The 57671-nt window shown below is 68.4% G+C and carries 49 protein-coding genes, 1 pseudogene and 1 riboswitch; of the genes and pseudogenes, 21 read left to right on the top strand and 29 right to left on the bottom strand.

Going from position 1 to position 57671, the window contains the following annotated elements:
* Positions 1–52 precede the first annotated feature (52 nt).
* Positions 53–338: riboswitch (M-box (ykoK) riboswitch) on the bottom strand.
* 129 nt (positions 339–467) lie between these two features.
* Positions 468–1127, top strand: coding sequence for an O-methyltransferase (locus A5787_RS23010; protein WP_066971324.1), 660 nt, complete (start codon positions 468–470; stop codon positions 1125–1127).
* Positions 1128–1130: 3 nt separating this feature from the next.
* On the opposite strand, the gene A5787_RS23005 is transcribed toward A5787_RS23010, so the two are convergent.
* From A5787_RS23005 to A5787_RS22970, 8 genes are all read right to left on the bottom strand, one after another.
* A complete protein-coding gene (locus A5787_RS23005) occupies positions 1131–3128 on the bottom strand; it encodes an acyltransferase family protein (RefSeq protein ID WP_066971322.1) in 1998 nt (665 codons plus the stop codon).
* A gap of 221 nt (positions 3129–3349) precedes the next feature.
* On the bottom strand, positions 3350–4771 hold the full coding sequence (locus tag A5787_RS23000; RefSeq protein WP_066971319.1) for an aldehyde dehydrogenase family protein: 1422 nt from the start codon (positions 4769–4771) through the stop codon (positions 3350–3352).
* A 26-nt stretch (positions 4772–4797) separates the two neighbouring features.
* A complete protein-coding gene (locus A5787_RS22995; RefSeq protein ID WP_066971318.1) occupies positions 4798–6504 on the bottom strand; it encodes a thiamine pyrophosphate-binding protein in 1707 nt (568 codons plus the stop codon).
* Between the two features lie 2 nt (positions 6505–6506).
* The gene (locus A5787_RS22990; RefSeq protein ID WP_082977402.1) at positions 6507–7691 is read right to left on the bottom strand and encodes a CaiB/BaiF CoA-transferase family protein; all 1185 of its coding nucleotides are present in this window, start codon (positions 7689–7691) and stop codon (positions 6507–6509) included.
* Positions 7684–8619: an SDR family NAD(P)-dependent oxidoreductase gene (locus A5787_RS22985; protein ID WP_066971316.1), complete on the bottom strand. Its 936-nt coding sequence runs from the start codon at positions 8617–8619 to the stop codon at positions 7684–7686. Before A5787_RS22985 ends, A5787_RS22990 begins: the two co-directional genes overlap by 8 nt.
* Complete coding sequence (locus A5787_RS22980) at positions 8620–10467, bottom strand: NAD(P)/FAD-dependent oxidoreductase (protein WP_066971314.1); 1848 nt, start codon at positions 10465–10467, stop codon at positions 8620–8622.
* Positions 10464–11843, bottom strand: coding sequence for an SRPBCC family protein (locus A5787_RS22975; protein WP_066971312.1), 1380 nt, complete (start codon positions 11841–11843; stop codon positions 10464–10466). The genes A5787_RS22980 and A5787_RS22975 overlap by 4 nt, the downstream gene beginning before the upstream one ends.
* On the bottom strand, positions 11843–12697 hold the full coding sequence (locus A5787_RS22970) for an SDR family NAD(P)-dependent oxidoreductase (protein WP_066971310.1): 855 nt from the start codon (positions 12695–12697) through the stop codon (positions 11843–11845). Before A5787_RS22970 ends, A5787_RS22975 begins: the two co-directional genes overlap by 1 nt.
* 211 nt (positions 12698–12908) lie before the next feature.
* Between A5787_RS22970 and A5787_RS22965 the strand changes: the two genes are divergently transcribed.
* Genes A5787_RS22965 through A5787_RS22945 form a run of 5 tightly spaced genes read left to right on the top strand, consistent with a single transcriptional unit; the run spans position 12909 to position 18872 of the window.
* A complete protein-coding gene (locus A5787_RS22965) occupies positions 12909–14528 on the top strand; it encodes an SMP-30/gluconolactonase/LRE family protein (RefSeq protein WP_066971308.1) in 1620 nt (539 codons plus the stop codon).
* Positions 14528–15268, top strand: a complete 741-nt coding sequence (locus tag A5787_RS22960; RefSeq protein WP_066971306.1) for a GntR family transcriptional regulator — start codon at positions 14528–14530, stop codon at positions 15266–15268. Before A5787_RS22965 ends, A5787_RS22960 begins: the two co-directional genes overlap by 1 nt.
* Positions 15261–16907, top strand: a complete 1647-nt coding sequence (locus A5787_RS22955) for an AMP-binding protein (RefSeq protein WP_066971305.1) — start codon at positions 15261–15263, stop codon at positions 16905–16907. The genes A5787_RS22960 and A5787_RS22955 overlap by 8 nt, the downstream gene beginning before the upstream one ends.
* Positions 16908–16909: 2 nt before the next feature.
* Complete coding sequence (locus A5787_RS22950; RefSeq protein WP_082977401.1) at positions 16910–17692, top strand: SDR family NAD(P)-dependent oxidoreductase; 783 nt, start codon at positions 16910–16912, stop codon at positions 17690–17692.
* Positions 17693–17729: 37 nt separating this feature from the next.
* On the top strand, positions 17730–18872 hold the full coding sequence (locus A5787_RS22945; RefSeq protein WP_066971302.1) for an NDMA-dependent alcohol dehydrogenase: 1143 nt from the start codon (positions 17730–17732) through the stop codon (positions 18870–18872).
* 62 nt (positions 18873–18934) lie between these two features.
* Here the strand turns inward: A5787_RS22945 and A5787_RS22940 are convergent, their stop codons facing one another.
* Both A5787_RS22940 and A5787_RS22935 read right to left on the bottom strand, forming a co-directional pair.
* A complete protein-coding gene (locus A5787_RS22940) occupies positions 18935–19396 on the bottom strand; it encodes an SRPBCC family protein (RefSeq protein ID WP_066971301.1) in 462 nt (153 codons plus the stop codon).
* Positions 19393–20241, bottom strand: coding sequence for a rhomboid family intramembrane serine protease (locus A5787_RS22935; RefSeq protein WP_066971299.1), 849 nt, complete (start codon positions 20239–20241; stop codon positions 19393–19395). The genes A5787_RS22940 and A5787_RS22935 overlap by 4 nt, the downstream gene beginning before the upstream one ends.
* A gap of 77 nt (positions 20242–20318) precedes the next feature.
* Between A5787_RS22935 and A5787_RS22930 the strand changes: the two genes are divergently transcribed.
* The 3 genes from A5787_RS22930 to A5787_RS22920 all read left to right on the top strand — a co-directional run bounded on the left by A5787_RS22930 (position 20319) and on the right by A5787_RS22920 (position 26248).
* Positions 20319–20693 carry a nuclear transport factor 2 family protein gene (locus A5787_RS22930; protein WP_066971297.1) on the top strand — a complete coding sequence of 125 codons (375 nt, stop codon included), beginning with the start codon at positions 20319–20321 and terminating at the stop codon, positions 20691–20693.
* Positions 20694–20807: 114 nt separating this feature from the next.
* On the top strand, positions 20808–21032 hold the full coding sequence (locus tag A5787_RS22925) for a hypothetical protein (RefSeq protein ID WP_066971295.1): 225 nt from the start codon (positions 20808–20810) through the stop codon (positions 21030–21032).
* A 368-nt stretch (positions 21033–21400) separates the two neighbouring features.
* A complete protein-coding gene (locus A5787_RS22920) occupies positions 21401–26248 on the top strand; it encodes a cation-translocating P-type ATPase (protein ID WP_066971293.1) in 4848 nt (1615 codons plus the stop codon).
* Here the strand turns inward: A5787_RS22920 and A5787_RS22915 are convergent.
* Positions 26237–27823 carry an AMP-binding protein gene (locus A5787_RS22915; RefSeq protein ID WP_231994125.1) on the bottom strand — a complete coding sequence of 529 codons (1587 nt, stop codon included), beginning with the start codon at positions 27821–27823 and terminating at the stop codon, positions 26237–26239. The genes A5787_RS22920 and A5787_RS22915 overlap by 12 nt on opposite strands.
* Positions 27820–28722, bottom strand: coding sequence for an SDR family NAD(P)-dependent oxidoreductase (locus tag A5787_RS22910; RefSeq protein ID WP_231994123.1), 903 nt, complete (start codon positions 28720–28722; stop codon positions 27820–27822). The genes A5787_RS22915 and A5787_RS22910 overlap by 4 nt, the downstream gene beginning before the upstream one ends.
* Before the next feature lie 238 nt (positions 28723–28960).
* Here A5787_RS22910 and A5787_RS22905 point away from each other — a divergent pair, with 238 nt between their 5' ends.
* Positions 28961–29692 carry a cutinase family protein gene (locus A5787_RS22905; RefSeq protein WP_066971289.1) on the top strand — a complete coding sequence of 244 codons (732 nt, stop codon included), beginning with the start codon at positions 28961–28963 and terminating at the stop codon, positions 29690–29692.
* A 13-nt stretch (positions 29693–29705) separates the two neighbouring features.
* On the opposite strand, the gene A5787_RS22900 is transcribed toward A5787_RS22905, so the two are convergent.
* The 4 genes from A5787_RS22900 to A5787_RS22885 all read right to left on the bottom strand — a co-directional run bounded on the left by A5787_RS22900 (position 29706) and on the right by A5787_RS22885 (position 34044).
* Entirely contained in the window at positions 29706–31067 is a 1362-nt protein-coding gene (locus A5787_RS22900) for an aldehyde dehydrogenase family protein (RefSeq protein WP_066971352.1), read from the bottom strand.
* A 36-nt stretch (positions 31068–31103) separates the two neighbouring features.
* Positions 31104–32192 carry an AMP-binding protein gene (locus A5787_RS22895; protein WP_066971287.1) on the bottom strand — a complete coding sequence of 363 codons (1089 nt, stop codon included), beginning with the start codon at positions 32190–32192 and terminating at the stop codon, positions 31104–31106.
* A 111-nt stretch (positions 32193–32303) separates the two neighbouring features.
* On the bottom strand, positions 32304–33089 hold the full coding sequence (locus A5787_RS22890) for an SDR family oxidoreductase (protein WP_066971285.1): 786 nt from the start codon (positions 33087–33089) through the stop codon (positions 32304–32306).
* 31 nt (positions 33090–33120) lie between these two features.
* Complete coding sequence (locus A5787_RS22885) at positions 33121–34044, bottom strand: LysR family transcriptional regulator (RefSeq protein ID WP_066971283.1); 924 nt, start codon at positions 34042–34044, stop codon at positions 33121–33123.
* A 90-nt stretch (positions 34045–34134) separates the two neighbouring features.
* On the opposite strand from A5787_RS22885, the gene A5787_RS22880 reads away from it, so the two are divergent.
* On the top strand, positions 34135–35112 hold the full coding sequence (locus A5787_RS22880; protein ID WP_066971281.1) for an amidohydrolase family protein: 978 nt from the start codon (positions 34135–34137) through the stop codon (positions 35110–35112).
* Here A5787_RS22880 and A5787_RS22875 read toward each other — a convergent pair.
* Positions 35109–35987, bottom strand: a complete 879-nt coding sequence (locus A5787_RS22875) for an oxygenase MpaB family protein (RefSeq protein WP_082977400.1) — start codon at positions 35985–35987, stop codon at positions 35109–35111. The two genes, A5787_RS22880 and A5787_RS22875, sit on opposite strands and share 4 nt — an antisense overlap.
* A gap of 166 nt (positions 35988–36153) precedes the next feature.
* Between A5787_RS22875 and A5787_RS22870 the strand changes: the two genes are divergently transcribed.
* The 3 genes from A5787_RS22870 to A5787_RS22860 all read left to right on the top strand — a co-directional run bounded on the left by A5787_RS22870 (position 36154) and on the right by A5787_RS22860 (position 39048).
* Positions 36154–36747 carry a TetR/AcrR family transcriptional regulator gene (locus A5787_RS22870; protein WP_066971277.1) on the top strand — a complete coding sequence of 198 codons (594 nt, stop codon included), beginning with the start codon at positions 36154–36156 and terminating at the stop codon, positions 36745–36747.
* A 53-nt stretch (positions 36748–36800) separates the two neighbouring features.
* Positions 36801–38186: an adenylate/guanylate cyclase domain-containing protein gene (locus A5787_RS22865; RefSeq protein ID WP_066971276.1), complete on the top strand. Its 1386-nt coding sequence runs from the start codon at positions 36801–36803 to the stop codon at positions 38184–38186.
* A 115-nt stretch (positions 38187–38301) separates the two neighbouring features.
* The gene (locus A5787_RS22860) at positions 38302–39048 is read left to right on the top strand and encodes a methyltransferase domain-containing protein (RefSeq protein WP_066971274.1); all 747 of its coding nucleotides are present in this window, start codon (positions 38302–38304) and stop codon (positions 39046–39048) included.
* Positions 39049–39051: 3 nt separating this feature from the next.
* On the opposite strand, the gene A5787_RS22855 is transcribed toward A5787_RS22860, so the two are convergent.
* The 3 genes from A5787_RS22855 to A5787_RS22845 all read right to left on the bottom strand — a co-directional run bounded on the left by A5787_RS22855 (position 39052) and on the right by A5787_RS22845 (position 41244).
* Positions 39052–39858, bottom strand: coding sequence for an SDR family oxidoreductase (locus tag A5787_RS22855; protein ID WP_066971272.1), 807 nt, complete (start codon positions 39856–39858; stop codon positions 39052–39054).
* A gap of 1 nt (position 39859) precedes the next feature.
* The gene (locus tag A5787_RS22850; RefSeq protein ID WP_066971269.1) at positions 39860–40312 is read right to left on the bottom strand and encodes an SRPBCC family protein; all 453 of its coding nucleotides are present in this window, start codon (positions 40310–40312) and stop codon (positions 39860–39862) included.
* A 239-nt stretch (positions 40313–40551) separates the two neighbouring features.
* Positions 40552–41244 carry an SDR family oxidoreductase gene (locus A5787_RS22845; protein WP_066971268.1) on the bottom strand — a complete coding sequence of 231 codons (693 nt, stop codon included), beginning with the start codon at positions 41242–41244 and terminating at the stop codon, positions 40552–40554.
* A gap of 85 nt (positions 41245–41329) precedes the next feature.
* Here A5787_RS22845 and A5787_RS22840 point away from each other — a divergent pair, with 85 nt between their 5' ends.
* On the top strand, positions 41330–41935 hold the full coding sequence (locus A5787_RS22840; protein ID WP_066971266.1) for a CGNR zinc finger domain-containing protein: 606 nt from the start codon (positions 41330–41332) through the stop codon (positions 41933–41935).
* Between the two features lie 332 nt (positions 41936–42267).
* On the opposite strand, the gene A5787_RS22835 is transcribed toward A5787_RS22840, so the two are convergent.
* The 7 genes from A5787_RS22835 to A5787_RS22805 are packed head-to-tail and all read right to left on the bottom strand — an operon-like array spanning position 42268 to position 49722.
* Positions 42268–43113, bottom strand: a complete 846-nt coding sequence (locus A5787_RS22835; RefSeq protein ID WP_066971264.1) for an SDR family oxidoreductase — start codon at positions 43111–43113, stop codon at positions 42268–42270.
* 31 nt (positions 43114–43144) lie between these two features.
* Positions 43145–43909 (bottom strand): DUF2127 domain-containing protein, encoded by a 765-nt coding sequence (locus A5787_RS22830; RefSeq protein ID WP_066971262.1) that lies wholly within the window; start codon positions 43907–43909, stop codon positions 43145–43147.
* 56 nt (positions 43910–43965) lie between these two features.
* A complete protein-coding gene (locus A5787_RS22825; RefSeq protein ID WP_066971260.1) occupies positions 43966–45354 on the bottom strand; it encodes an MmgE/PrpD family protein in 1389 nt (462 codons plus the stop codon).
* A gap of 31 nt (positions 45355–45385) precedes the next feature.
* Positions 45386–46636: a hypothetical protein gene (locus A5787_RS22820; protein WP_156764083.1), complete on the bottom strand. Its 1251-nt coding sequence runs from the start codon at positions 46634–46636 to the stop codon at positions 45386–45388.
* Positions 46633–47100 (bottom strand): hypothetical protein, encoded by a 468-nt coding sequence (locus A5787_RS22815; RefSeq protein WP_066971257.1) that lies wholly within the window; start codon positions 47098–47100, stop codon positions 46633–46635. The genes A5787_RS22820 and A5787_RS22815 overlap by 4 nt, the downstream gene beginning before the upstream one ends.
* A gap of 17 nt (positions 47101–47117) precedes the next feature.
* The gene (locus A5787_RS22810) at positions 47118–48821 is read right to left on the bottom strand and encodes a serine/threonine-protein kinase PknH/PknJ (protein ID WP_082977399.1); all 1704 of its coding nucleotides are present in this window, start codon (positions 48819–48821) and stop codon (positions 47118–47120) included.
* 40 nt (positions 48822–48861) lie between these two features.
* On the bottom strand, positions 48862–49722 hold the full coding sequence (locus A5787_RS22805) for a helix-turn-helix domain-containing protein (protein ID WP_066971255.1): 861 nt from the start codon (positions 49720–49722) through the stop codon (positions 48862–48864).
* A gap of 122 nt (positions 49723–49844) precedes the next feature.
* Here A5787_RS22805 and A5787_RS22800 point away from each other — a divergent pair, with 122 nt between their 5' ends.
* From A5787_RS22800 to A5787_RS22780, 5 genes are all read left to right on the top strand, one after another.
* Positions 49845–50894, top strand: a complete 1050-nt coding sequence (locus tag A5787_RS22800; protein WP_066971253.1) for a zinc-binding dehydrogenase — start codon at positions 49845–49847, stop codon at positions 50892–50894.
* Positions 50891–51316 (top strand): nuclear transport factor 2 family protein, encoded by a 426-nt coding sequence (locus tag A5787_RS22795; RefSeq protein ID WP_066971252.1) that lies wholly within the window; start codon positions 50891–50893, stop codon positions 51314–51316. Before A5787_RS22800 ends, A5787_RS22795 begins: the two co-directional genes overlap by 4 nt.
* A complete protein-coding gene (locus tag A5787_RS22790) occupies positions 51313–52131 on the top strand; it encodes an SDR family NAD(P)-dependent oxidoreductase (protein WP_066971250.1) in 819 nt (272 codons plus the stop codon). The genes A5787_RS22795 and A5787_RS22790 overlap by 4 nt, the downstream gene beginning before the upstream one ends.
* A 299-nt stretch (positions 52132–52430) precedes the next feature.
* Positions 52431–53744 carry a sodium:proton exchanger gene (locus A5787_RS22785; RefSeq protein ID WP_082977398.1) on the top strand — a complete coding sequence of 438 codons (1314 nt, stop codon included), beginning with the start codon at positions 52431–52433 and terminating at the stop codon, positions 53742–53744.
* A 121-nt stretch (positions 53745–53865) separates the two neighbouring features.
* Positions 53866–54705, top strand: a complete 840-nt coding sequence (locus A5787_RS22780; RefSeq protein ID WP_082977397.1) for an SDR family oxidoreductase — start codon at positions 53866–53868, stop codon at positions 54703–54705.
* Positions 54706–54923: 218 nt separating this feature from the next.
* On the opposite strand, the gene A5787_RS22775 is transcribed toward A5787_RS22780, so the two are convergent.
* Positions 54924–56204 (bottom strand): cytochrome P450, encoded by a 1281-nt coding sequence (locus tag A5787_RS22775; RefSeq protein WP_082977396.1) that lies wholly within the window; start codon positions 56202–56204, stop codon positions 54924–54926.
* Between the two features lie 59 nt (positions 56205–56263).
* Between A5787_RS22775 and A5787_RS22770 the strand changes: the two genes are divergently transcribed.
* A complete protein-coding gene (locus tag A5787_RS22770) occupies positions 56264–57016 on the top strand; it encodes a MerR family transcriptional regulator (protein WP_082977395.1) in 753 nt (250 codons plus the stop codon).
* On the opposite strand, the pseudogene A5787_RS27055 reads toward A5787_RS22770, so the two are convergent.
* A pseudogene (locus tag A5787_RS27055) lies at positions 57011–57598 on the bottom strand (NAD(P)/FAD-dependent oxidoreductase); the annotation flags it as partial. The gene A5787_RS22770 and the pseudogene A5787_RS27055 overlap by 6 nt on opposite strands.
* Positions 57599–57671 lie beyond the last annotated feature (73 nt).

Raw genomic sequence — 57671 nt, 5'->3', positions numbered from 1 at the left:
ATTGCGTTCACCTGCACGGGAGAGGCACGAATGGCCGACGCCAAAACCGCCGGTCACACCCCTCTCGTCGGAGCTTCGGCACTGCACGGCGTATCCGGAACATCACCGATGGTCGCGACCCGCTTCACCCGGGTTCGCCGCGCTTGCGATCACGAACATCACCGATGGTCGCGACCCGCTTCGCCCGGCTTCGCCGCGCTTGCGATCGCTCCTAGTTCCAGAAGCCACTTGGGCTCAACCCTTGGGTCCGGGAAGAGCTGTCCTGACCCGGGGCGTCTCTCGACGTTCGGGGTCAGTGGCCTATATCCATGCAGACGCCTCACCTACCGAGGTGCTTGCTCGTCCCATCTTGCACGCAGCCCCGGTGCTCGTCAAACGCGTTTACGCAACCTTGACGTCGGTTTGCGTTAACCAACGCCCGCCAGGGCTCTCCGTCGACCCGCCCGTCGAGGCCTACCCTCGACGGCATGGCCAATACTTTGCAGGCGCCCGGCGTCGCGACGGTGCTCGACCGGATGTACGCCGAAACGAAAGATCAGATGTCGAGGCTGCGGGAGCGGGTCGGTGATTTCGACCGACCGATGAGCGCGCAGGAGCGCGCCGACGCCATGAGCGAGTTCTACATCCCGGTGACGCCGGAAGCCGGCCGCCTGCTCTACGCGCTGGTGCGCGCCACCCGGCCGGCGACGATCGTCGAATTCGGCATGTCCTTCGGAATCTCCGCCGTGCACCTGGCGTCTGCGGTGCGCGACAACGGCACCGGCCGGGTGGTGACCACCGAGCTCAGCGCCCCCAAGATCGCCGCGGCCAAGCAGACATTCGCCGAGACCGGCCTGGATGATGTGATCACCATCCTCGAAGGCGACGCGCTCACCACGCTGGACAACCTCGACGGAACCGTTGAGTTCGTCGTGCTCGATGGGTGGAAGGACCTCTACCTGCCGGTGCTCGAGCTGCTCGAACCTCGCCTCGCGACGGGCGCGCTGATCGTCGCCGACAACGCCAGCGCCGCGGACATGCGGCCCTACCTCGACCGGGTTCGCCACCCGGACAACGGGTATGTGAGCTTCAACTTCTCCGTTCGCGAGAGCGACAGCATGGAAATCAGCTGCCGCACCGGCGATTAACGCCTAGCGCAGGGATTCCTCGAGCCACGGCGTCAGCCATTTCACCCCTTCCGGGGTGAGGTGGACTCCGTCGCTGCGCACCTTGATGCCGTCGACCTTGGCGGTGTAGACGCCGTCGGGGCACAGCTTTTTGTTCAGGTCGAGGATCTGAACGCCTGGGTGGCGGGCAACGGTTTTGCGCAGCATGGTGTTCCACAGGTTGGCACGGTCGGGTTGATCCTCGGGATACAGGCGACCGTCCGGCTTTTCGCCGCCCCGGCTGTAGGGCACGGTGGCCACCACCACGCGAACACCCGTGGAGCCCACGATGTTCAGTGCGCGGTCGAGTTCGCCGTTGAGGTAGGCGTCGAAGGTGGGATCGCCGATGTGCGTCCATTGACCCTCGTTGACGCGGTCGACGGTCTCCCAGCGGCCGACTATCAACAGTGCGACGTCCGGCTGGTCCTGGCCGACCTGCGCCGACCATCGGATGGGCCAGCCGTCGCATTCCGGCCTCTGCTCAAGGGTTTGGCCGATATACCGGTACGGCGTGCCGCGCACCAGGCTGCAGCCGATGACGGTGTGGTCGAGGAAGGCGAACCCGGGTGTGGGCGGGAGGTAGTGCATCCAGGTCCACCCGATCGAATCGCCGAACACCGAAACCGTGAACGGCCGGTGCGGATCGCGGGGCGCGGGGTGGCTGCCGGCGGGTGGCGAGGGAGAGACCGCCGCGACGGCCGACACACCCGGCGGCAGGCCCTCGCGCAGGCCGGAACCGGTGCCCACCGGGATCACCAGCAGTGTCATCGCGGCGGCGCTGGCCACGGTCGCCGCGGCCAGCGGCAACAGCGGCACCCGCGCCGGCCGCCAGCGCCGGATCGGCTGTTCGATCAGCCACCAGGACGCGGCGGCGACCACCACGGTGGCGGCGCACCGGGCGGCGAACAGCGGCAGCCCCGCCCATCCGGTGCGTTCGCCGTTGAGCGCCAAAAAGACTGGCCAGTGCCACAGGTAGACGCCGTAGGAGATGGTGCCCAACCACACCATCGGGCGCAGGGCAAGGACGCGGGCGATCGCTCCGCGCTGCTCCATGGCGACTGGGGCGACCACGAGGACGGAGGCGATTGCAACCCCGATCAGCAGGCCATGGTGAAACTCGCCGGCGTCACCGGTCGCGTAGTGGGTCGCCGCCCCCAGGCCGGCCAGGCCGAGCAGTGGCAGAAAACGTGCCACCCGCCGTCCCCACCGGGTGCGGACCAGACACCAGCCGCGGTTCATCGACGGCCAATCCCGCACCAGCAGTGCCGCTGCCGCGGAGCCGGTCAACAACGCCTCCGCGCGGGTGTCGGTGCCGAAATAGATCCGGTCCCGCGTGGCGTCAGAGGCCAGCACGATGGCGACCGCCGCGGAAACCAGCGCCCCCAGCGTCGCGATCACAAAGGTGGCGAACCGCACCCCGCCCACGGTGGCCCGCCTGAAGTAGCGTTTGGCGCGCGCGGCCGACAGCAGGGTCACCGCGATCAGCAGCACCGGCCAGACGAAGTAATACTGCTCTTCCACCCCCAGCGACCAGGTGTGCTGAAGCGGCGACGGCGGGGCACCCTGGGTGAAATAGTCCGTCTTCTGGGCCACGAACCGCCAATTCGCAACCCACAGGAAGGCCGCGATCGCGTCGTCGCGTAACCCGGTGAGCGACTGGCTGGGAAGCAGCTCGCGGGCCGCGCCCACGCTGAGCACCATCAGCAGCAACGCCGGCAGTAGCCGTCGCGCGCGCCTGATCCAAAAGCCGGTCAGCTCAATGCGACCGGTGCGCCGGAGCTCATCCAGCAGCAGCGAGGTGATGAGGAAGCCGCTGAGGACGAAGAAGATGTCGACACCGATGAAGCCGCCGCCCACGCCGGGGATGCCGCCGTGCCCGACGAGCACCAGCGCGACCGCGATCGCGCGCAGCCCGTCCAGCGCCGGAATCCCGCTGCGCCGATCCGGTTGATCCCAAATTGCGAGGCGGCCGACGCGGCGCACCGGGGCTACCCACCGTGGCCGCGGAGCAGAACGCGCCGGTGCGGGGTGCCTCCCGCCCGGCTCAGTGTCCGGTGTTAACGCGCCCTGACCGACCTGTCGCCCGGCGCCAAATTTGATGCCGATACGTCGCTGCCCCTCCTCGTGATCGGAGCAAGCCTAATTGCGACGCAGCCGGATTCAGCAGAAGACACGCGAGGACGGGCGCTGCAAGGCGCGGCCTTTTAGGGCGCGTAGCCCAAGGTGCTCTTGACCTCTAAATACTCGTGGAACCCGAACTCGCTCCACTCTCGGCCGTTGCCACTGTGCTTGTAGCCGCCGAACGCCGAGTTCATGTCGAAGGCGTGATTGATCGTCACCCAACCCGCGCGGATCTTGCGGGCCACCTCCCGGGCCTTGTCGAGGTCGGTGCCCGAGACGTAGCCGGCCAGGCCGTAATCGGTGTCGTTGGCGATCTGCACGGCCTGATCGATGTCGTCATAGCCGAGGATGCACAGCACCGGACCGAAGATCTCCTCGCGCGCGATCGTCATGTCGTTGGTGACGTCGGCGAAAACCGTCGGCTTGACGTAGTAGCCCGTGTTCAGCCCGGCCGGCCGGCCCGGGCCGCCGGCGACGACGGTCGCGCCCTCGTCGATGCCCTGCTGGATCAGCCCCTGGACCTTTTCGAACTGCGCCCTCGACGCCACCGGCCCGATCGCGGCCTTGTCGCCCGGGCTGCCCACCTTGACCTGCTCGGCGACGCCACGCGCGATGTCGATGGCCTCGGCCATCCGCGAATTCGGGACCAGCATGCGCGACGGCGCGTTACAACTCTGCCCGGAGTTCGGCATCATGTTGAGCACGCCGGCGCGAACACTGTCGGCAAAGCCCGCGTCGTCGAGGACGATGTTGGGGCTCTTGCCGCCGAGCTCCTGGGTCACCCGCTTCACCGTCGTGGCGGCATTCCTGGCCACCTCGACACCGGCGCGCGTGGACCCGGTGAACGACACCATGTCGATGTCGGGATGGCTCGCCAGCGCGACGCCGACGCCGGGGCCGTCGCCGTTGACGAGGTTGTACACCCCGGCCGGAACGCCCGCGGCATCGAGAATCTCGGTGAAGATGTGGGCCGAGAAGGGCGCCACCTCGGACGGTTTCAGGATCATCGTGCAGCCAGTGGCCAGCGCCGGGTACACCTTGACCGCGATCTGATTGAGCGGCCAGTTCCACGGCGTGATCAGCCCGCACACGCCGATCGGCTCCTTGGCGATCAAGGTCGCCCCGTGTTGTTCGGAGAACGGGAAGTTCTTCAGCACGTCGATCGCGGTCACCAGGTGGCCCAGCCCGAGTTGGACCTGCGGACCCGCGGCCAGCGAGGGCGGCGCGCCCATTTCCTCGGTGACCGCGTCGGCGAGGTCGCCTGCACGTTTCCCGTATTCGGCGAGGATGGCCTCCAGCAGATCGAGGCGCTGTTCGCGGCTGCTCTGTGACCAGCCGGTGAAAGCGCGGCGGGCGGCGTTGACGGCCACGTCGACGTCGACGGCCGAGCCGAGCGAGATCTTCCCGGAGACCTCCTCGGTCGTCGGGTTTTCGACATCGAAGGTGTTCGGCCGCACCGGGTCTACCCAGCGCCCGTCGATGTAGAACTTGAGGTATTCGCGCATGACTCCTCCTTTTAGCAGCCTTTAACTTACTGGGTGCCTTCGGCGTACCAGGTGCGGAATTCGTCGTACTTCGGCATCTCCTCAGAATTGGCCTTCGGGTCGATGCAGACGTGGACGACGGCGGTCTTGCCGCTCGCGTAGGCCCGCTCGATCGCCGGGCCGATCTCCTCCTCCTTCTCGACGTACTCGCCGTGGCAGCCGAAGCCCTCGGCAATCTTGTCGAAGCGCACGTCCTTGCTCCAATGCACGCCGGGCTGCGGCGATGGCTGGGGGAAGGTGCGCTTGTAGACGCCGACCTCGAGGCCCCACTGATGGTCGACACCGACCACGCACACCAGCGGGAGTTGCTGCCGCGCGGCCGTTTCCAACTCAGCGATGTGGAAGAGGAACGCCGAGTCGCTGGTCAGCAGCATCACCGGCCGCTCGCCGCCTTCGGCGATCGACGCTCCGACTGCGTACGGCAGGCCGGTGCCGAGGTGGCCGAAGTTCTGGTTCCAGATGACGTCGCGCGGTTTGGCCTGCGAGTAGGTCCACTGGAAAATGACGGTCGCGCCCCCGTCGCGGACCAGGATGCCGTCCTTCGGGAAGGCTTTGGTGGCCTCGACGACGAACCGCGCCGGGTGTACCGGTGTCCGGCCCGTCGGCGCGTTTTCCGCGAGTTGCGCCAGCTCCGCCGCGTCCTGCTTGATCCAGCGGTCAAGATCGGCCGACGCCTTCCGCGGATATTCACGGAGTGCTTCCACCAGCTGGGGCACCACACCGCGAAGGTCGCCGACCAGAGGTACGTCGATGGGACGGTTGACGCCGATGGCCACCGGATCCTGTTCGACCAGAACCCATTTGCGCGTTGGGTCGTTCTCGGCCCAGTGCCGGGTCCTGCCGTAGTGGCTCGGTTCGCCGAGCTCCGTGCCGAGCGCGACGCACACGTCGGACTTCACCACCGCCTCGACGGCCGCCGGCGAAAAACCGTAGGCGAAGGTGCGGTCCTCGAGACCCTCGATGAACGACGTGCCACCGGAGGTCTGGATCACCGGGCACTGCATCAGGGCGGCCAGTTCCCTGACCGCAGCACCGGTGCGTGAGGTGTGGACGCCGTGCCCGACCAACAGGATCGGACTCTGGGCCGCACGGATCAGCTCGGCCGCTTCGCGCACCTCGCGCTCACCTGCCGTCTGATTGACGAGCCGGTATCGGTTGGGCGGCAGCGGATCCGGCACCTCGAGTTCCTCGAGGATGACGTGCGACGGGTACTCGATGTACGCCGGGCCGGGGGTGCCGGACATGGCGCGGCGGATCGCCTCGTGGATGATCTCGTCCGTCTGGTTGGCGTACTCGATGGATGCGCTGTACTTGACGGACGGCGCGACAAGGGGCTCCTGCTGGACGAACTGGATGCGTCCCCGCCGGACCCGGCGCTCGGTGATGCGGGCCCGCTGGCCGCCGAGGAAGATCACCGGCGAGTTCTCCACCAGCGCACACTGGATCGCTCCGGCCATGTTGGCCATCCCGGGCCCCAGCGTGCCGATGCACAGGCCGGGCTTACCCGTCATCCGCGACGCCGCCTCGGCCATGAAGCCGGCGCTCAGTTCGTGATGGGGAGCAACCACCGACCACCCGCGAGCGTCGGCTTCGGCGAACATGTGCACGAAGTTCGGATCCGGGATGCCGAACAACGTGTTCACGCCCTCGGCCTCGAACAGGTCGAGGATGCGCTTGTAGACGGGCACGGCCATGGTCAAAATTCCTTTCCATCGCGAGCTGGGGGCACCACGCTCGCGCCGAGCTCTTCGAGCACTTGTGCGGTGTCGGCACCGAGTTCCGGCGCGGGCCCGGCAACGCGACCGGGTGTCCGGGAGAACCAGGTGGGCACGCCAGGAAAACGCACCGGCCCGTGCGGGGTGTCCACGGTCTGGAACATGCCGACGGCGTTCAGATGGGGGTCGTCGAACAGCGCGCCGGGCGTGTTCAACGGCGCGGCCGGTATCTCGAGTTCTCCGAACAGCGCCAGCCACTCGCGCGTCGAGCGCTGCTTCATCGTCTCGGCGACCAATCCGTAGATGGTGTCGATCTGGTGGGCACGCTGTTCCAGCGTCGAATACAGCTCGCTGGCCCACGGTGGCCGCACGGCGTTCATGAAGGCGTCCCAGTGCTTGTCGTTGTAGATCAGCACGGCGATGTGGCCGTCACTGGTGCGATACGGGCGGCGATTCGGCGCCACGGTTCGCGGATAGACCGCCGGCCCCAGGGGCGGGTCGAACATGGCGCCGTTGGCGTGTTCGACGAGGATGAACGAGGCCATGGTTTCGAACATGGCGACCTCGACTTCTTGTCCCTCGCCGGTGCGCTCGCGGTGATACAGCGCCATGGTCGTCGCGTAGAGCGCCGTCAACCCGGCGACCTTGTCCGCCATGATCGTTCCGACGTAGTCGGCCTCGCCGGTCAGTTGCTGTTGCACCGCGGGCAGGCCACACTCGGCCTGGATGGTGTCGTCGTAGGCGGGCCGGTCCCGTTCGGGTCCGCGGCGCCCGTACCCGTAGCAATTGGTGTAGATGATCGCCGGGTTGATCGCGGCGACGTCGTCGTAGGCGAAGCCGAGCTTGGCGATCGCCTTGGCGCGCATCGAGTGGATGAACACGTCGGCGGTCTCGACAAGCGCGCGCAGCGCCTGCCTTCCGGCGTCGGTGTGCAGGTCCAGCACGACGCTGCGCTTGCCGCGGTTGACGTTGACGAACACCCCGCTCATGCCCGGTGCGGGACCGACGGAGATGTAACGGGTGTTATCGCCCTGCGGCGGTTCGACCTTGATCACGTCGGCGCCCATATCGGCCATGATCTGCGTGCAGTACGGCCCCATCACCATCGCGGTGAGGTCGACAACCCGCACACCGGCCAGTGGTCCCGTGCCCGCTCGGCTAGCCATGAAGCACGCCTCGGTCGCCGGAGCGCTGCGCGAGCTCGAAACTGTAGCGGATGTGCTGGTGGTGACCGTCCGGAACGGCCGGAAATACCAACGGCGCCGCGATGTTTCGGATCGCGTCGAGGTGTTCGCCGACGTCCTCGACCGTCCAGGCCGGCCGATGCACGCCGGGGCTTTCGGCCATCACCGCCCGCGCCACCCGGCCCGCCAGCGCGATGAACACCTCCCCTGTCACCGAACAGCTTTCGTGTGCGAGCCAACCCACCACGGGCGCAACGAGTTCCGGACCCATCGGCGGGTAGGCCGAGGTGTCGATACCGTCGGCCATCCTTGTCACGGCGGCCGGCGCGATCACGTTGCACCGCACGCCGTCGGCCGCGCCTTCGAGCGCCGCGACATTGGACAGGCCGATCACGCCGGCCTTCGCGGCGGCGTAGTTGGCCACGTCGTGGTTTCCGTACAGGCCCCCGATGGAGGAAGTCAGCACGATGCGCCCGTAGCCCGCCTCGCACATCACCGGGAACGCGGGCCGCACCACGTGGAATGCGCCGCGCAGGTGGACGTCGAGCACGGCGTCGAAATCCTCGTAGCTCAACTCCTTCAGCGAGCCGCGGCGGACGTTGCCGGCGTTGTGGATGAGGACGTCGACGCGGCCGTACCTGTCGAGCGCCGCGTCGATGATCGCCTTGCCGCCGCCCGCGGTGGTCACCGAATCGGTGCTCGCGACGGCTTGACCACCGGCGGCGACGATCTCACGCACCACCTCGTCGGCCGGGCCGGCATCGGTGCCGGCCCCGGAGAGGCCGGCACCGGAGTCGTTGACGACGACCGTCGCGCCGCGCGACGCCAGCAGGATGGCGTAGGAGCGGCCGAGCCCTCGGCCAGCTCCGGTGATGACGGCGACGCGCCCGTCGAATCTCAGGTCCGACATCTAGGTTCCGAGGACCAGGCCATCCAGATCACCCTTGTCGCGCCATTCCCTGAGCAGGTCGTCGAACACGAAGAAGCCGGGCGAGTAGGGCTCGCCGAGGAACGAGCGGATGCCCTCTCCCCCTCCGCCGCCTTCGTTGTTGTAATAGCCCGGCGTGCAGGTCACCTCGAACGCGGAGTTGTCGATCGCGAGTTCCCGGATCGTGGTGACCCAATTGTCCTGACCCTCCTGACTCGGTTCGACGGTGGCGACGCCACGCTTGATGGCTTCGGAAATGATGTAGGCGATGTGTTCGGCCTGCTGCTCGAACATCGCCGTGGTGTTGGCCGAAACGCCACCCTGGAGGAAGCCGGTGTGGAACTGGTTGGGGAAGCCGCGCGTGGTCATGCCGTGCAGCGTCTTGTAGGTGTCGCGCCAGTGATCGAAGAGTGACAGGCCGTCACGGCCTTCGATCGCTTCCATCGCATAGCGGCGGCTGATCTCGGTGGAAATCTCGAAGCCGCTGGCGAAGATCACGCAATCGACCTCGTACTCAACGCCGTTGGCGACTATGCCGTTCTCCGTGAGCCTTTCCACGCCCTTGGACTCCGACACGTCGATCAACGTGACGTTGGGGTTATTGAAGGTCGGCAGGTATTCGTCACTCGAGCACGGCCGCTTGCAGAGGAACCGGTAGTACGGCTTGAGCGCTTCCGCGGTATCAGGGTCCGCGACGATGTCGGCGATCCGGCGTCGCAGCCGTTCCATGATCTTGTAGTCTTCCTCCTCGCGGATCGCCATGATCTGCTCGATGCCCAGCGAAGCGGGGTCTTCGCTGGCGGCAATCCGCGCAGTCATGTTGCGTCCCAGCTCGGTCCAAAAGTCGCAAACCTGATCCGCCGCATCGAACACCACGCCCTCGAACGGCGACCACCGGTGGAAATTGCGCTTGCGCTCCGCCTGCCATCCGGGCCGCAGCGACTTCACCCATTCTGGGTTCGTGGGTTCGTTTCCTCGCTCGTCCACCGACGACGGCGTCCGCTGAAACACGAAGAGGTGCTGGGCGTCTCGGCCCAGGTGCGGAACCAGTTGCACGCCGGTCGCGCCCGTACCGACAAGCGCCACCCGCTTGTCATGCAGCTTGTGCAGTCCGCCGCCGGCGTCCCCGCCCGTGTAGTCGTAGTCCCAGCGGGCCGAGTGGAAGACGTGGCCCTTGAAGTCCTTGAGGCCGGGGATCCCGGGCAACTTCGGCCGGTTGTAGGAGCCCTGCGTCATCACAACGAAGCGGGCGCGGATGTCGTCACCGCGATTCGTCTGCAGCCGCCAGCGTTTGCTCGAGTCCTCCCAGCGCACCGTGCGCACCTGGGTAGAGAAGATCGCCCCGTCGTACAGTCCGAAATGTTTGGCGATCCGGCGGCAGTGCTCGTAGATCTCCGCACCGTCGGCGAACTTCTTGCTCGGCATGAAGTCGAGCTCTTCGAGCATCGGGATGTAGCAGTACGCGTCGTTGTCGCACTGGATTCCGGGGAAGCGGTTCCAATACCAGACCCCACCGAAGTCCCCGCCCATCTCGATGACATGAACATCGTCGACGCCGGACTTCTTCAGGTAGCTGCCCGCCAGCAGGCCGGCGATGCCACCGCCGAGAACCGCTACCTCGATGTCCTCGGTGATCGGCGAGCGCGGAGTTACCGGCGTGTGCGGATCTACCTCCGAAAACTCGGCGAAATCGCCGGTGAGTTCCAAATACTGCTTGGATCCTTCGGCACGCAGCCGCTTGTCGCGCTCGTGCAGGTACTTCTCGCGAAGCGCGTCGATGTCGATGTCTTGTGGGACGTCGGTTGGTCCACAGCTGTCGAAGTTCGTCATCGAATCTCTTTCGGCTCACCGGTGCCCATGTACTTCGACAGTTGGTAGTGCAGGTTGACGGTGCTTCGCTCCCGATAGGGATTGGGCTTGGTGCCCGGGAAGCCAAGCGATTTCATGCCCTGCTGGACCGCCGCCATGTTGGAGAAGTCCTGGGGCAAGACCGAGCGCCATCGCGGGTCGCCGACCGGTGTGTACTCCCACTCCGTTTGGGGCTCTTCGCCTTTCGGGTACAACTCGAAGACCGATACCTCGAAGATGCACTTGTCGGGGTTGTAGCTCGGGTCCGGCCGCGCGCCGTAACACAGCGCAACCGTCAGACCCTGACCGATCTGGAAGTTGGGGAAGATCTGCCACGCGGTGCCGGCCTGCCCGAGGATGTCGGGCGGAATCGTCGGCCAGATCACGCCGCGGGCCTCGTCGTCGCGGCGCGCGGAAGCCAGCCAGTGCTCGAGGACCTTGTCGGCCGGCGTGCCCTCGGGCAGTTCGTCGACCAGCCGCTTGGCGGCATTCACCAGCGTCTCGGTGGTCGAGGTGTTGGTCTCCTCCATGGTGTAGATCTGCATCTGCGCGGTCGACACGCGCGGATCGGCGCCGGTGCCGAGGCGGATCTTGGACTTGGTCGCCGCGAGATCGTCCGGCGCGTCGTAGCCGATGTTGCTGTGCCTGCCCTGCGCCTTGGCCCAGCCCTTGAATTCGCCGAACTGGTTGAACTCCGGATGGGTTGTGTAGACGTGGTAGGTCTCGTTGAACGCCTCCAGCGCAACCTTCCAGTTGCAGTCGAAGGACAGCCATTTGCGCCATTTGCAGCGCATGTTTTCCAGCCCGAACGGGTCGAGGATCTTCGCGGCGGGAAACAGGTAGTCGGCCAGCGGCTCGCAGTCGGGGTCCATGTTGATCCACAACCAACCGCCCCAGGTGTCGACCTTGACCGGTCGCAGGTGGGTGTTGTCGGGGGTCAGCGCCTCCTGCCAGTCCTGCTGTTCGCGGATGTGCGTGCACGCGCCGTCCAGGCCGTAGGTCCAGCCGTGGAAACCGCAGACGAAGGACTTGCGGGCGCGCCCGCGGGCGTTCTTCGCGCCCTCGGGTGTGTCGATCAGCCGCCGGCCGCGGTGCATGCAGACGTTGTGGTGGGCGCGAAATTCGTTCTCGGCGCAGCGCACGACGATGATCGAGTCGTCGAGAATGTCGTAGGTGAGGTAACTGCCCACCTCGGCCAGCTCTTCGACGCGGCCGACCTGCTGCCAGACTTTCCGCCACAGCTTGTCGCGCTCGGCGCGGGCGTAGTCCTCGCTGATGTACGCCTCGACGCCGATGGTCATCGGCCTCGAGAGTTCTTCGGACGCGGCTGCTTTCACATCCTTGGCCAGATCGGTCATCACGGCCTCCTCATGTCCGCGCGGAAGGACTCGTCTTTGAGGAACAGGGAGGTGTTGTCGGCCGCGAGATGGCTCCATCTGAGGTCGAGCCCGCCGTCGACCAGCAGCGTCTGGCCCGTGACGTAGCTGGACAACTCCGAGAGCAGGAACAGGATGGCGCCGGCCTGTTCCTCGGGGCGCCCACGCCGGCCCATCGCGATCGCCTGCCTGTCCCGATCCGGGTCCTCGTCGACGTAGGTGCGCGAGGCCGCGGTCTCGGTGACGCCCGGCGCCACGGCATTCACCCGAATCCGCGCCAGCGCCAGCTCGAGCGCCATGGTGCGGGTCATCGCGGCGATGGCGGCCTTGGCGGTGCCGTAGGCGATGTGAAACGGCGCGGTGTTCATGCCGCTGATCGAGGAGATCGACACGATCGATCCCGGAAGCTGCTGGTCGACCAGTTCCGCGGCGACGGCCTGGCTCATGAAAAACGCCGTCTCGAGATTGTCGGTGAAGATCTTGCGCCAGTCGGTTCGCGTCACCCGGGTCGACGGCATCCATGTCGACGGCTCGGCGCCGCCGGCGACGTTGACCAGACCGTACAGGCTGCCGTCGGCCCGCCGTGCCCGGTCGATGACCGCGGCGATGCCGTCCTCCGTCGACGCGTCCGCCGCGACGGGCACGACCGCCAGGCCCTCTTGCGCCAAGGGGGCGATGTGCTCGTCGAGATTTTCTTTCGACCGGCTCACCGCGATCACGGTGGCGCCCGCCCGGGCCGTCATGGCCGTGACGGTGGTGCCGATGCCGCCACCGCCGGCGCCGGAGACCACCACGATGCGACCGCGGAGCCCCAGAAAATCCTCGCGATCGTCCATGCCCTGCTTTCCCTGCCTCAGACAACGCCAGCCGCCGCGATCCGCTAGTTTGTCTGGACAAAATACTACGTTCTGCCCTTTGGAGAACACTATTCCCATCGGTGGAGCTGGCTGTCAAGGCCAAGACGGGACGAGTTAACAGCTATTGTCTGGACTAGAAGGAGTTGATAACGTCCAGCTCAATCGGCTGACGGAAGGACCTCGGCAGGGCATGTCCATTTCACGGGCCAGCTCAACGCAGCCCTCGCGCTATGCGGTGGCGCAGCCACTCGATGTGGCCGAAGGCTGGGAGATCGAGCGGGTCACCGCGCCCAGCCGGCTGTTCGGCGCCAACGGCTTGCGCACCGGCCCGGACGGTCGCATTTACATCGCCCAGGTGACCGGCAGCCAGATCAGCGCGCTGGATCACCGCACCGGAGAACTGCGGACCGCCAGCCCCAAGGGCGGCGACATCGTGGCGCCCGACGACGTCGCGTTCGACGCCCTCGGCAACCTGTATGCGACCGAGGTGATGGACGGCCGGGTCAGCGTCCGTGACACCGGCGGCCGAACGCGAGTGCTGCGCGACGACGTGCCGTCTGCCAACGGCATCACCTTCCATCGGGGCCGGTTGTTCGTCGGCGAATGCCGCGAGGGTGGGCGGCTACTGGAGTTCGACTTGGCGGGCGGACCGCCGCGGGTGCTCCTGGAGAACGTACCGTCACCGAACGCGATGGAGGTCGGGCCGGACGGCCTGCTGTACTTCCCGGTGATGGGCGCCAACGAAATCTGGCGCGTCGACCCCGACGGCGGCGAGCCGCACTGCGTCGCGCGCGATCTCGGCGTGCCCGACTCGGTCAAGTTCGACGCGCAGGGCCGCATCGTCTCGACGCAGGTGGCAAGCGGACAGGTGCTGCGCATCGACCCTCGCAGCGGCGAGCAGCAGCTGCTCGCCCAGCTCAATCCCGGGCTGGACAACTGCACCTTCGTCGGCGACGACCTGTTCGTATCCAACTTCACCGGCGAGATTACCGAGATATCGCCCGACGGGACAATGAGATCCGTGCTGCCGGGCGGCCTCAACTGGCCGATGGACCTGGCGGTGGGCCACAACGGCACGCTGTACGTCGCCGACGGCACCTACTTCTACGCCGTCCTGCCCGACGGCTCCCTGCACACCGTGGGAATGTTGTTCAGCCCCGGCTATCCCGGGTTCGTGCGCGGGGTCGTGTCGAGCGGACCCGGCGAGTTCGTCGTCACAACGTCGGGCGGTCAGGTCGCCCGTTACCGGCCGGAGGCGAGCGAAACCAACGTGCTGGCCGACGGTTTCGACCAGCTCTATGGTGTCGCCCTGAGTCCGAGCGGTGTGGTGTTCGCGGAGCTGGGCACGGGACGGGTGCTGTCGCTGCGCTCGGGTGGCGTCGAAGAGCTGGTGACCAGTCTGCGTGAGCCGGTCGGTGTCGCGGTCGACTCAGACGGGGCCTGTCTGGTGGCGGAGGCCGCCGCCGGACGAGTGGTCAGGGTGGACGGATCGCGGGTCGACACCGTGATCGCGGATCTGCAACGCCCCCAGGGCATTTGCGTGCGCGACGGCGTGCTCTACGTCGTCGATGCCGGCGCGAAGGAGTTGATCGCGTTCGATATGAACACCGGGGTCCGGCAGACCGTCGCGTCGGGGTTACCGGTCGGCCCGCCGCCGGGTGTGGTGCCCAGGCCGCTGAAAGGCATGCCGCCGTTTTCCGGTCCGCAGGGCCCGTTCGCCGGTGTCGCCGCCGGCGATGGGACCCTCTATGTCTCGGCCGACGGTGACGGCAGCGTCCTGGCAATGCGCCGATCCCGGGACGGCCGCTGATGTCGCAAGCCCTCTCCAGCGAGCACCGCTATCTACAGATTGCGCGCACGCTGCGCAAAGAGATCGTCGACGGCGTCTACCCGGTGGGCTCGCAACTACCGACCGAACACCAACTGTGTGAGCGATTCGCGGTCAGCCGGTACACGGTCCGCGAAGCGCTGCGCCGGCTGCGCGAGGACAACCTCGTCGCGTCGCGGCCGCGCGCGGGCACCCGTGTGGTTCCCCGACCGGCGTCCAGTTCCTATGCGCAGGAGACGATGTCGATCGACGACCTGCTCGCGTTCGCCGCCGGCGCGCAATTGACCATCGAATCCAACGAGATGGTGACGATCGATGACGAACTCGCCGCGCGGACCGGGCTGGAGGTCGGCACGCAGTGGCTGTCCGTGCGCGGCTACCGGCGGGCCGACGGCGCGTCGGTGCCCCTGTGCCGAACGGAGTACTACATCAACCGCACTTTCGCGGCGGTCGGCAGGCTGCTGCAACGCCACACCGGGCCGATTTTTCCGTTGATCGAGGACCTGTTCGGGGTGAGCATCGCCGAGTTGCGCCAGGAAATTGCCGCGGTGCAGCTCCCGCCCGAGCTGGCCGACGGCCTCGGGGTCGCGGCGGGCACGGCTGCGCTGCAGATGCGGCGCACCTATAAGACCTCTGACGGCGAGGTCGCTCAGGTAACGATCAACACCCACCTCTCGTCCAGCTTTCGGTATGCGATGACCATGCGCCGCGTGAATGATTAGGCCCGGTGCAGTGATAGACGCGGCACGCGCGGCGGAGGCATACCGACGTGGACTGTGGGTGCACACCACGCTGGCCGATTCGCTGCGCGCGGCAGCGGAAGTCTCACCGCAGCGAACGGTGCTGGTGGACGGGAAGACTCGGCTGGACTGTGCCACGCTCTATGAGGAGGCAACCGGGTTGGCGGGCGCCATGCTGGCGCGGATGCCCGCCGGAAGTGTCGTGTCATTCATGCTGCCGAACTGGCACGAGGCCGCCGTTATCTATCTGGCCGCGACGCTGGCCGGGATGGTGGTGAACCCGATCCTGCCGTCGCTGCGCGACCACGATCTGCGTTTGATCCTCGAAGACGCCGAAGCCGCAATGGTCTTCGTGCCGCACCGGTTCGGCGGGCACGACTACGCGGCGATGCTCGAACGCGTCACGGCGACAATGAGATCCGCGCCCGAAGTGGTGGTGCTGCGCGGCGAAGCCGGTCCGCACACGCCCTACCCGACTCTGTTGGGCCATCAACGGGGCCCCGCGACGCTGCCGCCCCTGGATCCCGACGCCGTGCGGATGGTCCTCTACACGTCCGGCACCACCGGCCGCCCGAAAGGCGTGCTGCACAGCCACAACTCGCTGCATGCGCTGATCTGCCAGATCCGTGACAACTGGGCGATCTCGCCGGGCGACGCGTTTTTGGTCCCCTCGCCGATCGCCCACATCGGCGGCTCGATCTATGCGTTCGAATGCCCGCTGCTGCTGGGCACCACCGCGGTGCTCATGGACCGCTGGGATCCCGCGACGGCCGTGGCGCTGATGAACGCCGAGCGGTGCACCCACATGGCCGGGGCGACACCGTTTCTGCAGCAGCTGTTGTCCGCCGCCGAACACGCCTGCACCCGGTTGCCCGACTTGAAGGTCTTCATCTGCGGCGGCGCCTCCGTGTCGCCCTCGCTGATCCGCGGCGCCGCCGAGTATTTCACTCAGGCGGTGGTCACCCGGGTGTACGGCTGCACGGAGGTGCCGGTGGCGACGGTAGGCGCACCCCGGCGCGACGAAGCAGGTTGGGCCGCAACGACCGACGGGAGACCGGGGATCGCCGAGATCAAGCTCACCGCGCACGCCGCCGCACCCCCCGGCGACGGGGAAATCTGTGTGCGCGGCCCGCAGATGCTGCTGGGCTACCGGCATCCCGAGGACGACGCCGACTCGTTCGATGCGACGGGGTTCTTCCGCACCGGTGACCTGGGGCGCTGGACCGACGACCATTACCTGGTGGTGACCGGTCGGGCCAAGGACGTCATCATCCGCAACGGCGAGAACATCTCCGCCAAGGAAGTCGAGGACCTGCTCGGCGCGCACCCGGGGATCGCCGAGATCGCGGTCGTCGGGCTACCCGACGAACGCACCGGGGAAAGAGCTTGCGCGGTGATCGTGCCGGCGGGCGCGGCGAGGCCGGACGTCGCGAGCCTGGGTTCGCTCCTGGCGAGCAGGGGTGTCGCGAAATTCAAGACGCCGGAACAGGTGGTCATCTGGGAAGCGCTGCCGAAAAACGACGCAGGGAAGATACTCAAGCATCAGATCCGTGCGGCGCTGACCCGCGGCGATCGCAAGCGCGGCGAAGCCGGACGTGGCGGGCCGCCGCGTGGAGACTAAGGATGGGTGAGATGCAGGTTGCAATCGTCACGGGCGCCAGCAGCGGCATCGGCCTGGGGTGCGCAACAAAACTCGCCGAGCAGGGCATGGCGATCGTCGGCGCGGGCCGCGACGCGGGCCGCCTGGCCGAGCTGGAAGCGTCCGTCGGCGATCCGGATCGGGTCGCGACGCTCGCGGTCGACCTGACTCACGACGACGCGCCGCAACGGATCGTGGATCTCGCGGTCACTCGGTGGGGCCACATCGACTTCCTGATCAACAACGCCGGGGTTGGCAGCCCCAAGCCGCTGCACGAAACCGACGACGAAACACTGGACTACTTCCTGGGTTTGATGCTGCGGGCGCCGTTCCGGCTCGCCCGTGACGTGCTGCCGCATATGCGGCCCGGGTCGGGAATCGTCAACATCACGTCGACTTTCGCGGTCATCGGCGGGCTTCGCGGCGGCGCCTATTCCGCGGCCAAAGGCGGGCTGACCGCATTGACCACGCACATCGCCTGCCAGTACGGGGCATCGGGCATCCGCTGCAACGCCGTCGCTCCCGGTGTGACGATGACGCCGATGGTCGAGAAACGCTTGGAGGACGCGCAATTCCGCAAGATCAACACCGAGATGACCCCGCACCAGCGGTTGGGCACCATCGACGACATCGCCAGCACCGTCGCGTTCTTGTGCTCGCCGGGCGGAAGTTTCATCAACGGGCAAACGATCGTCGTCGACGGCGGCTGGAGCTCGACGAAGTATCTGTCGGAGTTCGCCTTGACGTCGGAATGGATCGCGCCGTGAACCCCTCGAGGAGGTCGCAATGAAGTGTCGTGCCGCTGTGATCCGCGGGGTGGGCAGGGACTGGGAGATCCACGAGATCGAACTCGATCCGCCCCGCAGCGGCGAGGTCCTGGTGCGGATGGCCGTGGCCGGAGTTTGTCACTCCGACGATCACCTGTTCACCGGCGATGTGGTGCCCACGCCGGAGGCGCTGGCCGCGAGCGGTCAACCGGCGCCGGACTGGTTTCCGTTGCTCGGTGGTCACGAGGGTGCGGGTGTCGTCGAAGAAGTCGGGCCGGGCGTGACGGCGGTGCGGCCGGGGGACCGCGTGGCGCTTTCGTTCATCCCCGCGTGCGGCAACTGCCGGTTTTGCGTGAACGGTCAGAGCTACATCTGCGATATCGGTGCGAGCCTGTTCACCAAGGAGATGCCGACCGATGGCACGTGCCGCCGGCATCTCGGCGACGAAAACCTTTTGGCCTATGGCCAACTCGGCACGTTCGCCGAATATGCGGTGCTGTCGGAGCGGTCCGTCATCAAGATCGACGACGCGATCCCGTTCCACGCCGCCTCCCTCGTGTCGTGCGGTGTCAGCACCGGCTGGGGCTCGGCGACGATATCGGCGGGCACCGAACCCGGCGACACCGTTGTCGTGATCGGCACCGGTGGTGTCGGGATGAACGCCCTGCAGGGTGCGCGCGCCGTCGGCGCACAATATGTCGTCGCCGTGGATCCGGTTGACTCCAAGCGTGATTCGGCAAAGTTCTTCGGCGCAACGCATACCGCCACCTCCGCCGAGGCGGCGATTCCGCTGGTCAGAGAGATCACCGCGGGCGTCATGGCCGATCGCGTGGTCGTCAGTCCCGGCGTCGTGCGCGCGGACCTGATTCCGTTGGCGATGTCGCTGCTTCGCAAGGGCGGGATATGCGTGCTCACCGGGATCACCCCGTTCACCGAGCCACCGGTTCCGTTGGTGCTGCAGGAGATGACGCTGTCGGCCAAACAACTCCGGGGAGCGCTGTACGGCGGGATGAATCCCCGCACGAGCGTGCCGATGCTGCTCTCGTTGTATCAGGCCGGCGCGTTGAAGCTCGATGAGCTGGTCACCCGCCACTACCAGCTCGATGAGATCAACGAGGCGTTCGCGGACCTGCGCGACGGCCGCAACATTCGCGGAATCATCGAGTTCGCCGGCGCGTAGTGGCGATCGCGAGCGCGGCGTAGCCGGGTGAGGCGGGTCGCCACCATCAGGATCAGTGGCAATCAGCGGGATTCGAAGTGGCGCCGGATGCCCGCCAGCATTTCCACGTGCGCCTTGACCGCCTCCCGAGTGGTGAGCCGGGCCAGCGGCCGCGGTGCGGCTATCCGTATCCGCTCGGTGATCCGGGTGCCGCCGTCGTTCGGTGCGAAGCTCACCGTTCCGCGCAATCGCACGCCCGGTGACTGGTCGGCCTCCGTCGTCACGTCACCCTCGGCGCGGACGTGCAGCAGCGCCCGGTAGGTGATGCGCATGGTGAACGGCCCCAACGGGATCCGGTCCACCACCCGGTAGCCCTGCAGGTAACCGTCCGGCGTTTCGGTGCGCGACGTGGCCTGCACGGACACGATCAACGGGTGCACGAGCTTGATGTTGTCCAGGTCCACGTAGAAATCGCGAACCGCGTCCGGCGGCGCGGGCACGTCTTCGCTCAGCGTCTTTTCGGTGTGGACGACCCACCAGCTCATCGGTACCACTCCGCAACGAGAACGCCTGTGCGCCACCAGACCAAAGCGATCAGCACGCCCAGCACCAGCACGCTCGCCGCGGCCTGGACCAGGTTGCGCCCTTCCTTCGGCGGGTAGACGTAGGCCGCGGCCACCACGACACCGGTAACGAGCCCGCCCAGGTGCCCCTGCCAGCTGATCGCGGGGGCGACGAACGTGAAGACCAGGTTGATCACGATGACCATGACGACCCAGCGGACGTCGAGGGCCAGCCGCTTTCCGACCACGAACGTGGCGCCGAAGAGGCCGAAGATCGCGCCCGACGCGCCCGCCGTCGCGGAGTTCGTCGTCAGCAGGTAGACCAGGACCGAGCCGCCCAGCCCGCTCAGCGCGTACAGCGCCCCGAATCGCAGTCGGCCCAGCCAGCTTTCGAGGGGCGGTCCCACGACATACAGCGCCCACATGTTCAGCAGCAGATGGGTCGCGCCGTAGTGCAGGAACGCCGACGTCACCAGCCGGTACAGCTGGCCGTCCGCGACGGCCGGTGGCCACAGGGAGAGCTGCTTCTCCAAATTCCCCGTCGCCATCTGCGCGATGAACACCATCACGTTGACGGCAATGAGCGCATAGGTGACCACCGGCCTGCCCGCTCGCTCCCGCCCGCCGAAGCGGGTCCGCGGTTGCCGAATCGTTTTGGCGCCGTCCTGCACGCACTCCACGCACTGGTGACCGACCGCGGCGCTGCGCATGCAGTCCGCGCAGATGTAGCGTTCGCAGCGGTTGCAGCGGAGGTACGTGCGGCGCCCGGGATGCCGGTAGCAACTCGGGGCCTCGGCCGGTGACTCCGGCGCGCTGGGTGCGCTCATCGGATCATTCTCACCCGTGTCGCCGTGTTTCGCGGGGCCCGGCCGTGCCCTACTGTGTTTTTCGTGGAGTCACCGACGTGACTGGAGTCGGCGCCGGCGTCGTCGAGCGCTACCTGGACTGCCTGGCCGGACACGATTGGGACGGCCTGGCCGCAACGATTGCCGACGAAGGCTTGGTGCGCGAGGGCCCGTTCTGCGATGTGGTCGAGGGCAAGCAGCACTACGTCGCCTACCTGCGCAAGGTATGCACCACTCTCCAGGGCCACCGGCTGCAGGTGCAGCGGGTTTCGCACGTCGACTCCCGGGTCTCATACGCCGAGTTGACCGAGGCGTTCGAGATCGACGGGGTCGCCGCGACGTGGCCCGAATGCATCCTTTTCGAGCAGGGCGACGACGGCCTGATCTCTCGCGTCAGCGTGTTCTTCAAGCAACCCGGCACCGGCCCCGGCTAAGACGCCGAGCGTCGACCTGTTGTCGGGATTTCGGCTCGATTCCCCAAACAACTCGACGTCCGACCCGCGAGAGGTTCCTTCCCTCGGTCGCGGAATTGCCCTAACGTGTCAAAGATGGAGGCGGACGGAACCCCGGAGTCGGTGCCGGTCGAGAAATTGCACTCGGGCGACCCGATCACCGATTGTGGTCAGCGGTACATAGTCCTCGAATCGAAAACCATCGGCGACAGCTGTGTGGTTCTCGAGCTCGAGTCCAGGGTGGACCACCAGCTGCAGGTCATCGAGAAGTCTTTCCCGGCGGGCTACCAGGTCGGCAGGGCGAACCACCGGATCTTGTAGCCGAATTCCCGCAGCCACTCATGCGCGAGTAGCCGGTTGACGGCTGCTGCGCATTTGTGTTTCGGCGTCCGCATACTGCCCGGCACTCGAAATGTCTTTTCCGCCAACGCGGTCCGGCGGCCAGGCGATCCCGATCATGACGCCGCGGACCGCCACGATGCCGAGCAGCGGTTCTTCGGCAGGTTTGGGCGGGCTCCAACCCGGTAACCTTTCTGCGAGGAGCGATTTGCACCCCCTGGTCACCGAGCGAATTCCGACGCGCCACGCTCGCCGGCGTCATCGTGTGCCGTCCATGCAGCTCAGCTGTGGACAGGCCCGTGACACGACAGGATCATTAGGCGCGGCAGACGTAGGTGAAGGGTGACGGAATGAAGATTCCGGGCGTGGCCAGCGTTGTCGCTGGCGTGACCGGCGGGGCCGCGCAGGTGGTGCGGGCCGGCGTCTCCACCGCGGCCGGCGCCGCGGGGGCGGTGCAGATGCTCGCCAGCCCGGTGGTCGAACTGGCCGGTCCGGTGGTTCAGTCGATGGCCCGCACGACGGGCCGGGCGATCGGCGTGGGCTCTGAATCCGACGGCTCCCGCGACGACGTCAGCCCGCCGGTGCGCTGGCAGAGCGGGCGGCGGGTGCATTTCGACCTCGATCCGTTGCTGCCTTTCCCGCGCTGGCACGAGCATGCGTCGGTGGTGGAAGAGCCGGTTCGCCGCATTCCCGGAGTGGCGGCCGCCCACGTCGAGGGCGCGCTGGGCCGCCTCGTGGTTGAACTCGAGAGCGAGGCCGGCAGCGACGCGGTGCTCGACGAGGTGCGCGAGACGGTGTGCCATGTCGCCGCCGACCTGAATTTGACGGGACCGCGGTCGGCGGCGCCCCGGACCGCGCCGTTCGCGGACCCGGGTAATCCGTTGGCGATCCTGGTTCCGATGACCGCGGCGGCGATGGACGTCGCGGCGATCGGTGCGGCGGTCACCGGTTGGCTGGGTCGGTTGCCCGTCGCGCCGCGCAGCGCACGCGCCGCGGCTGCCCTGCTCAATCATCAGCCCCGGGTGGTGGCAGTGCTGGAGTCGCGGCTGGGTCGCGTCGGCACCGACATCGCCCTCAGCGCCTCGACGGCGCTGGCCAACGGGCTGACCCATGCCGTGGGGACGCCCCTGATCGATCTGGCTCAACGCAGCCTGCAGATCTCCGAAGCGTCGGCGCACCGGCAGCGATGGCGAGAGCGCGAGCCCGAGCTGGCTTCCCCGAAGCGGCCGCAGGCGCCGGTGGTTCCGGTCATCTCCTCGGCGGGGCCCAAAACGCAGGCGCCCCGGCACAATTGGGCTGCGGCCGCCGCGGGTGAGGTTTCCCATGTCGTGGTCGGCGGGGCCATCGACGCGGCCATCGACACCGCGAAGGGATCGATGGCCGGGCCGGTGGAGGAGTACGTCGATCAGGCGGCGAACGCCTCGCTGATCGCCGCGGCCGGCGCGCTGCTGGCCGGCGGTGGAACCGAAGACGCGGCCGGCGCGCTGCTGGCCGGCGTGCCGCGAGCGGCCCACGCGGGCCGGCAGGCATTCGCCGCCGTGCTGGGCCGCGGGCTGGCCAATGCCGGACAACTTGTCCTCGACCCCGGCGCGCTGCGCCGGATGGATCGGGTGAAGGTGGTCGTCATCGACGGAGCGGCGCTGCGGGGCGACAACCGCGCGGTGTTGCGTGCGCAGGGAGACGTGCCGGGCTGGGACGAGGACCGGGTCTACGAGGTCGCCGACGCGCTGCTGCACGGCGAGGAGGCACCCGAGCCGGACCCGGACGAGTTGCCGGCCACTGGAGCGCGCCTGCACTGGGTCCGGGCGCAGGACCCGGCGGCGACGCCCGCCCAGGGGCTCGAGCACGCCGACCTGGTGGTCGACGGCGAACGCGTCGGCAGCGTCGACGTGGGATGGGAGGTCGACCCCTTCGCGATCCCGCTGTTGCAGACCGCCGCCCGGACGGGAGCGCGGGTGGTGTTGCGCCACGTCGCCGGCACCGAAGACCTGACCGCCAGCGTCGCGGTGAGCCACCCGCCCGGCACCCCGTTACTGCAGCTGGTCCGCGACTTACGGACGGATCGCGGACCGGTATTGCTGATCACCGCGCTGCACCGGGACTTCGCTTCGACCGACACGTTGGCGGCGCTGGCCATCGCCGATGTCGGCGTGGCCCTCGATGATCCGCAGGCGGCGACGCCGTGGACCGCGGACATCATCACCGGCACCGATCTGGCGGCGGCGGTTCGGATCTTGTCGGCGCTGCCGGTGGCCCGGGAGGCCACGGAATCCGCGGTGCGCCTGGCCAAGGGCGGCAGCACCCTGGCCGGCCTGCTGCTGGTCACCGGTGACCCCGGCTCGGCCAACCCGCTCGCCGTGCAGCGCTGGCTCAACCCGGTCAACGCGGCGGCCGCGGCCGCGTTGATACAGGGAACCTTCTCGGCCAGCAGGGTGTTGCGGCTGGCCGATCCCACGCCGCAGCCGCTGACCGCGTGGCACGCCCTGGACCCCGAGATCGTCTACTCCCGCCTGACCAGCCGCACCCGCCCGCTTGCCGTCGAGCCCGGAATCGCGCCCTGGCGACAGGTTCTCGACGACCTGTCCTACAACCCGGTCGTCGCGCCGCTGCGGGGTCCGGCCGCCCGGGTGGGGCGGCTGCTGGCGGCGACGCGGGCCGAGCTCGCCGACCCGCTGACGCCGATCCTGGCCGTGGGAGCGGCGGCGTCGGCCATCGTCGGCAGCAATGTCGACGCGCTGCTGGTGGCCGGCGTGATGACCGCCAACGCCGTCGCAGGCGGGGTGCAGAGGTTGCGCGCCGAGGCGGCGGTCGCCGAGCTGTTCGCCGAGCAGGAAAAGCACGCGCGCCGCGTCGTGCTCCCCACGGTGGCGACGGCGCACCGCCGGCTCGAGGCTGCTCGCACGACGGAACGAACGGTGACCGTGAGCGCGAAATCGCTGCGCCCGGGCGAGATCATCGACCTCGCCGCGCCCGAGGTGGTGCCCGCGGACGCACGACTGCTGGTGGCCGAGGACCTGGAGGTCGACGAGTCCTTCCTCACCGGCGAGTCGCTGCCGGTCGACAAGCAGGTCGAGCCCGTCGCCGCCGCCGACTCCGACCGGGCCAGCATGCTGTTCGAGGGCAGCACCATCGTCGCCGGGCGCGCGCGGGCGATCGTCGTCGCCACCGGCGCCGGAACCGCCGCGCAGCGCGCGCTGACGGCGATCGCCGATGTCGAGTCGGCCGCGGGCGTGCAGGCCCGGTTGCGGGAGCTGACCAGCAAGGTGCTTCCGCTGACCCTGGCCGGCGGTGCCGCGGTCACCGGCTTGGCGCTGGCGCACCGTGGGTCGCTGCGGCAAGCGGTCGCCGATGGCGTCGCCATCGCCGTGGCCGCCGTTCCCGAGGGCCTGCCGTTGGTGGCCACCCTTGCCCAGCTCGCCGCCGCCCAGCGGTTGTCACGGCGTGGAGCGCTGGTCCGCACGCCGCGCGCCATCGAAGCGCTCGGCCGGGTCCAGACGGTGTGTTTCGACAAGACCGGCACGCTCACCGAGAACCATCTGCGCGTCGTTTCCGCGGTGCCGCGCGGGACCGGCGTACAAGACCCGCTCCCCGAAGCCGGCGACCCGCAGGCCGCCGAGGTGCTGCGCGTCGCCGCGCGGGCGTGCACCCAGCCGCACAACGGGCAGGGCCACGCGCACGCCACCGACGAGGCCATCCTGACGGCCGCCAATTCCCTTGATGGCCATGGCGATTCGGAATGGACGGTGCTCGCGGAGGTGCCGTTCGAATCCAGTCGCGGCTACTCCGCCTCGATCGGCAGCGCGAACTCGGCGGACCCGATGCTGATGGTCAAGGGAGCGCCGGAGCAGATCTTGCCGCGCTGCCGGTCCGCCGATGCGGACGCCGATCAAGACCACGCGGAGTCGTTGGTGATGCGACTCGCCGAACAAGGACTACGGGTCCTTGCCGTGGCGCAGCGCCGCTGGGACGGCGGGACCACCGAGGAGACAACCGATGCCGATAACGTCGACGCCGCCGCGCACGAGTTGGACTTGGTCGGCTACGTCGGTTTGGCGGACACCGCGCGGGCGTCGGCGCGGCCGCTGATCGAGACGCTAGTGGAGGCCGGTCGCAGGGTGGTGCTGATCACCGGCGATCACCCGGTGACTGCCCGCGCGATCGCCCGCCAACTCGGCCTGCCGTCGGACGCGCGGGAGATCACCGGCGCCGAGCTCACCGCCCTCGACGAGGACGCGCGGGCCAAGCTCGCCGCCGACGTCCAGGTCTTCGCGCGCGTCAGCCCGGAGCAGAAGGTGCAGATCGTCGCGGCGCTGCAGCACAGCGGGCAGGCGGTCGCGATGGTCGGCGACGGGGCCAACGATGCCGCCGCGATCCGGATGGCCGACGTGGGCATCGGGGTGAGCGGTCGCGGTTCGTCGGCCGCGCGCGGCGCCGCCGATATCGTCTTGACCGACAACGACCTTGGCGTGCTGATCGACGCGTTGGTCGAGGGCCGCGGGATGTGGGGCGGCGTGAAAGATGCGGTCAGCATTCTGGTCGGCGGCAACGTGGGTGAGGTGCTCTTCACCATCATCGGCACCGCGCTGGGGACCGGTCGCGCGCCGGTGGGCACGCGTCAGCTGCTGTTGGTGAACCTGCTGACCGACATGTTCCCCGCGCTCGCGGTCGCCGTTACCCCGCAGTATCCGCAGCCCGAAGAGGACGAGGACGGCGCGGACCGTGACGCGGAGGAAATGCAGCGCGCCTTCCAGCTCGCGGCGCTGTCCGAACCCTCGCCGTCGCTCGACGCGCCGCTGATGCGCCAGATCGTCACCCGCGGCGCGATCACCGCCGCCGGCGCGACGACAGCCTGGGCCATCGGCCGCTGGACCCCGGGCACCGAACGCCGCACGGCGACAATGGGTCTGACCGCGCTGGTCACCACGCAGCTCGCGCAGACGCTGCTCACGCGCCGCCACAGCCCGCTGGTCATCGCCACGGCGCTGGGCAGCGCGGGCGTCCTGGTCGCCATCGTCCAGACCCCCGGCGTCAGCCAGTTCTTCGGCTGCACCCCGCTGGGGCCCGTCGCCTGGTCCGGTGTGATCGGCGCAACGGCCGGCACCACCGCCGTGTCGGTGCTGGCGCCCAACTGGCTGGCCAACCGGGTCGCCGCGCTGGAACCCAAGCAAATTGAGTCCTGGGCGGGCTCAGGTCGATAGCTCGTTGCGCACCACCTTGCCCGCGGGATTGCGCGGAATGCTGCCGACGACGTTGATGTCCCGCGGCTGTTCGAAGCGGGACACCCTGCCCTTGAGGTAATCCCGCAATGCCGACGGGTCGATGCTGCGTCCCGGCCGCGCGACCACGAAGGCGGCCAGTCGATGACCGAACCGCTCGTCGGGAACGCCGATGACCGCGTTGTCGGCGACGTCGGGGTGCTCGGCGAGCGCGTTCTCCACCGCGCGCGGGTAGACGTTCTCGCCGCCCGAGATGATCATGTCGTCCTCGCGGCCGACGATGAAGAGCCGTCCGGCATTGTCGAGATAGCCCATGTCCCCGGTGCTCGTCATGTTCTCGACGACGGCCTTGGCCTCCCCCGAGCCCTCCGTGTAGCCCTCGCTCGCCAGCTCGCCGCCGACGAAGATGCGTCCGGTGACGCGCGGCCCGACCGGTCGATCGTTCTTGTCGAAGATGCGGACCGGGCAGCCGGCAACCGGTTTCCCGACGGTCTCCGGGGCCTCCCGCAGGTCGGCCGGCGTCGCCAGCGCACCGATGCCGACTTCGGTGGAGCCGTAGCCGTTGTAGAGGATGTCGCCGTAGGCATCCATGAACCGCTGGCCCAGGGTGGGATCCAACCGGTCTCCGCTGGACAGCGCGACGCGCAGGTAGGGCAACGGGTTTCGCGCCCGCACCCGCTCCGGGAGGTCCAGGATGCGCGCGAGCACCACCGGCACCGCGGTGAACGCGTCGGCGCGGTGCAGCGATGCCTGCGCCAGCGCGGCCTCGGCGTCGAAGTGGCGATGCGTCAGCACGGTTCCGCCCAGCGCCACCGTCAGCATCAGCATGCCGAGGCCCAGTCCGTGAAACATGGGCATCGCCACGGAGATTCGCGAACCGGTGCGCAGTCCGGTGCGATCGAGGATCGTCACCCAGACGCCCACCGCCGAACGCAGCTCCGGCGTGCGGGGCACGCCCTTGGGCTTGCCGGTCGTGCCCGACGTCAGCAGAACGATCCGGCCGGGTGCGGCCACCCGGGGTCTCGGGCCTTGCGGTCCCTCGTCGCGCGCATCGACCGTGGCCGGATCGACGAGGGTGACCGATCCCTGGGCGGCGCGCGCCCGCTCGGCGAACTCGTCGTCGGCGACGATCGTGGTGATCCGGGGTGTGCTCAGCGCGGCGGCCAGCGCGTCGGTGCGGAAGTCCGTGTTCACGAGCACGACGTCGGCCCCCACCAGGGCCACGGCGAAGAACGCCTTGACAAAGCCCCGCCCGTTGCGGCACATGACGCCGACCGCGCTGCCGGGCCCCTCGCCGACGTCGGACAGCTCGCGGGCGAGCGCTTCGGCTTCCGACCGCAGCTCCCGGTAGGTGAGGGCGCCGTCGTCGTCGACGATGGCCGCCCGGTCCGGCCACCGAGCCGCCGTGACGCCCAGCAGCGTGTAGGGATTCGTCCCGCCGCGTCGCGCCTCGCAAATCACCCGCAGCACCGCAGCCGGGGAGGGCGGGCCGAGCAGTCCGGACCGCAGCAGCGCCCGCGCCGCGGTCGCGATCACGCCGTCCCGGGACGCGATCACGAGTGGGCCTCGCGCGCATCGGAATCGGCGAAGAAACGGCGGTGCCACAACCGGGCCGCGCGCTCGGCGGGCCCGGCCAGCAGCACCGACGCCAGCTCGGCCGGCCACACCCAGGGCGGTTCGTTGGTGCGGGGCCGCTCGATGACCGCTTTGGCGATGGCGTCGGCCGCTTCGTCCGGAGACATGCCGGGCAGCCGGCCCAGGATCGGCGTGGGTGCGATCATTCGGGTGCGGACCAGCGCGAAGTAGACCGTCGTGACGTCCACGCCGTCCACCTGCAATTCCGGTGCCACGCTGCGCAGCCAGCGGTCGAACGCGCCCTTGGACGCCTGGTAGGCGCCCCACTGCGGGCCCGGGACGACGCGCACCCCGACGCTCGAGACGTTCACGATGTGCCCGGAGCCGCGCTCGCGCATGGCCGGTAGCAACCCCAGCAGCAGCCAGATCGGTCCCAGGTAGTTGATGTCGATGGTGCGCTGAAAGTCGTGCGGGCGGTCGTACTGGTCGTGCAGCGACCGGCGCAACGACTTGCCGGCGTTGCTCACCACGATGTCGAGCGGGCCGTGGTCCTCGGTGATCTGCTTCGTCAGCGCGCCGACGGCGGCCTCGTCGGTGAGGTCGGTCGGATAGGCGACGGCCCGGCCGCCGCCCGCGTTGATCGCCGCCGCGAGGTCCTCCAGTTTTTCCGCCGAACGGGCGACGACGAGCACCGTCGCCCCGGCGGCGGCCATCGCGCGGGCCGTCGCTTCGCCGATTCCATAGGACGCGCCTGTCACCACCACCGTCTTGCCCGAAACGGTCTCGCGCAGCTTGTCGGGGTCCGAGGCCCGCGCCGGGTTGGCCACCCGGTCAGTGGCCGCTGCCAGGACTCGCTGGAAGGGCTGTGCAATCACGTTCACGTTCGCTGCCGCATTCACTCCGAATTGCGCGCCGAGGGTGCGGCTCTGGCTTGACCGTGCGCCTCGACTCGGGCTCACAGCTAGCAGACCACACCGGGGTACGGGCCCGCCCCTTGGCCCGGCGTTTTCGCCCCATCCCGGCCGCCGCGAAGCGAGCCGACGGGCCGTTTTACTATTCTGAAACAATTGCCAGAAAAATCACTGTTTAGGCAACGGTTTACATGGGCACAATTGCGGCATGATCGCACGTCAACTCCCTCGTTTCGTTGGTTCCGCGGCGGTCGCGGCGGCCGGCCTCAGCGCCTCGGTCCTCGCGCCTGCCATCCCCTTGGCCTCCGCCCAATGCCCTGACGTCCAGGTGGTGTACGCCCGGGGTACCGGCGAGCCCCCCGGCCTCGGCGCGACCGGGCAGGCTTTCGCCGACAACCTGCGCTCGCGGGTGGGTGGAAAGTCCTTCGACGTGTACCCGGTCAACTACCCGGCCAGCAACGACTGGGAAACCGGCCTGGACGGCATCAGGGACGCCGGCGCGCACGTCGTGTCGATGGCGCACGACTGCCCCAACACCAGGATGGTGCTCAGCGGGTTCTCCCAGGGGGCGGCCGTGATGGGCTTCGTCACCTCGGCCGCCGTGCCGGACGGGGTCGATCCCGCCACCGTGCCCAAGCCGCTGGACCCCGCCGTCGCCGACCACGTCTCCTCGGTCGTCCTCTTCGGGATGCCGAATGTGCGGGCGATGAACTTCCTCAACGAGCCCCCGGTCGCGATCGGGCCGCTGTATCAGCCCAAGACCATCAAGGTGTGCGCCCCCGAGGACCCGGTCTGCTCCGATGGGATGAACTTCGCCGCGCACGACACCTACGCCTCCGACGGGCAGATGATCGACAAGGGCGCCGCCTTCGCGGCCAGTCACCTCGGCGGGAACGGCGCCAGCCCGGCCGGGGCCACTAGCGGAGGCTTCGGCAGCTGAGCCGATTCGTGGCCTAATCGCCGATGAAGCCCTTGTTGCGCATCAGGTGATCCGCCAGGAACCCGTTGTGCGGGATTTCGGGAGCCCCAGAGAAGGTCGGGTGCGGGCCGCGGTAGACGTTGGTGATCGTCGGTTCGTCGAGCAGCTCATCGAGCAGCCGGTCGTCGCCGGTGATGGCCGTGACGACCAATGAGTGCCGCAGCGGCTCGATGCCGGCCGCCCGCGACCACGACGACACCCACACGCACGGAAACGGCAACTCGACGTTGAGCTTGTCGACATCGGGTTCGGCCAGCAGGTGCACGGCCGGGCGCAGCGCGGCGTACCCGTCCCCGACCGCGGCGACCACCTGATCGGCGCCGAGCAGCGGCGTCGTCCCGGCGGCCTTGGCCGCCAGGTAGTTCGCCAACGCCCGCGCCTGCTCTAGGGGCTGGGTGGGCAGGATCGCGCGCTCGTCGTCGCTGGGCAGCGGGGGGATCGTCGCGAGCCGCTCGGCGATCGCTTGGGCCAACGGGGCGGGGTCGCCCTCGTAGAGCACCGCGCTGGCGTTGACGCACGCCATGCCGCCCAGGTTCGCGATCGAGTCGACGACCAGGTCGAGGTGGTCGCGCCAATCCCGGTCGGCGGTGATCAGGATCTTGGTGCGCCCGGGTCCGTTCACCACCACCGCGGGGTCGCCGGCGTACTTGTCCACCACGTCCTGGCCACCGTAGACCATCGCCACGTCGGCCGACCGGACGATCTCGTCGGCTCCGCCGTGGTCGGTGGGCAGATACGCCGCGTCTTCGGGACGAAATCCCGACTGCCGCAAAGCGTTTACCAGCCGATGCGCGGTCAGCGGCTCGCGGCGCGACGGCCGGACCGCCACGCGGTATCCCAACGCCAGCGCCTGTGGCCACAGGCCGTGCACGCCCGGGCCGTTGCCGGCCGCGTGCACGGCGAATACCTCTCCGCGCCGGGCCCACACCGCGCCGCCGCGGGTGGCCTCCTCGCGCCAGTCGAGCGCGGCGCCCACGGGACGAGCCGCCCGCACGGCATCGAAGGCGGTCGCGACGGCATCGGCCACGCCGCGCGCCCCGGCGCGGGTCACCGCGATCGGCAGCCCGGAGATGGCGCTGGCCAGACGCACGTAGCCCTCGAAATGGAGGCCGCCGATGTCGGCGGTGGAAAACCGCTCGGCCGCTTTGCCGAGCGCCGCTTCGCGCTGCGCGACGGCCAGCGGCCGGCTCTTGCGCTGCGTAGCGATGGTGCGCGAAACATACAGCGGCGGAACAATGCTCAGCTCGGCAACAGCGACGCCCGCAGTGCTCATGATGATCTCGCGGTTGCGGGTGCGGTAATCGCCGCCCGGACCGAGCGCGTCGATGCGCACCAAATCGGTTGCGGGAAAGGCTGGTTCGGGCCCCATCGTTCAGTACACGCCCTCGATGACGGCCTCGCCCTCGAAGGTGGTGACCGGCCGCACCGCGCTGACGGAATCGCTGAGTTGACCCGCCGGGCCGGGCATTCGGATGGCCAGGTCCCGCTCCAGGTTGTTCGGGATGAACATTCCCTTGCTGATGTGGTTCATCACCACCTGGCCCGGCTGCCCGTAGGGCACGCGTTCTCCGGTGTCGGGATCGACCACCCAGAACACGACATAGGGCGTCCGCGGGTCGAACACGAACGAGCCGTCGTCGGCAATTCGGGTGACCGCTTGCGAGAGCACCATGGTGCTGCCGAAGGCCATGGTGATGGTCGTGTCCGGGAAGATCTCGCGAAGCAAGTCGAGGGTGTCGGCGTCCACATGCGCACCGCTGAGCAGCAGGTAGCGGATCTTGTCGTTCACCAAGTCCACCACGCGATCGTTGCGGGCGATGGCCTCGAGCAGCGGCGGAGTCGTATGCAGATTGGCGACGTTCTGCGTCTGGAGCACGAATACGGCCTGCTCGATGACATGGTCGACGTAGGCGGCCACTTCGGCGGCCGCGTTGCGCGCGGCGACCTTTTTCACCCAGCGCGGGTCGAGGTCGATCGCGTGGAAGACGGCGCCCAGCCGCCCGGAGACCAAGCGGGAGAAGTAACCGACGCCGTGCGGGCCGCCGGGCATCAGGCACAGGAAGCCTTGGCCGCGGACAAAGCCGCCCGTGGCGAAGTCCTGGGTCTGCCACTGCACCACCTGCGCGATCCAGTCCGGCATCTGCACGGTGCGTTTCGGCGCCCCGGTGGTGCCGCCGGATTCGAAGATCTGGGGCACCGGCGGGGATGACCCATAGCCGCGCGGAACGAGATCCTCCACCGGCACACCGCGCAATTCGTTGACGAGGTTGGGGAACAAGCGCAGATCCGCGAAGCTCTTGACATCGGTCAGCGGGTCGAAGTCCAGCGTCCGGGCGGTCCTTAGCCAAAACGACGAACCGGTGTCCCCACCGAAGTGCCAGGCCATCGCGGCGGCCAGATAGGCCTCGGGGTCGTGAATGGGAACCGCTCGGGGAACCTCCAGCAGCGAAAAATCGCCCATGCCAACGATCCTGTCACAGGACCGGCCCGGCAACGGGGTGCGTCCGGCGCCGGGCACACGGGCGGTGAACGTTGCCCCACTTGGCGGGGAACGCCTTGTGGCCAACCGGTTTCAGCCGCCGCGCGCCTGCCGGACGACCTCGGTGATGGCCTCGTTGAAGGCGTGATAGGCCTCGTCGTAGCGGCCGTCGCGTTCGGCGAACCGCAGGGGCTTGACGCGGTCCACGATGATTTCGTCGGCATCCGGTTGCGTCTCCAACAGGCTCATCGTCTCCGCGATGTACTCGTCCAACGGCATCGCCCTGGGGTCGCTGGCGTCGAATCCTTGCCCCCGCTGCAGCCCCGTCTGCAGGTGCGGTGGAACGATTTCGATCACCTGGACCGCAGTCCCGCGGAGCTGGAAACGCAGCGACTCGGTGTAGGAATGCAGCGCCGCTTTGGTCGCGCAATACGTCGGCGTGACGGCGCTGGGCACGAAGGCCAGGCCCGACGTGACGTTGAGGATCGCCGCCCGGGGCTTCTTCAGCAGCGAGGGCAGCAACCCCGCCGTGAGCCGGACCGGGCCCAGCAGGTTGATCGCGATCGTCAGCTCCGCCACGCTCGGGCCGGTGGTGGTGAGGTCCTCGAAGCGCTGGACGCCGGCGTTGTTGATGAGGACGTTGAGGTCCGGGTAGTGGTCGGTCACCTCGGTGGCGAAGCGGCGGATGTCGGCGGAATCGCCTTGATCCAGCGACAGCGTATGGATGCCTGGGTTGGCCTCGGCGACGGCCCGCAGCGGCTCCCGCCGCCGGCCCGCGATGATCACCGTGTTGCCGAGCCGGTGGAGCGCCTCGGCGAGGCCGCGACCGATTCCGCTGCCGCCCCCGGTCACCAACACCGTATTGCCCGTCATCCGCATTGCCGCTCCCCTCCGTCCAATCAGTACTGTCTCACTTTCGTCCTTTCGGGGACCGCTGGGTAGAGCCGACGACGGTGCGGACGACCTGACGCAGCCAGCGGTGCGCCGGATCTTCGGCGACGCGCGGGTGCCAAACCGCGTAGAACTGCACGTCACCCAGCTCGCGGGGCGCGCCGAGCACGCGGACGGGCGCCGAGCCGGCAATTTGTTCGACCTGTCGAGCCGGAGCGGTCAGCACCAGCTGGGTGCCGGGCAGCACGGCGGTGCCCACGACGTGGTACGGCACCACGACGGCGACGCGGCGGCGGACGTCGCGCGCCTCCAACGCCTGGTCGAGGCTGGGCTGGCCGAGGTCGATGCTCACATGCGGCCACCGCAGGTACTGCGCCAATGACACCGAGGCGCGCGTGGCCAGCGGGTGCTCGGCGGCCACGACGCAGACGAACCGGTCGGTGAAAAGGTGCCGGCTGCTGTATCCGTCGGGTGCCGCGCGGCCGCGGATCACCAGGTCGGTCGTCCCGGCGTCCAGCCTGTCGAGCACGCGCGCGTCGAGAGGCTCAATGGTCACCGTCGCGTTGGGCGATCCGGTCAGGATCCGCCGGATCAGCTCCGGCCCGAACGCCGAGGCGGTGTAGTCGCTGACCGCAAGGCGAAACGACGGGGCCGCGGTGGCCGGGTCGAAGATCTCGGCGGCGAAGAGCTGGTTGAGCTCGGTGACGACGGTCGCCAATTGGGCGCGGATGCGTTCGGCGCGCGGCGTCAGCGAGTACCCTTCGGGCCCGCGGACCAGCAGCTCGTCGCCGAAGTGCCGTCGCAGCCGCTGCAGGGCCCGGCTCATCGCGGGCTGGCTCAGCGCAACCCGGTCGGCAGCGCGCGAGACGTGGCGCTCCTCGAGGAGCGCCACCAGCGGCGGCAGCAGGTTCAGGTCGACGCGCTCCATATGCGTCGGGTGCATGCCAGTGATGCTAACTATTCATTTCACAAATATGCGAGTGCGGCGCAAAGTCGAAGGCGAAAGCATCCGCGACGACAGTGAGGAAGGCCGATGCGCTACATCGCCTTGGAGGAAGCGTTTTTCATTCCGGAGTTGGCCGACCTCCGGCCGGCCCACCGGCAACTGATGCAGCTGTTGCGACCCGAATACGGCGAGCGGTACGAACGTCGGCTGCCCGATTTCACCGAATACCGCCTTTCGGAAATGGACGACGCCGGCATCGACATCCAAGTGCTCTCGCTGACCTCGCCGGGTCTGCAAATCGAGCTGGACCCCGAACGGGCGCGCGACAACGCGCGGTTCGCCAACGACTACCTGGCGAAAGTGATTGCCCAACAACCGGATCGGTTCCGGGGGTTCGCCGCGCTGCCACTGCAAGATCCCGCCGCTGCCGCCGGGGAACTGGAGCGCGCCGTCAACCAGGACGGATTCTGCGGGGCACTGGTCAACGACTGCATCAGCGGCCCGGGCGGACGCTATCTCGACGCCCCCGCATACGACGAACTCTGGTCCGCGGCGGAATCCCTTGGCGTGCCGCTCTATTTGCACCCCGGCTCGCCACCGGCCGATCGCTGGAGCGTCATCGACGGCCGACCGGAACTCTACGGGGCGACGTGGAGTTGGGCGGCCGAGGTGAGCGGGCACGCGTTGCGGCTACTGTTCGGCGGCGTGTTCGACCGGCATCCGGGAGCGACGCTGATCCTGGGCCACATGGGTGAGTTCTTGCCGTTTCAGCGCAGCCGATTGGACTCCCGCTACGCCACCATCACCACAGCCTCTCCGCTGCAGCGCGCGCCCTCCGCGTACCTCGGCACCAACATCGTGTTCACCAACAGCGGGGTGTTCTCCCCGGCGGTCATGCTGGGAGCGGTGCTGGAAGTCGGCGCCGACGCCCTGATGTTCTCCGTCGACTACCCCTACGAGTCCTCGCGCGAGGCGGTCGAGGGATTCGAGCGGACGACGCTGTCCGCCGCCGACCGGGACAAGATCGCCCACGGCAACGCCGAAAGACTGCTGCGCATCGGCTAAGCCGCGCCGTTGTGGAGCCGGCGCGGGTCGACGCCCGCGCGGCGCCAGGCCCTGGCCGCCCAGGGCAGGTAAATGAACGCCACCGGCAGCCGGTTGATGAGCGGATTGAGCGCGCGCACCACGGCGGTGAACCGCTGGAATCGCTTCTCCTTCTTGGCATCCCATTCCAGTTGGCACACCTCGCGCATCTGCCGCGGCAGCGTCCCGACCAGGACCAGGCGGGTGTAGGCGTTGAGCGGCGCGGACAGGATCTTCCAGAGCGGCTTGGGAATCCGGCGCGGGCCCGGTATGCCTTTTCGGATGTAGCCGGTGCCGTACAGGACGGTCTTGTGCGGGACGAACCGCGCGAGCATCTCATCCCAGTAGGCGACGAACTCGTCATAGGTCTGCGGCTGCCCCCGGTCACTGACGCCGTAGAGGCCGTACCAGACCTTGCCCTCGTTGAAGATCCGTTCCTTTTCCGCTCGCGACAGCCGGCGGATGAACGTGTCGGTCGTGTAGATCACCTGGTCGACGAAAGTGGCGTGCGCCCAATAGAACAACTCCGGGTTGAGCGCGTGATATCGGGAGCCGTCGCTGACGGTGCCCTTGATCGGCTTATGGAAATCCCGGACCTTGCGTCCCCACTCGTGCGGGTCGTCGGAGTAGACGGTCTTCATCAGCGGCGGCGCGGTTCGCTTGGCCCGGCCCAACGTGTCGCTGAAAATCACCGAATGATCCAGCACGCCCTGAGCGAGCTGCTCGATGCAATTCTCGACGCCTGCCGTGCGCTGGAACCCGAAGAATTGGGTGCGGTGGTCGCCGTAGAACTTCCAGATCAACGATTCGGGACCCAGGCGGGGCGCGGCCTGCGCCATCGCGTCGTCAACCGGCATGGGCACGGCCTCGCGGACACCCGTGTCGAAATCCCGCTCAGCCCACTGCGCTGTCACCTGTGTCCCCTCGCCGCCGCCCGCGCATACAGAAGTTGTGAACCAGAGAAACAAATGCGTATCTTTGTGTCAAATTGTCGTGCCGAACGTGCCGCGAAGGTTGTGATCCATGCCGAACCCCAGCCTTGACGGCGACCTCGGCGAAATGACCGATCTCGAGCGCACCATCCTGGATACCGCGCGGTCGGTCTTCGAGACCTACGGCGTGCGTCGCGCGAACATCGAGGACGTCGCCGCCCGGGCCGGGGTCAGCCGCAGCACCATCTACAGGCGTTTCCCGAGCAAGGACGTCCTGTTCGAGCACGTGGTGCGCCGTGAGGCAGACGCCTTTTTCAGGACGCTCGACCAGGCCACCGCGGGCTGCGACCCCCAACAGGCCGTGATCGAGGCGTTCACGCTCGGGGTGCGCCTGGTCCAGGACTCGCCCCTGTACTCCCGGATCGCCGAAAGCGAGCCCGAGCTGCTCGGCATGTTTTCCCGGTCGCAGGCCTTCCCGATCCGCCAATTCGCCGACGGGATCGCCCGCACCCTCCGGCGCTGCGGCGCCGACGTCGCAGAGCCGGACCTGGCCAACATCGCCGACATCCTGCTGCGCGTCGCCCTGGGCATCATCGTGTTTCCCACCGACCGGCTCGACATCTCAAACGAAGCGGCGGTGCGGGACTATGCGGCCCGCTACCTGGTCCCGATCATCGGCGGCTAGCTAGCCGGGTTCGGGTTGCCGGGTTGTCGGCGCCCTGAATTAGCCTGATAGCCGTGGCTGGGTTTTCTGGCACACCACGCACCCGATACGCCAGTTGCGGCGACACGGACATCGCCTACCAGGTGTTCGGCGATGGCCCGATCGACCTGCTGCTGCTGCCCGGGCCGTCGATTCCGATCGACTCGGTCGACGCCGAGCCGTCGATGTACCGCTTTCACCGGCGGCTGGCGTCGTTCGCCCGGGTGATCCGGCTCGACCAGCGCGGCATCGGGCTGTCGTCCCGCGTCCCCTCGATCGACATGATAGGGCCGAAGTTCTGGGCGAAGGACGTCGTCTCGGTCATGAATGCGGTGGGATGCGAGCGGGCCACGATCGTGGCGCCGAGCTTCACCTCGATGACCGGGCTCACGCTGGCGGCCGAGTACCCCGAACGCGTGAGCAGCCTGGTGATCATCAACGGCGCGGCCCGCAGTTTGTACGCCCCCGACTACCCGATGGGCGCCAAGGTTGAGGACCTCGACCCGTATACGACCCTCGCGATCGACCCGGACGCGGTTGACCAGGGCTTCGACATGCTCGGCATGATCGCGCCCAGCGTCGCGCGCGACGACGCCTTCCGCGCCTGGTGGGACGCCGCCGGCAACCGCGCGGCGTCGCCCAGCATGGCGCGCGCGATGATCCTGAGCATCCGGCATGCCGACGTCCGCGACACCCTGCCGAGGATCACCGCACCGACGCTGATCCTGCACCGCGTCGACGCCGACTTCACGCCGGTCGCCCACGGCCGGTACCTCGCCGAGCACATCGCCGGGTCGCGCTACGTGGAGCTGCCGGGCGACGACACCCTGTACTGGGTCGGCAACACCGGGCCGATGCTCGACGAGATCGAAGAGTTCATCACCGGCATGCGGGGCGGGTCCGAAGCCGAGCGCCTGCTGACCACGATCGTGTTCACCGACATCGTCGGGTCGACCGAACGGGCCGCCGAACTCGGCGACGGCCGGTGGCGTGACCTGCTGGACAACCACGACACCATCATTCGCCACGAGCTGCAGCGGTTCGGGGGGAATGAAGTCAACACCGCGGGCGACGGATTCGTCGCGACGTTCCCCAGCCCGAGCGCCGCGCTCGCCTGCGCCGACGACATCGTCGATGCGGTGCGGGTGCTGGGCATCGAGGTGCGGGTGGGCATCCACGCCGGCGAAGTCGAGGTGCGCGGCGCCTTGAAGAAAGACATCGCCGGCATGGCCGTGCACATCGGTGCGCGGGTGGCAGCGCTCGCCGAAGCCAGCGAGGTGCTGGTCTCCTCGACGGTGCGCGACATCGTCACCGGCTCACACCACCGGTTCGCCGACCGCGGCGAGAGCGCGCTCAAAGGCGTCCCGGGTCACTGGCGCCTGCACGCCCTGCTGCGCGAGCGCGCCGCCGTCCGGCGGTAACCAACCCGACATCTTCAGACGGTCGACGCACCCGTCGGCTCGGCTAGGCTGGTTCCTGGCTCGTGGCAACCTCGACTGTTGTTCTACAGCTTCGCTTTTGATCGAAGGAGTACGCGTGACCGACGTGCATATCTCGCTGCCGCCCGCGTTGCACCGAGCGCTGGATCTGCTTGCCGATCCGCCGGCGGATCCGGACGTCAGCAAGGGCTACCTGGATCTGCTCGGCGCCGGATCGGCCGAGGGCGACGCCGTCCCCAAGAACACCGGCCCGATCCAGGCGGCATGGGCCTCACCGATCGGGTCGATGCTGTACGACAACGCCCAGGCCCTGTCGCGCCGGCTGATCAGCGCGTGGGCAGTGCCCCTCGAGTGGCTGAACATCCCGCAGGGCGGCGTGGCGCTGGACGTCGGCTCGGGTCCGGGCAACGTCACCGCGTCGCTGGCGCGCGCGGCCGGCCCGGAGGGGCTGGCCCTGGGTGTCGACATCTCCGAGCCCATGCTCGCCCGCGCCGTGCGCAATGAGGCGGGCCCACAGGTCGGCTTCATCAGGGCCGACGCCCAACGACTTCCCCTGCGCGACAACACCGTTGACGCGGTGATCTCGACCGCCGTGCTGCAGCTGGTTCCGGATCCGGCGGCGGCCCTCGCCGAGATGGCCCGCGTGCTGCGGGCTGGCGGCCGGCTGGCCGTCATGGTTCCCACCGTCGGGCCGGCCGCCCGGTTTTGGCAAAAGCTGCCGAACGTCGGGGCGCACGTGTTCGACGACGACGAAATCGGCGACATCCTGGAACGCAGCGGATTCGTCAGCGTGCGCGTCAAGAATTACGGCACGTTTCAGTGGGTGCGCGGCAAGAACGGCTAAGGCTCAGTCGCGCTGCATGGCCGGGTGGCCGCGGGCCAGTACCGGCAGCAGCCACTCCGGCGGCGCGACCCGGAACAAGGCCGCCGCGACCCGGTTGACGCGACCGGGGACGACCACGGCCCTGCCGGCCGCGAGCCCGTCGATGCCGGCCAGCGCGACCTTGTCGGCGGGAACCCACATCACCCGCGGCAGGGCCGATTCGGCTTCCTCCTTCGAAAAACCGGCCGCCTCCCCGAATCCCGTATCGACCGGTCCCGGGCACAGGGCGGTCGCGCTGACCCCGGTGCCGCGCAGCTCGCCGCGCAGGCTGTGGGTGTAGGACAACACGAACGCCTTGGCGGCGCCGTACGCCGCCTGGCCCGGCAGCGGACCGAAGCCGGCCACCGAGGCGACGTTCAGCACGGCGCCGCGGTGGCGCTCGACCATGCCGGGCAGGAACCGGCTGCACAGGTCCACCACGGCGGCCACGTCGACCTCGACCAGGTTGACCTCTTGCTCCGGAACGGATTTCGCGACGAGCCCGAGCGTCGAGAGCCCGGCGTTGTTGATCAGGATGTCCGGAACCAGGCCGAGCGCCGCGACGCGCTCCGGCAAGGCCGCCCGCGCGGTGCGGTCGGACAGGTCGGCCGGCAGCGGGTGCGCCTGCGTGCCCAACCCGCCGGCGAGCGCTTCGAGACGGTCGGCGCTGCGGGCCACCAGCACCACCTGATAGCCGCGCCGGGCGAGGATCTCGGCGAACTGTTCGCCGATGCCCGACGACGCTCCGGTGACGATGGCGGCCCGGTCGTCGCCCGGGGGTGGCAGGGCCATGTCAGCCCTCGCTCGCCTGGGCGAGCGTGGCGAGCCGGTCGATCGACTCGCGCAGCATCTCAGGTGTGGTCGAACTGGCCCTCTCGAACCGGGTGCTGTCGGTCAGCGCCGTCCAGTCGTAGGTGTGGGTCACGCTGGTGAGGGTGGCGTTGATCGGGTGGAGTTCCCAGCGCCAGAGGTGGCCGGGCGGCGGCTTTTTCGGTTCCGCCGGGCGCCACGCGATCGTGCTGCCCTCGATGAATTCCACCACGTGGTTCTCTCGCACGGCGCCGTTGGTCAGCGTCGTCTTGAAGACCTCACCCACCCGCCGGACGCGCTGCCCCGGAGCGGACGAGCCGAGGTTGTTGTTGCCGTCCCAGCTCGGCTGCTGAGCGGGATCGGCGATCAATTCGAAGATCCGTTCGGCGCTGGCCGAGATCACGCGGGTTGCGCTCACGATGCGTTCCGGTTCCATGCCGCTATCCAAACACGCCCGCCGTGGCGGTGCCGATGTGACTTTCGGCGGACCCGTTGGGGACCTTCGGCCGTCGAAGCGCCCCCGGGCCAGCTGCGATTGTGGTCTTGCCGGGTTCGCCCGGCGGCCTGTCCGAAGTGCAGCAAGCCCATTTTTGGGTGAGGCCCCCACGGCCTGCTTGACCCACGTCAGAAGACGGGGATCTGCCTTCGGACAGGCCATTTACCGTCGGCGGGCCGTTAACCAACCCGGAGCGCCTCGACCGGTCCGGACAGCGCCGCCTTCATGTAGCGGGTGTCGTCATCGGCGAGCACCTCGGCATCGCCCCGCTCGATGCCGTCGGCGATCTGCCGCGCCACCTGCCGCGGGTCGTTCTTGGGCACGTCGAAACCGGAGGTCATCTCGGTCTCGGTGAAGCTCAGGTGCGCGCCGGTGACCAGGGTGCCCTGCTTTTCCAGTTCGATGCGCAACGAGTTGGTCGCTGACCACAACGCCGCCTTCGAGTCCCCGTAGCCGCCGAAGCCGGCCACCCAGGACAGGATCGAAGCGATGTCGACCAGCGCCCCGCCACCGTTGTCGGCCAGAATCGGCGCGAACGCCTTGGCGATCCGAAGCGCGCCGAAGTAATTCGTCTCGAACACCGCCCGCACTTCCTCGATGTCGCTGCTGAGCAGACTGTGCGCACCGATGATGCCGGCATTGTTGACGACGATGTTCGCGTCGGTCGCCGTAGCGGCCAGCGCGGCAACCGAATCCGGCTTCGTCACGTCCAGCGCGACGCTGACCACCCGCGGGTCCTCGCTGGGCTTGGGCGACCGCGCCGTGGCGTAGACCTTGGCCGCGCCCCGGCGCAAGAGCTCGTCCACGACGGCCTTGCCGAGCCCGCGCTGTCCGCCGGTGACGACGATCGTCGACCCCTTGATGTTGACCATGATAGTGACTCCTTGACGTAGGTAAACCCATTTTGTATCTGTCACCGTAATTGACCGCGACGACATAAGCAAGTATGTTTTGGGTATGTCTTCACCATGGTGTGCGTCACAGCGGTACCAGCTCGTCCCGGCCCCCGGCGGCCTCGCCCTGGTTCAGGACTTCCTCAACACGGCGGGCATCGAGGGGTACGGGCCGGACCTGTTGGCCGACAGCGCGCTCGCGGACGACTGGGTAGCCGGCGCGGTGCGGGCGTGGTCGGCCGCGCGCGGGTTGCACGCGCAGCCGCCGCCGCTCGGCGACGCGGACCTGTCCAGGCTTCGGGCGCTGCGTGAGACGATCGCCCAGCTGGTCGCCGGCGAACCGCCGACGGGACGCGGCACGGGCCCCGTCGCGGTGTCCCTAACGCTGTCGAAAACGGGCGAGGTGCGGCTCGAACCCACCGGCGCCGGGTGGCGCTGGCTGGCGTCGGCGCTGTGGGGAGAGGTCTTGCTCGGCCAGCAGGACGGCACCTGGCGGCGGATCAAGCGATGCCACAACCCCCAGTGCGCGTCGACGTTCTACGACCGCTCGAAGAACAACAGCGGGGTGTGGCACGACGTGAAGACGTGCGGCAACGCCGCCAACCTGCGGGCTTCCCGGGCCCGGCGACGCCAACGCGACAGCACGGCCCAGCGCCCGGCGCGCGGGTAGGACCCCGGCCTGCGCGTGGGCCGTCAGCAGCGCTCGGCGCCCCTGGACATGATGCGCGGACCGGAATCTCCTTGGCGCCGAACGCCTTTCAGCATCGCCTGTAGGGCGTAGCACGCACGTGCCGCAATCGGGGCGACCACATCGTGGTTGGTTGGGCGCGGGCCCATCCGGTCCTGCAGTGTTGCCACGGTTCTAACCCCTTGTCCGTACGGCCAGTTCGCCGATTCATTGAATTGCACCCGGGCCGTTTTACGGGCGCGCCGCGCCGCGGTAAACGTCACGAAAAGGCATCTTGTGGCGTCACCCACACTCGCGGCGCAAAGCCCGGCTCGTCACACCCTGCCCTTGAACCGGCGCAGATAGCCGAACAGCCGGTGCGCCGGCACCGGCTTGGGCCAGTCGTCGGCGCGAAAGTACGCGTCGGTACCGCCGTCGACGAAGACCACGCTGCCGCAAAGGAAGTCGGCGGCATCCGACAGCATGAAACACATCCAATCGGCCAGCTGCCGGGCGTCGCCAAAGCCGCCGACCGGGACCGGGAACGACCGGACGGCCTTGGCCTGTTTGGGGTCGGCCAGCTGCTCCTCGAGCAAGGGCGTCATGATGGCGCCCGGCGCGATGGCGTTGAGGCGCACCCCCGAACCGGCCCATTCGGGCAGCACCGCATGGCGCCGCACCCAGCGGGCGACGGCGATCTTCGAGGCCGCGTACATCATCGTCGGCGCGGCCGGGCCGAAGGGCCGCACGGACCGCAGTGCCTTGTCGGCGTCGTGCGCGAGCAGCGCTCGCACGGTGCGCCGGGGCACCACCGGCACCGTCGTCGTGGAATTGCTGGAGACGACGACGGCTTTGGCGCGTTCGGCCGCTGCCAATGCGGGGCGCAAGGCGGTCAGCAGCTCGACCACCCCGAAATAGTTGACCTGGGCGATTTGGCGGGGCCGATCCCGTCCCGGGCTCGGGCCCAGACCGGCGGCCAGCACGGCGCCGTCCAGCCTGCCGACGCAGGCCGCCAGGACACCGTCGGCCGCCGCTGTGCGGCCCTGCGGCGTAGACAAGTCGGCGACTATATCGGCGTCTCTGATGTCCACGCCGATCACGGTGTGCCCGTCGGCCTTGAGCCGCTGTGCGGTCTCGTGGCCCATCCCGGAAGCCGATCCGGTGACCGCATAGGTGCCCATTGCTGCGTTCTTACCAGCTGCCGGCCAGGCGTTAGGTAGCGGCCGCGGCGCGCTCGACGTCGAGGAGCTGCTCGCCCCGCCGCTCCTCGTCGTAGGCCTGGCGGCCACCCCGCAGGCCGAACAGCCGTTTGGATACCAGCAGGTAGATCACGGCGGCCACGTTGATCGTGAAGGTGACCAGCCGGGTCATCGTGATGCCCTTGGCGAGGTCATGGATTTCCAATGGCAAAAAGACCGAGGTCGCGATCACCGCGAAGTACTCGCCCCAGCGCTTCAGCAACCAGAGGCCGACGCCCTCGATGACCTCGATCAGCGCGTAGACGACCAGCATCGCGGTCAGCAGCGCCAGCGTGGACGGCTTGGCGGCGAGCGCCTTTTCCAGCTCGTGCACGATCGTCATTTGATCGACCTTGAACCCCGCTGCGCGAAAGATCGGCAGGTCGCGGTCCAGGGTCGACTGGATGGCCCCCCGCGCGCCACGGAATTTCCACACGGCGTACGCCGCCAGCGCGATCACCAGCGCGCGAAACAGGCGTTCCACCGCGAGCGCGCGGATGATGATGGCCTGGCGTAACGCCTTGCCGCGCACGATCATCGGCGCGTCCTCGGCGAGCCCCCGCCCGTGCGGCTCACCGACCGTGAATTCAGCGCACCGCAGGCAGCGCCAGACCTCGCCCAGCCCGGTGGTGCCGCTGAGCCGGTCGGCGAGCGCTTCCTCGTCCGGCGCGTACGTGACGTGGCCCGCCACGGCGCACGTGACCAGTTCCCATCGGTTCTTGTCGCGATCTTTGGCCATGGCCGATCATTGAATGCCGATAGCGGACGACGCAAGGGGGCGCGCGAAGCGGGCCGTTAGAAGCGCGGCTTGCGGCGCAGGCGCTGGGCGGCGGGGCTGACCGCGCCCAGCAGGGCGGTGAACTCGGCGACGGGTATCTCGTCCAGCCGGTCGACCGCGGCGATGATGTCGTTGCACAGCGCTTCTGTGCAGAAGGGCTCGGCAAGCCATCGGAACTTGTCGACGACGCGCTCCCAGGACATGGGGCGGGTGGGCGATCCCTCGTAATCGCTTTGCTCCCTGCTGAATTCCCGCCCATCGCCGGTCACCACATGCACGCGGGCCGCCGTGCGTTGCGGGTAGTCCGCGGTCAGGTCCGCCGCGGCGCTGACATCGACCCGCGCCAACAGGTCCTGAACGTCGCCGCGCAACACGCGTTCGGTCTCGAGCTGCTCGGGACCGACCCCACCGTCGAGCAGCGCCACCGCGCTCAGGTATTTCAGGTTGTAGTCCGCCTGCTCCTTGGTCAGCGGATGATCCTTACCGCCGTAGGCTCCCCCGCCGGCGAAGTCGAACGCACCCTGGAACACCTCGAGGCTGACCCGCGCGACGTCCTCGCCACGCAGGCCGTGGTCGCCGCGAAGCGCCAGGATCGCGTCGATGATGACCTGGCCGTGGATGAGTGAGCAGTATTGCTTCAAGTAGGTCTGTTCGACGCAGGCGAGCGCCCGGTCGGCGGTGCGGAAGTCAATGGACTGGTCGAAGAGTTGCACCAGCCCTTGCGGGCCTTCGAACAATGACTTGGGCCCGGTGATGCCGCGGCCGGCCAGCATCGTCGTATAGACCGCACGCATGCCGGTGATGGCGGGCGAAATGCCCTTCCAGTTCGACACCGGCTCGGCGTGCACGGCCGCCAGGGAAACGTTGTCGGCGGCGGCCGCGGCGATGGCGCTGGCGGTTTGTTCGGCGTCGAGCCCCAGCAGCTTCGCCGATCCGGCCGCGACCGACATCGCCAGTTGCAGGGCGTGATTGAGGCCCCGCGCCATGACCGGAATCTGGGCGCTGAACCGGCATTGGACCTCGTAGGCCACCGCGAGGGCCAGCAGAAAATCCGCGCCGGCAGCGTCCACGTGCTCGGCCACGGCCAGGACCGCGCCGAAGTTGTCGGCGGGATGGCACAGCCCGCCCACCGTCAAGTAGGTGTCCAGCAGATCGGGATAGCGCACCAGCACGGCGTTGAAGAACGCGGCCTGATCGACCGATACCCGGCCCCCGCCGACCTTCGTGGCGGTGGGAGTGCCGCTGAATTGATCGACGTGCGCGCGGATCGTGCCGACGAGCTCACCGTCCAGCGAACCGACCGCGCAGGCGACGCTGTCCAAAACGTTGCGTTTCAGCAATGCCCGCGGCGAACCGCTCAGGTCCGCCGCCCCGGCGCCGACGACGAAGCCGGCGAGATCGTCCACAACGTAGTTATGCGCCACGGTGTATTTGTCCTTACCCGGTCAGGATCCGGTACTGGGCGGCCATCTGCTGTTGTGCGCTATCGAGTTGCCGCGCAACGGTTTTGATGGTGTAGCGCCCCGCCGCGGCCAAGCACCAATAGCGGGGCACCAGCCCGCTGGACCCCGCGACGCGGGTGCATCTGCTCTGGGGGAGGCCCGGAACCGGCGAAGCGGCCTGTGCCGCAGTGGTTTTGGCCGCGATGTCGCTGTAGGCGTCGGCGAGGGTCTGCGCGCCGGCGGGATCCCTGGCCTGGTACAGGGTGGCCAGGTTGACGGACGCGAAATCCACACCGGCGGCGCTCAGGGCGGGGCCGACCTGGACGGGATCGTCTTCTAAGTGCAACGCCCCGGCGGTCTCGTAGGCGGCCCCGGACATCGGGGTGCTTTGGTCCGCCGGCAGCGGCAGGGTGCGGGCGACGAGACCGGTGGGGTCCAGCGGAAGCGCCGCGAACTGGTTGGCGTCGGTGGGCGCAAACGTGTCGATCAGCGGTATCTGACGGTCTATCGTGCGGGCGGCCAGCGGGGCTTCGCAGTCCGGTCCGGTGCCGCAGCGCGCGACTTGGACGAGCACGTAGGGCCCGTGCGCGGTGAACACCGACAGTTCGCGCACCGTCTGGACGCCGTCCTGGAAGGTCAGCAGCGCCGCGGCGGCGTCGGGATGGCCCGGCACGGGGATGGCCCGCTCGGGCTCGGTCACGATGGGCGTGGCGCTGGGAAGGCGGGGCATGCTCATCGCTCTGGCCTGCATCCCTTGGGCGGCCGAGGCCGCGCTGGCGGGGTTGGCGAAGCGCAGGACGGCGTTGCGCAGCGACATCTGGGGGTCCGGTCCGGGCGTTTGTCGCTCAGAGGAGAACCCGACCACGAACGGAAGGTTGAAGGCGCCGCCCATGATCGGCGTCCAGACCACCTTGGAGAGCTGCTCGAAGGCGGTGATGACGGTCGCCGCGCTGGTGGAGCCCGCAGCGCTCAGGGCGGGGTCGGCCTGCCAGGGCCCCACGACATAGGCGGCCATGCGGCGGCCTTCGACGAGCCGACCGGCTTGATCGGAACCGGCCGCACCGAGCGGGGGCGACGGGCCGGTCGGGTACTTGCCCGGGTCGAGCGAGGAGGGGTTCACCGCGGGCGACGGGTTCGATCGCGCCGGAGCCCCGGTGCCCTCGGTGGTGTGCTGACAGGCGACCAGGACGGCGCCGAGCAGCGCCGCGAAGAGAACCCGTTTCGCCTGCGGCACTGGGCCTGTCACGGTTTGCAGATCTTCCAGCCGTCTTCGAGCTTCAGCGGCAAGCTGACCGAGCCGGCGCCCAGCGCCTCGTTCTGGGCGTCCATCGCCACGGTGGCGGTATCGCCACTGACCGCGACCGAGGTGATCTTGACGGTGGTGAGCCCGTTCTGTGCGCGGCTCTTCTTGAGGTAATCCATGGTGGGCCCGGTGAACTCGGCTCGCATCGCCGAGCACATCAGTTCGGTGTAGGCGCCCCAGTTCTGGGTGTTGTAGGCGTCTTGAAACGCCATGACGGTCTGACGGATCTGGTCCTCGTCGGACGGCGGCGCAGGCGGGTTGGTCGGGGCCGCCGCGCTCGCCGACGTCGGGAGGGAGGTGCGCGGGAGCGCTGGAGTGCCGCCGGTCACCACGGAGCAGGAGGCGACGATCGCGGCGAAGGCCAGCGCCGCTGCGGCAGTGACGAACGTCGTTGTCGGTGCGCTCATTCCCCTCCGTGCCTCCCTCATTGCCGGGGCACTTTGGCGGCCGTCGCGATGACCAGTCCCGTGACGTCTGCACCCCCGGCGGCGCGGCATTGCCGAATGTCGATGATGACGTTGCCGCGCACCTGCATCCCATGCTGACAGGAGGCGTTGCCCCCGCGCAGGGTGGCCGCCAGCACGACGACCCCGGAAGTGATGGTGGGCTGGGCGAACTCCCAGGCCTGCCCGGGCGAGCCCGGCGGGGTCACCGTGACGGTTTTGCCGCCGCACAGGGCCCATTCTCCGCGCTGTGTGACGAGCGACGATCCCGCCTTGCCCTCCGGGAACGCGATGACGGCCTGGCTCACGCTGTCCTGCGACTCCGGTTCGTTCAAAGCCCGAAGGAATTGGGCGGCCACGCCGGTGTAGCCGCTGGCGGCGTACGCCGATTGCTGTGCGGGCGCCCACGCGCCGACACACTGTGGGTTGTCCAGGGTCGCGGAATCGTCGGACAACGTTGCGCTGTCGCGCTCGAGAACCAGCGGGCCTCCGTTTGCGCCGCTCGGGATCTGATCGGCCGTCAGCAGGATCGGGCGAAGCTGGGCGGCGGTGATATTGGTGGCCGGTGGTCCCTGCGCCGATGCCGACGGGGCCGCGCGCGGGTCGGCGCCCGGGCCCGCGGGCGTGCGGTCCGGCCAGATCAGCACGGTGACCGTTGTGGCGGCCACCAACACCACCGCGGCCAAAGCGGCACCGATCAACGCCCGCCGGCGCCGGCGCCGCGACGGGGGCGGTCCAGCGCCCGGCGCCAGCGTGCGCTGTCCGCTGTGCTCCCACCAGGGCGGGGACCCGATGGGATACGGGCCGACCTGCCCGCTCGGTATGGGCGGCAGCGGCGCCCGGCGCGTGGGGTCGCGCAGCGCGCCCGCGGCCGCGGCGGCGAGTTCTCCGGCCGAGCCGAACCGGGCGGCCGGGTCCTTCGCCATCGCGATGGCGATCACCCGGTCCAGCGCGGCGGGTAACGACGGCACGGCGTCGGTCACCCGCGGCGGCGGACTGAACAGATGCCCCATCATGACCGCGGCCGCCCCATTGCTGGCCGGGAACGGTGTGTGGCCGGTCAGCAGCCGAAACAACGCGCAACCCAGCGAGTAGATGTCGACGCGGCCGTCGATCGACGCGTCCGACAACACCTCGGGGGCCGCATAGGCGACGGTCGCCATCACCGAGCCGGTCGCGGTCAGCCCGACGTCGTCGAAGGCGCGGGCAATTCCGAAATCGCCCAACAGGACTCGCTCGTCGGGACCGATCGGGCCCGACAGCAGGAAGTTGCCCGGTTTGATGTCGCGGTGCACCACGTTGTGGGCGTGGGCGAAGTCGAGCGCCTTGGCGACCTGGCCGATGATGTGCACGGCGCGCTGGGGCGCCACGGTCCCGTCGCGCAGCGCGGCATCGGCGTCGATGCCGTCGACGAATTGCATCGCGATCCACAGCTGACCGTCTTCGGTCTGCCCGCGGTTATAAACCGACACGATGTGGGGGTGCTCGAGCGACGCCGCCGTGTCGGCCTCGCGAACGAATCGGGCCCGAAAATCGCGATCACGCGACAGTTCGGACGAGAGCACTTTCAGTGCGGTCTGGCGCGGCAGGATCGGATCGGCCGCGAGGTACACCGTGCCCATGCCGCCGGTGCCCAGCACCCGCTCGATGCGGTACCCGCACACCACCGCGCCGCTTGTCAGCACGTCAACACCCTACGGTCACCCCCGTATCCGTACGGCTAACCTATCCGGCGCGATCCACCGGGTGCTGCTGTGATTTCGCGATCGCCGCCGTTTCGTTGGTGAGCTTTTCTCCGATGACCCGGATCTGCCGCGCGCTGAGCGGGCACAGCGGATGCACGGCCAGCATCAGGGCGGCTTGACCATGATGGTCGAAAACCGGTGCGGCAATGGTGACCACGGGTTGCTTGCGACGACCGGGATTGTCGTCGGACAGGAAGCCGATGGTGCTGAACTCGACGAGCAGCTGATCCAGGATGTGCCGAACCGGGGTGGGCACCTCGTGGCTATCCAGCGTACCGACGACCTGGACGGCCTGCGCGAGCGCGGGCGTCGTCCAGTCGACGTCGTAGCCACGCTGCCGCGTGTGCTCCAAGACGCGTTCGAGGCGCCGGATCCGATCGCTGTTGTCGCCCGCGCCGCGTCGGACCCACGCCCGTTGTTCCTCCTCGGTGTCCCACGCGGCGAGCGCGACGCCGAACGGCGGGGCATAGGGGATCCGATCCCCCGGAATGCCCGCCGGCTGCGTTGCGGGGTCACCCTCGAAGGCCGTGACCACCAACGAGTCACCGAATCGCTCGACGACGGAGCCGGCGTAGCCGACTTCGCGGGCGATCCGCAGCGCCGCGGAACGCGCGGCGTGCGCGAGCGGGCGGGCGGTGTCCGTCCGCGCGGCCACCACGGCCAGCGCCGGACCCAGCGTGAATGTTTTCGCGACGGGATCGCGGCTGGCCCAACCGCGGTCGCACAGCGTCTTCAGGATCGCGTGTGCGGTCGCCTGAGTGAGGTCGAGCTCGCGCACGATGTCCGAGAACCGCAGCCGGGCATGTGCGGACCGCGCCAGGAGCTCGACCACGTCGAGCACGCGGGCGGTCGGCGCCGACGACGATCCGCGGATGGCTTGACTCCTTCGCGGCGAGGTTCATACAGTTACGGCGAGCATTCGAGATCATATATCGATTATTCGAGAAAATAAATGAGGATCCATTGCGCGCGGTTGTGTTGAGGGACGGCCGGTTACAGGTCCGCGAGACGCCGGATCCGGCCCCCGGGCCGGGTGAATTGCTGTTGCGGACACTGAGCACCGCGATCTGCGCGTCCGATGTGCACTTCATGGACCACCCCGAACTGGCCGTCGACGACCCGACGGGCCGTTCGCTGTACGACCCGGACCGCGACATCGTGCTCGGCCATGAGTTCGTCGGCGAGGTCATCGGGCACGGCCCCGGCTGCACTGATCAGTTCGCGGTGGGCTCGCGGGTCACGGCCATGCCGGTGCGTCTCGTCGACGGCGGGGCGGGAGGCATGCGCATCATCGGGCAGCACCCGGACGCGCAGGGGAGTTTCGGTGAGCTGCTGGTGGTTTCGGAGGCGGCGACCAAACTGGTCCCGGGCGACGTCGCCAGCGACGCGGTGGCGCTGACCGATGCTTTCGCCGTCGGCGAGTTCTACGTGAGGTCGGCGCGCATCCAACCCGGCGAGATCCCGCTCGTCATCGGCGCGGGCGCGATCGGTCTTTCCGCGGTCGCCGCCCTGTCCGGCCGCTCCATCGAACCGATCGTGGTGGCCGACTACCAGCCCGACCGCCTCGCGCTGGCACGCGAATTCGGCGCCCACGTGGCGGTGGATCCCGCCGTAAAGTCGGCGTTCGACGCGTTCCGGGAGGTTCGAGCCGAACGCGGATTGCCCGGGCCGGCGGTGGTTTTCGAGTGCGTCGGCGCCGCCGGACTCATCCAGCACATCGTCGAATCCGCCGAGATGGCCACCCGGATCTATTGCGCGGGCGGCTGGTACACCGGGGACACGCTGGACGTCACTACCGCCACCCGCCAGGGCGTCACCATCCAATTCGGCGGCGGCCCGCACCCGCAGGACTGGTATGGGACCCTGGACGCCATCGCGGCCGGACGGCTGGACCCGCTGCCGAGCGTCGGCAGAATCATCGGCCTCGACGAAGTCCCCGACGCGCTCGAGCTGGCCCGCAGATCCGACGGTCCGCCGCGCATCGTGGTTCACCCGAACGGAGACGTCGCATGAGCGAACGAGAGGACCGTCAGGATATCGCGGAGCTCCTGGTGCGCTACGCCACCGGGATCGATCGGCGTGATTGGCCCTTGTTCCGCACCGTGTTCACCGATGATTGCGAGCTCGACTACGGCGAGATCGGCACCTGGCGCGGTGTGGACGAAGTCACCGACTTCATGGACAAGACGCACGCCCTGGCGGGCCATACCCTGCACCGCCTGTCCAATCAGGCCATCACGGTCGACGGCGACAACGCCGTGGCCCGCACGTACGTCGATGCGGTGATCATGTTCGGCGACAACAAATCCGGTGTCAACGCGTGGGGATTCTACGACGACGAGATCATGCGGACCGCCACCGGTTGGCGCATCGCGCGACGCCGGTTCACCCAGGTCCGCATCACGACGTTCGGCCAGCAAGGGAGCGACACATGACTTTCGCAACCAAGTACGGACCGTGGGCACTCGTCGCCGGCGCATCCGACGGGCTGGGCGCCGCGTTCGCCGCCGGGCTTGCCGAACGCGGGGTTAACGTGGTGCTGCTGGCCCGCCGCCAGCCGGTGCTGGAGCAGGTTGCAGCGGATATCGATTCGCGATTTTCTGTCGAAACACGAATTCTCGCGATCGATCTCGCGGAGCCCGGCGCGGCATCGGCGATCGCGGCGGCGACCGCCGACCTCGAGATCGGGTTCCTGGTGTACTGCGCCGGCGCCGACCCGAATTATCAACCGTTCCTTGCCAACCCGATCGAGGCCGCCGAGGCGATGGTGCAACGCAACTGCATGGTGCCGATGCAGCTGTGCCACCACTTCGCTCCCGCGATGGTCGAGCGAGGCAGTGGCGGGATCGTCATCTTCGGGTCCGGGGCGGGTTTGGCCGGGGGGTCCAACATGGTCGCCTACGGCGCCTCCAAGGCCTTCGACATGGTCTTCGCCGAGGCGCTGTGGGCCGAGCTGCACGACAAGGGCGTCGACGTCCTGGGCCTCATACTCGGCAAGACCGATACGCCCGCGCTCAGGGAACTCGAACACAGCCGCGGGCAGATCGGCTCGCTCGACGATGTGCCGCCGGGGGCGGCCGCCGTGGACGACGTGATCGCGGACGCTTTCGACAACCTCACGAACGGCCCGACCTGGTTCGTCGGCGACGTCATGCGTGCTGCCGAGCAGCTGACCAGTTCACTGACCCGCAACCAGACCGTGCAGCTGTTCGCCCAGGCCGCGGCCGCGGCGATGGGTCCCCCGGGTTAACCCGGCGACGTCGAGAAGCCGCCCGCCCGCGACGGAACCGCGGACTCGCGCAGTGCGTCTTAGTGAATGTTGACGTTCTGCGGTTGCCCGGCGCCAGGTTTGCCAAAGTTATAGATCAGGCCAACCTAACTTTGCGAATTGCCGCGGTTAGCCAGCAAAGATGGGAGTCAGGGTCCAAACCTTTCGCCTACCCGCCACGTTGCTGGCTTCTCGTCTCGCGGGTAGGTTTGAGCGAGCGGGCCACGCTACGGCCGCGAGTCCAAGCCATCGATGATCGGCCCCCCTCTCTGAGTTGAAGGATGACGATGCTGGCCACAGACAGGCCCGCCGCCCCAGCCTCGGCGCCGGCGCGCGCGCGGCGGCTGACCCTGGTCCGCTCGGCCCTGATCACGGCGGCGTTCATCGCCCCGGCGCTGGTGGTCAGGATCGCCGGCCTGCACTTGGACCCGATCGCCGCGCTGCTGACCTATGGGGCGGCCGTGGTGGCGGCCAGCTTCCTGCTGGCGTGGGCTGCCGAAGCCGCGCAGATCGACGTCTCCGGGGGCCTGGCGATCGCGGTTCTCGCCCTGGTGGCGGTGCTGCCCGAGTACGCCGTCGACCTCTATTACGCCTACGTGTCCGGCCACAACCCGGATTACACCCAGTACGCCGCCGCCAACATGACCGGTTCCAACCGGTTGCTGATGGGGCTGGGGTGGCCCGTCGTGGTGCTGGTCAGCATCCTCGTGGCCCGCAAGGCGGGCTCCCGAATCTCCGCCCCGAAATCCGGTGCCGTGGCACTCGACCCCGCCAACCGCGTCGAACTCGGGTTTCTGCTCATTGCCGGCGTGGTCGCATTCGTCATGCCGGCGACCGGGGAGATCCACCTGGCGCTCGGGTTGGCGCTGCTCGCCTGGTTCGGCTTTTACCTTTACAAGATCGGTCATGGCGACGTGGAGGAGCCCGAGCTCATCGGTACCGCCGCCGCGCTCGGGGAGCTACCCGATCGCGCGCGGCGCATTGCCGTCGTCGGCCTGTTCCTGGCGTCGGGAGCGGTGATTGTGCTCTGCGCCAAGCCGTTCGCAGACAATCTGGTCGCGGCCGGTACCGAGCTGGGCATCGACCGCTTCCTGCTCGTCCAGTGGCTCGCCCCGCTGGCCTCCGAAGCCCCCGAGTTCATCATCGCGGTCATTTTCGCCACGCGCGGCAAAGGCACGGCGGCGATCGCCACACTGATCTCCTCCAAGGTCAACCAGTGGACGCTGCTGATCGGATCGTTGCCCGTCGCCCACATCCTCGGTGGGGGCGGGCCTGCTCTCGTGCTCGATTCACGCCAGGTCGAGGAGGTGCTGCTCACCGCCACCCAAACCCTGATGGGGGTCGCGCTGATCCTTGGGCTGCGTTTCCACCGTGCGTCGGCGGGCGCTCTGCTGGCGTTGTTCGTCGTCCAATTCCCGATCGTTTCGACCCCGGGGCGGCTGGTGCTGTGTGGGGTGTACACCGCGGTGGCCATCGCCGGGCTGATCGTCAACCGCCGCCACCTGATGAGCACCATCCGGGCACCGTTTGTCGGGAGGGCGATCCGGCACAGCGGGCACCCCCATCCCGCGGAAGACGGTCATCTCGCGGGCTGAACCGAAATTCCGCGATGACCACGGGTCGCGAATTAAGCGCACTGCCGAATTCTCTTGGCCTCGAAGGGCTATCGCGCGGGGAGAGCTGGCATGGCGAAGACGCTACGTATACGGTCCAGGTATGAATCGAGTTTCGGTGATCACCGGCGGTGCGGGCGGGATGGGTCTGGCCACGGCCAAGATCGTCGGCCGCGACCATTCCCTGGTCCTCTGCGACGTCCGACAGGACCGGCTGACCACCGCCGCCGCAACCCTGGAAGGCCTCGGGATGACTCCCACGGTTATCAACTGCGACGTCACCGACGCGGGCGCGGTGGCGGGCCTGCTCGACACCGCAAACCACCTGGGGACGCTCGCCTCGGTGATTCACACCGCGGGGGTCAGCCCGAGCATGGGCCCTGCCGACTACGTGATGCGGACCAACGCACTGGGCACAGCGAACGTCAACGAGGCGTTCTATGCGGCAGCCGGCGAGGGCGCCGTGATCGTCAATGTGGCGTCCATGGCGGCCCACATGTTGCCCGCGGAAATGGTTCCGACGGGCCAGTTTCCGCTGGCACTTCAGGACGCCGAGTCCTTCATGGACACCATGCTGGCGGCGTGCGACATCGTCCCCGAGGACGCGCGATCCGGTATCGCCTACGCCTTGAGCAAGAGCTTTGTGAGGTGGTACAGCCAGTCACAGGCGGAGAGGTTCAACGCGCGCGGATTGCGCATCGTCTCAGTTTCTCCGGGCTCGACCGACACCGAGATGGGCAGGCTCGAGGAGCAGGCCGGGGCCGGTGCGATGGTTGCCGATGCCGCGGTTCCGCGGTGGGGCAAGCCGGAGGAGATGGCCGAGCTGCTCGCCTTCTGCGCCAGCGCCAAAGCCGGTTATCTCACCGGCACCGACATCCTCAACGACGGCGGGGTGATCGCCTCGATGACGGAGCGAGCCAGGGCGGCCGCGGCCAGCGGTTGACTTAGGCAATTTGGTCTCAACGAAGCCCTGACCGCAGCTACGGGCCGTGCCCCTACCCAATCGCCAAGCAGGCCAACCACATCCGTGACCGCGCCGCCAGCGCACCCGGGGCCGGCGCGGCGCACGCATCGGCGGTTGCCATCGAGGTCGCCGAGAACCCTGCCCGATGAAAACCCCCGCGGCCCTGGTCGATTCCGGCGTCCGGGGCTGCGAACGTCTCAGGCGGGCGTCAGACGGACCGCCAGGCGCGTGGGTCCCCGCAGCAAACTGTTGGTAGACCAGCGAGTTGCACCGACCACCGATATCCGATTGACCCGCGTAACGAGCTCACGCAGCACCGCCTGGGCCTCCATGCGAGTCAATTGCGCTCCGATACACAGGTGCGCGCCGAATCCAAAGGTCATGTGCTGGCTAGGATTTCGATCGACCCGGAACCTGTCAGGTTCGTCGAATGCCAGCGGATCACGATTAGCGGCGCCAATCGACAGCATGATCCGCGAACGCGCTGGAATGGTGGCGTCACCGACCCGGTAATCGTTGAGTGCGGTGCGATAGACGTTCTGCGCCGGCGACAGATAGCGCAGCAATTCCTCGACCGCCATCGGTACCAAGTCAGGATTGGCGCGTAGCAGGTCATACTCCTCCGGGTGGGCGGCCAGCGTGTCGAACATGCCGCCAAGGAGATTGGTGGTGGTCTCATTGCCGGCCAACAGCAGAAGCATCGCGAAATAGAACAGCTCGCGGTCGGGCAGGGAGCCGGCCTGGTTCTCCGCCAGCAGCCGGCCCAGGATCGTGTCGGAGCCCTTCAACCCGCCCACCGCGAACTGCCCCGTGAAATACCGGTGCATCGCCCAGGAGCCGCGCAACGAGCCGGCCAGCTTGCGGGCACCGCGCGCCGAGAGGTCGAGATCGGTGATCTGTACCGACGCTTCCGACCACCGCCGAAAATCGTCGACGTCGGTGTCGGGAACACCCAGTAACTGGGCAATCAGCCGCACCGGCATCGGTATCGCCAGTCGCTGGACCACGTCGCAACCCGGGTTGGCCAAGACATCGCAAACCGTCTCCGCGGCCAACCGGTCGATGATCGGACGCCAGCCGTCAAGCGCGGCCTTGGTGAAGGCCGGCAGCACCTGGCGCCGCTGCCGGGCGTGTTTGTCGCCGTCCAGCGAGACCAAGATCGGTGTGCGTATTCGGGTCAGCATCGGCCCGTCAGCACTGGACAGGTTGGCGTCGTCGCGAGCGGCGGCCCGGACATCGTCCAAACGGCTCAGCACAAACACTCTGCGTTTCGGGTTGTACTGCACCCGAGGGCCGGCGTGCAATCGGCGGTAGGCCGAGTGTGGTTGGGCCGCCGTCACCGCGTCCAGCGGGTCGTACGCCGTGCTGGCCGCATCGATCGGTGCCCGCCGGCGGGCGCCCGCGGCATTGGCCAACACGGCGCCGGCCAGCGTGCGCGCCGCCGAGCCGGTGAAGCGAACCCCGTCAGTGAGCGTCATCGATCACCCGTCCTGTATGGTTACGCTCAGAACCGTAACGTAAATCTCCGTAATCGACAATGGTTATCGCAGTGGACATGACAATCGACGAGCTCGCGCGCCGCGTCGACATGACGGCGCGAAACATTCGCGAGTGGCAAACCAACGGCCTGGTGCCACCGCCACAGCGCCGCGGTCGGATCGGGATCTACAACGACGATCACATCTCACACATTGAGCGGATCAAATCGCTTCGAGCACAAGGGTTTCCGCTTGACGTAATCCGACGCGTTCTGGACCAGTCCGGTGAATCGGCACCCGAGTTACGCCGGTTGACCTCGCAAGCGCTCAGCCCCGCCAACCTCACCGGATCGATGGAGATGAAGCGGGTCGACCTGGCCGAACAGTTCGGCGCCGACGCGGAGCAGCACTTGGCAGACTGCGGGCTGATCGACGTCGTAAACGACGAGCTGCTTGTCATCACCGACACCAGAACGTTCGAATACGTCGAGAAGCTCGTCGCCATCGGCCTGCCCTTGGACAAGATCGCTCGGTCCCTCACCCACATGACCAATCACCAGATCGCGAGCATGCAGGCGTTCGTCGACCTCTACCGCGACGAAATCTGGGAGCCATTCCTGCACGCCGGGCTACCCATCGATGACTGGCCCGCGATCGCCGAGAAGACCGTCCAATTACGGTCCCTGGGAATCGGTCTCGGCATGCAGGCGTTCCGCAGGGCGATTGACAACGTGGCGGGCAGGATCGCTACCGAGGAAGCCGCGAAGATGGACGTGCCGAGGACCACTCGAAAGCGGCGCAGCACCTCCTGAGTGGTGCGACCAGTCTCGTGGCAGCAGGCGCCAGGTGCGACGGGCGTATTCCAGCTCGGTGTAGGGCCATTGGGTAACGATGCGGCCGGTAGGCGAGCGGAAGTAACTGTCGCACCGTGTCCAGATGGTGCGCTCGAGGTCTGCGGAAAGCCGTTCGTTGTAGCGCGTTTCGGCTTCCGCGCGCACGTCGAGGTATCCGCCCCGTCGCGCCACCCGACTCACCGCGCTGGCCACCAGCCGCGCGCCGGCCTCGAGGATGTAGACGATTGAGTTCCCGCCCTGGTTGGTATTGGGACCGTAGAGCATGAAGAAGTTCGGGAATCCACTCACCGCGACGCCCAGGTAGGCGCTGGGATCGGGTCCCCAGCGCTGGTGTAGGCGCTGTCCCCCGGTCCCGATGACGTCAATGCCCGGCAGGTAGCGGGACGTCTCAAACCCGGTGGCCAGCACGATCGCATCGACGTCGACGACCTGGCCGGCCTTGGTGACAACCGACGTCTCGGTGACATGGCCGATGGGGGCGGTGACAAGGTCGACATGGTCTTGCTGCAAGGCCCGGTAGTAGTCGTCACCGAGCAGCACCCAGATCGCAACGACATTCTTAGAGCGCACCGTGGCCGACGAGCGGCTTCGGCGGGCACTGACACCGGACTAC

The organism is Mycobacterium sp. 852002-50816_SCH5313054-b (assembly GCF_001667185.1).
GTDB lineage: Bacteria > Actinomycetota > Actinomycetes > Mycobacteriales > Mycobacteriaceae > Mycobacterium.
Note: the sequence above shows the minus strand (reverse complement) of the source record. Positions and strands in the feature narration are given on the sequence as shown.

Bases quoted from the DNA above. Each gene is read 5' to 3' on its own strand.
- A5787_RS22815 (WP_066971257.1), bottom strand. From the start codon at position 47,100: ATGAGCGCACCGACAACGACGTTCGTCACTGCCGCAGCGGCGCTGGCC.
- A5787_RS22920 (WP_066971293.1), top strand. From the start codon at position 21,401: ATGAAGATTCCGGGCGTGGCCAGCGTTGTCGCTGGCGTGACCGGCGGG.
- A5787_RS22995 (WP_066971318.1), bottom strand. From the start codon at position 6,504: ATGGCCGTGCCCGTCTACAAGCGCATCCTCGACCTGTTCGAGGCCGAG.
- A5787_RS22785 (WP_082977398.1), top strand. From the start codon at position 52,431: ATGACGATGCTGGCCACAGACAGGCCCGCCGCCCCAGCCTCGGCGCCG.
- A5787_RS22950 (WP_082977401.1), top strand. From the start codon at position 16,910: ATGGGTGAGATGCAGGTTGCAATCGTCACGGGCGCCAGCAGCGGCATC.
- A5787_RS22845 (WP_066971268.1), bottom strand. From the start codon at position 41,244: ATGGTCAACATCAAGGGGTCGACGATCGTCGTCACCGGCGGACAGCGC.
- A5787_RS22980 (WP_066971314.1), bottom strand. From the start codon at position 10,467: ATGACGAACTTCGACAGCTGTGGACCAACCGACGTCCCACAAGACATC.
- A5787_RS22875 (WP_082977400.1), bottom strand. From the start codon at position 35,987: ATGCCGGTTGACGACGCGATGGCGCAGGCCGCGCCCCGCCTGGGTCCC.
- A5787_RS22880 (WP_066971281.1), top strand. From the start codon at position 34,135: ATGCGCTACATCGCCTTGGAGGAAGCGTTTTTCATTCCGGAGTTGGCC.
- A5787_RS22780 (WP_082977397.1), top strand. From the start codon at position 53,866: ATGAATCGAGTTTCGGTGATCACCGGCGGTGCGGGCGGGATGGGTCTG.
- A5787_RS22940 (WP_066971301.1), bottom strand. From the start codon at position 19,396: ATGAGCTGGTGGGTCGTCCACACCGAAAAGACGCTGAGCGAAGACGTG.
- A5787_RS23000 (WP_066971319.1), bottom strand. From the start codon at position 4,771: ATGCGCGAATACCTCAAGTTCTACATCGACGGGCGCTGGGTAGACCCG.
- A5787_RS22885 (WP_066971283.1), bottom strand. From the start codon at position 34,044: ATGCACCCGACGCATATGGAGCGCGTCGACCTGAACCTGCTGCCGCCG.
- A5787_RS22935 (WP_066971299.1), bottom strand. From the start codon at position 20,241: ATGAGCGCACCCAGCGCGCCGGAGTCACCGGCCGAGGCCCCGAGTTGC.
- A5787_RS22870 (WP_066971277.1), top strand. From the start codon at position 36,154: ATGCCGAACCCCAGCCTTGACGGCGACCTCGGCGAAATGACCGATCTC.
- A5787_RS22960 (WP_066971306.1), top strand. From the start codon at position 14,528: ATGTCGCAAGCCCTCTCCAGCGAGCACCGCTATCTACAGATTGCGCGC.
- A5787_RS22890 (WP_066971285.1), bottom strand. From the start codon at position 33,089: ATGCGGATGACGGGCAATACGGTGTTGGTGACCGGGGGCGGCAGCGGA.
- A5787_RS22795 (WP_066971252.1), top strand. From the start codon at position 50,891: ATGAGCGAACGAGAGGACCGTCAGGATATCGCGGAGCTCCTGGTGCGC.
- A5787_RS22970 (WP_066971310.1), bottom strand. From the start codon at position 12,697: ATGGACGATCGCGAGGATTTTCTGGGGCTCCGCGGTCGCATCGTGGTG.
- A5787_RS22965 (WP_066971308.1), top strand. From the start codon at position 12,909: ATGTCCATTTCACGGGCCAGCTCAACGCAGCCCTCGCGCTATGCGGTG.
- A5787_RS22905 (WP_066971289.1), top strand. From the start codon at position 28,961: ATGATCGCACGTCAACTCCCTCGTTTCGTTGGTTCCGCGGCGGTCGCG.
- A5787_RS22850 (WP_066971269.1), bottom strand. From the start codon at position 40,312: ATGGAACCGGAACGCATCGTGAGCGCAACCCGCGTGATCTCGGCCAGC.
- A5787_RS22775 (WP_082977396.1), bottom strand. From the start codon at position 56,204: ATGACGCTCACTGACGGGGTTCGCTTCACCGGCTCGGCGGCGCGCACG.
- A5787_RS22925 (WP_066971295.1), top strand. From the start codon at position 20,808: ATGGAGGCGGACGGAACCCCGGAGTCGGTGCCGGTCGAGAAATTGCAC.
- A5787_RS23010 (WP_066971324.1), top strand. From the start codon at position 468: ATGGCCAATACTTTGCAGGCGCCCGGCGTCGCGACGGTGCTCGACCGG.
- A5787_RS22835 (WP_066971264.1), bottom strand. From the start codon at position 43,113: ATGGGCACCTATGCGGTCACCGGATCGGCTTCCGGGATGGGCCACGAG.
- A5787_RS22895 (WP_066971287.1), bottom strand. From the start codon at position 32,192: ATGGGCGATTTTTCGCTGCTGGAGGTTCCCCGAGCGGTTCCCATTCAC.
- A5787_RS22985 (WP_066971316.1), bottom strand. From the start codon at position 8,619: ATGTCGGACCTGAGATTCGACGGGCGCGTCGCCGTCATCACCGGAGCT.
- A5787_RS22855 (WP_066971272.1), bottom strand. From the start codon at position 39,858: ATGGCCCTGCCACCCCCGGGCGACGACCGGGCCGCCATCGTCACCGGA.
- A5787_RS22975 (WP_066971312.1), bottom strand. From the start codon at position 11,843: ATGACCGATCTGGCCAAGGATGTGAAAGCAGCCGCGTCCGAAGAACTC.
- A5787_RS22790 (WP_066971250.1), top strand. From the start codon at position 51,313: ATGACTTTCGCAACCAAGTACGGACCGTGGGCACTCGTCGCCGGCGCA.
- A5787_RS22840 (WP_066971266.1), top strand. From the start codon at position 41,330: ATGTCTTCACCATGGTGTGCGTCACAGCGGTACCAGCTCGTCCCGGCC.
- A5787_RS22955 (WP_066971305.1), top strand. From the start codon at position 15,261: ATGATTAGGCCCGGTGCAGTGATAGACGCGGCACGCGCGGCGGAGGCA.
- A5787_RS22990 (WP_082977402.1), bottom strand. From the start codon at position 7,691: ATGGCTAGCCGAGCGGGCACGGGACCACTGGCCGGTGTGCGGGTTGTC.
- A5787_RS22770 (WP_082977395.1), top strand. From the start codon at position 56,264: ATGGTTATCGCAGTGGACATGACAATCGACGAGCTCGCGCGCCGCGTC.
- A5787_RS22830 (WP_066971262.1), bottom strand. From the start codon at position 43,909: ATGGCCAAAGATCGCGACAAGAACCGATGGGAACTGGTCACGTGCGCC.